This is a genomic window from uncultured Campylobacter sp. (assembly GCF_938030685.1).
Classification (GTDB): Bacteria; Campylobacterota; Campylobacteria; order Campylobacterales; family Campylobacteraceae; genus Campylobacter_B.
On sequence record NZ_CALHHX010000214.1, the window covers coordinates 1 to 50,230 of the forward strand.

General features: G+C 46.8%; 50 protein-coding genes and 2 pseudogenes. 23 read left to right on the forward strand and 29 right to left on the reverse strand.

The window, feature by feature from the left end; genetic code table 11:
- Positions 1 to 75 precede the first annotated feature (75 nt).
- From Q0369_RS10270 to Q0369_RS10355, 18 genes are all read right to left on the reverse strand, one after another.
- On the reverse strand, positions 76 to 1,314 hold the full coding sequence (locus tag Q0369_RS10270) for an O-antigen ligase family protein (RefSeq protein WP_298099501.1): 1,239 nt from the start codon (positions 1,312 to 1,314) through the stop codon (positions 76 to 78).
- A 169-nt stretch (positions 1,315 to 1,483) separates the two neighbouring features.
- The gene (locus Q0369_RS10275) at positions 1,484 to 2,680 is read right to left on the reverse strand and encodes a glycosyltransferase (RefSeq protein WP_298099504.1); all 1,197 of its coding nucleotides are present in this window, start codon (positions 2,678 to 2,680) and stop codon (positions 1,484 to 1,486) included.
- Positions 2,677 to 3,495, reverse strand: coding sequence for a polysaccharide deacetylase family protein (locus Q0369_RS10280; protein WP_298099506.1), 819 nt, complete (start codon positions 3,493 to 3,495; stop codon positions 2,677 to 2,679). The genes Q0369_RS10275 and Q0369_RS10280 overlap by 4 nt, the downstream gene beginning before the upstream one ends.
- Entirely contained in the window at positions 3,492 to 3,671 is a 180-nt protein-coding gene (locus Q0369_RS10285; protein WP_298099509.1) for a hypothetical protein, read from the reverse strand. The genes Q0369_RS10280 and Q0369_RS10285 overlap by 4 nt, the downstream gene beginning before the upstream one ends.
- Positions 3,668 to 4,744 carry a glycosyltransferase family 4 protein gene (locus Q0369_RS10290; protein WP_298099512.1) on the reverse strand — a complete coding sequence of 359 codons (1,077 nt, stop codon included), beginning with the start codon at positions 4,742 to 4,744 and terminating at the stop codon, positions 3,668 to 3,670. The genes Q0369_RS10285 and Q0369_RS10290 overlap by 4 nt, the downstream gene beginning before the upstream one ends.
- Positions 4,741 to 6,180: an ELM1/GtrOC1 family putative glycosyltransferase gene (locus Q0369_RS10295; RefSeq protein ID WP_298099517.1), complete on the reverse strand. Its 1,440-nt coding sequence runs from the start codon at positions 6,178 to 6,180 to the stop codon at positions 4,741 to 4,743. The genes Q0369_RS10290 and Q0369_RS10295 overlap by 4 nt, the downstream gene beginning before the upstream one ends.
- Positions 6,165 to 7,046 carry a lysophospholipid acyltransferase family protein gene (locus Q0369_RS10300; RefSeq protein WP_298099520.1) on the reverse strand — a complete coding sequence of 294 codons (882 nt, stop codon included), beginning with the start codon at positions 7,044 to 7,046 and terminating at the stop codon, positions 6,165 to 6,167. Before Q0369_RS10300 ends, Q0369_RS10295 begins: the two co-directional genes overlap by 16 nt.
- Positions 7,047 to 7,105: 59 nt before the next feature.
- Positions 7,106 to 8,854: a tRNA uridine-5-carboxymethylaminomethyl(34) synthesis GTPase MnmE gene (gene mnmE / locus Q0369_RS10305; RefSeq protein WP_298099523.1), complete on the reverse strand. Its 1,749-nt coding sequence runs from the start codon at positions 8,852 to 8,854 to the stop codon at positions 7,106 to 7,108.
- Positions 8,855 to 8,856: 2 nt separating this feature from the next.
- Positions 8,857 to 9,612, reverse strand: a complete 756-nt coding sequence (locus Q0369_RS10310) for a Jag N-terminal domain-containing protein (protein ID WP_298099528.1) — start codon at positions 9,610 to 9,612, stop codon at positions 8,857 to 8,859.
- Entirely contained in the window at positions 9,609 to 11,252 is a 1,644-nt protein-coding gene (gene yidC, locus Q0369_RS10315; protein WP_298099531.1) for a membrane protein insertase YidC, read from the reverse strand. The genes Q0369_RS10310 and yidC overlap by 4 nt, the downstream gene beginning before the upstream one ends.
- Positions 11,252 to 11,614: a membrane protein insertion efficiency factor YidD gene (yidD, locus tag Q0369_RS10320; RefSeq protein ID WP_298099534.1), complete on the reverse strand. Its 363-nt coding sequence runs from the start codon at positions 11,612 to 11,614 to the stop codon at positions 11,252 to 11,254. The genes yidC and yidD overlap by 1 nt, the downstream gene beginning before the upstream one ends.
- Positions 11,611 to 11,946, reverse strand: coding sequence for a ribonuclease P protein component (gene rnpA / locus Q0369_RS10325; RefSeq protein WP_367178998.1), 336 nt, complete (start codon positions 11,944 to 11,946; stop codon positions 11,611 to 11,613). Before rnpA ends, yidD begins: the two co-directional genes overlap by 4 nt.
- Entirely contained in the window at positions 11,934 to 12,068 is a 135-nt protein-coding gene (gene rpmH / locus Q0369_RS10330) for a 50S ribosomal protein L34 (protein WP_005873223.1), read from the reverse strand. The genes rnpA and rpmH overlap by 13 nt, the downstream gene beginning before the upstream one ends.
- Before the next feature lie 75 nt (positions 12,069 to 12,143).
- Positions 12,144 to 12,497 carry a hypothetical protein gene (locus Q0369_RS10335; RefSeq protein ID WP_298099537.1) on the reverse strand — a complete coding sequence of 118 codons (354 nt, stop codon included), beginning with the start codon at positions 12,495 to 12,497 and terminating at the stop codon, positions 12,144 to 12,146.
- Entirely contained in the window at positions 12,494 to 13,852 is a 1,359-nt protein-coding gene (locus Q0369_RS10340) for an efflux transporter outer membrane subunit (protein WP_298099540.1), read from the reverse strand. The genes Q0369_RS10335 and Q0369_RS10340 overlap by 4 nt, the downstream gene beginning before the upstream one ends.
- Positions 13,853 to 13,865: 13 nt before the next feature.
- Positions 13,866 to 15,794, reverse strand: a complete 1,929-nt coding sequence (locus Q0369_RS10345; RefSeq protein WP_298099543.1) for a MacB family efflux pump subunit — start codon at positions 15,792 to 15,794, stop codon at positions 13,866 to 13,868.
- Positions 15,795 to 15,815: 21 nt separating this feature from the next.
- On the reverse strand, positions 15,816 to 17,000 hold the full coding sequence (locus Q0369_RS10350) for an efflux RND transporter periplasmic adaptor subunit (protein ID WP_298099547.1): 1,185 nt from the start codon (positions 16,998 to 17,000) through the stop codon (positions 15,816 to 15,818).
- A 64-nt stretch (positions 17,001 to 17,064) separates the two neighbouring features.
- Complete coding sequence (locus Q0369_RS10355; protein WP_298099550.1) at positions 17,065 to 17,934, reverse strand: EamA family transporter; 870 nt, start codon at positions 17,932 to 17,934, stop codon at positions 17,065 to 17,067.
- 150 nt (positions 17,935 to 18,084) lie between these two features.
- Between Q0369_RS10355 and glmU the strand changes: the two genes are divergently transcribed.
- The 16 genes from glmU (at position 18,085) to Q0369_RS10435 (ending at position 36,102) form a co-directional block, all read left to right on the forward strand.
- A complete protein-coding gene (gene glmU / locus Q0369_RS10360; protein ID WP_298099552.1) occupies positions 18,085 to 19,386 on the forward strand; it encodes a bifunctional UDP-N-acetylglucosamine diphosphorylase/glucosamine-1-phosphate N-acetyltransferase GlmU in 1,302 nt (433 codons plus the stop codon).
- Entirely contained in the window at positions 19,379 to 20,560 is a 1,182-nt protein-coding gene (gene coaBC, locus Q0369_RS10365) for a bifunctional phosphopantothenoylcysteine decarboxylase/phosphopantothenate--cysteine ligase CoaBC (protein WP_298099555.1), read from the forward strand. The genes glmU and coaBC overlap by 8 nt, the downstream gene beginning before the upstream one ends.
- A gap of 3 nt (positions 20,561 to 20,563) precedes the next feature.
- Positions 20,564 to 21,241, forward strand: a complete 678-nt coding sequence (gene uppS / locus Q0369_RS10370) for a polyprenyl diphosphate synthase (RefSeq protein ID WP_298099559.1) — start codon at positions 20,564 to 20,566, stop codon at positions 21,239 to 21,241.
- Positions 21,242 to 21,564: 323 nt separating this feature from the next.
- Entirely contained in the window at positions 21,565 to 21,990 is a 426-nt protein-coding gene (locus tag Q0369_RS10375) for a hypothetical protein (RefSeq protein ID WP_298099562.1), read from the forward strand.
- Between the two features lie 65 nt (positions 21,991 to 22,055).
- Positions 22,056 to 22,811: an A24 family peptidase gene (locus Q0369_RS10380; RefSeq protein WP_297994471.1), complete on the forward strand. Its 756-nt coding sequence runs from the start codon at positions 22,056 to 22,058 to the stop codon at positions 22,809 to 22,811.
- Positions 22,804 to 23,835, forward strand: coding sequence for an LptF/LptG family permease (locus tag Q0369_RS10385; protein WP_298099566.1), 1,032 nt, complete (start codon positions 22,804 to 22,806; stop codon positions 23,833 to 23,835). The genes Q0369_RS10380 and Q0369_RS10385 overlap by 8 nt, the downstream gene beginning before the upstream one ends.
- A 619-nt stretch (positions 23,836 to 24,454) precedes the next feature.
- Positions 24,455 to 25,153: a tRNA pseudouridine(38-40) synthase TruA gene (truA, locus tag Q0369_RS11260; RefSeq protein WP_367178999.1), complete on the forward strand. Its 699-nt coding sequence runs from the start codon at positions 24,455 to 24,457 to the stop codon at positions 25,151 to 25,153.
- 233 nt (positions 25,154 to 25,386) lie between these two features.
- On the forward strand, positions 25,387 to 26,328 hold the full coding sequence (locus Q0369_RS10395; protein WP_291937906.1) for a TAXI family TRAP transporter solute-binding subunit: 942 nt from the start codon (positions 25,387 to 25,389) through the stop codon (positions 26,326 to 26,328).
- A gap of 8 nt (positions 26,329 to 26,336) precedes the next feature.
- Entirely contained in the window at positions 26,337 to 28,418 is a 2,082-nt protein-coding gene (locus Q0369_RS10400; RefSeq protein ID WP_298099572.1) for a TRAP transporter permease, read from the forward strand.
- Positions 28,419 to 29,088: 670 nt separating this feature from the next.
- Positions 29,089 to 31,212, forward strand: coding sequence for a TonB-dependent receptor (locus Q0369_RS10405; protein WP_298099575.1), 2,124 nt, complete (start codon positions 29,089 to 29,091; stop codon positions 31,210 to 31,212).
- Positions 31,213 to 31,328: 116 nt separating this feature from the next.
- Positions 31,329 to 32,102, forward strand: coding sequence for an alpha/beta hydrolase-fold protein (locus Q0369_RS10410; RefSeq protein ID WP_298099621.1), 774 nt, complete (start codon positions 31,329 to 31,331; stop codon positions 32,100 to 32,102).
- 169 nt (positions 32,103 to 32,271) lie between these two features.
- Entirely contained in the window at positions 32,272 to 32,523 is a 252-nt protein-coding gene (locus Q0369_RS10415; protein WP_297988011.1) for a hypothetical protein, read from the forward strand.
- A 199-nt stretch (positions 32,524 to 32,722) separates the two neighbouring features.
- Positions 32,723 to 33,181 carry a CidA/LrgA family protein gene (locus Q0369_RS10420; protein ID WP_291937916.1) on the forward strand — a complete coding sequence of 153 codons (459 nt, stop codon included), beginning with the start codon at positions 32,723 to 32,725 and terminating at the stop codon, positions 33,179 to 33,181.
- Positions 33,178 to 33,870, forward strand: a complete 693-nt coding sequence (locus Q0369_RS10425) for an LrgB family protein (RefSeq protein WP_005873245.1) — start codon at positions 33,178 to 33,180, stop codon at positions 33,868 to 33,870. Before Q0369_RS10420 ends, Q0369_RS10425 begins: the two co-directional genes overlap by 4 nt.
- Before the next feature lie 9 nt (positions 33,871 to 33,879).
- Complete coding sequence (locus tag Q0369_RS10430; protein ID WP_298081889.1) at positions 33,880 to 34,446, forward strand: AAA family ATPase; 567 nt, start codon at positions 33,880 to 33,882, stop codon at positions 34,444 to 34,446.
- A gap of 261 nt (positions 34,447 to 34,707) precedes the next feature.
- Positions 34,708 to 36,102: a cytochrome C gene (locus tag Q0369_RS10435; RefSeq protein WP_298099578.1), complete on the forward strand. Its 1,395-nt coding sequence runs from the start codon at positions 34,708 to 34,710 to the stop codon at positions 36,100 to 36,102.
- 138 nt (positions 36,103 to 36,240) lie between these two features.
- On the opposite strand, the gene Q0369_RS10440 is transcribed toward Q0369_RS10435, so the two are convergent.
- From Q0369_RS10440 to Q0369_RS10455, 4 genes and pseudogenes are all read right to left on the reverse strand, one after another.
- Complete coding sequence (locus Q0369_RS10440; protein WP_298099581.1) at positions 36,241 to 36,393, reverse strand: hypothetical protein; 153 nt, start codon at positions 36,391 to 36,393, stop codon at positions 36,241 to 36,243.
- Positions 36,387 to 36,614: a hypothetical protein gene (locus Q0369_RS10445; protein ID WP_298099584.1), complete on the reverse strand. Its 228-nt coding sequence runs from the start codon at positions 36,612 to 36,614 to the stop codon at positions 36,387 to 36,389. The genes Q0369_RS10440 and Q0369_RS10445 overlap by 7 nt, the downstream gene beginning before the upstream one ends.
- Positions 36,615 to 36,821: 207 nt before the next feature.
- The gene (locus tag Q0369_RS10450; protein ID WP_298099624.1) at positions 36,822 to 37,067 is read right to left on the reverse strand and encodes an ankyrin repeat domain-containing protein; all 246 of its coding nucleotides are present in this window, start codon (positions 37,065 to 37,067) and stop codon (positions 36,822 to 36,824) included.
- A gap of 81 nt (positions 37,068 to 37,148) precedes the next feature.
- A pseudogene (locus Q0369_RS10455) lies at positions 37,149 to 37,673 on the reverse strand (YegJ family protein); the annotation flags it as partial.
- 198 nt (positions 37,674 to 37,871) lie between these two features.
- Here Q0369_RS10455 and Q0369_RS10460 point away from each other — a divergent pair.
- Positions 37,872 to 38,930: a hypothetical protein gene (locus Q0369_RS10460; protein WP_298099588.1), complete on the forward strand. Its 1,059-nt coding sequence runs from the start codon at positions 37,872 to 37,874 to the stop codon at positions 38,928 to 38,930.
- Positions 38,931 to 39,594: 664 nt separating this feature from the next.
- Here Q0369_RS10460 and folP read toward each other — a convergent pair.
- The 5 genes from folP to Q0369_RS10485 are packed head-to-tail and all read right to left on the reverse strand — an operon-like array spanning position 39,595 to position 43,553.
- The gene (gene folP, locus Q0369_RS10465; RefSeq protein ID WP_298099591.1) at positions 39,595 to 40,731 is read right to left on the reverse strand and encodes a dihydropteroate synthase; all 1,137 of its coding nucleotides are present in this window, start codon (positions 40,729 to 40,731) and stop codon (positions 39,595 to 39,597) included.
- A complete protein-coding gene (locus Q0369_RS10470) occupies positions 40,728 to 41,348 on the reverse strand; it encodes a DNA polymerase III subunit delta' (RefSeq protein WP_298099596.1) in 621 nt (206 codons plus the stop codon). The genes folP and Q0369_RS10470 overlap by 4 nt, the downstream gene beginning before the upstream one ends.
- The gene (locus Q0369_RS10475; RefSeq protein ID WP_005873254.1) at positions 41,345 to 41,878 is read right to left on the reverse strand and encodes a HobA family DNA replication regulator; all 534 of its coding nucleotides are present in this window, start codon (positions 41,876 to 41,878) and stop codon (positions 41,345 to 41,347) included. Before Q0369_RS10475 ends, Q0369_RS10470 begins: the two co-directional genes overlap by 4 nt.
- Positions 41,878 to 43,083 (reverse strand): aspartate kinase, encoded by a 1,206-nt coding sequence (locus Q0369_RS10480; protein ID WP_295151394.1) that lies wholly within the window; start codon positions 43,081 to 43,083, stop codon positions 41,878 to 41,880. Before Q0369_RS10480 ends, Q0369_RS10475 begins: the two co-directional genes overlap by 1 nt.
- The gene (locus tag Q0369_RS10485; RefSeq protein ID WP_298099627.1) at positions 43,083 to 43,553 is read right to left on the reverse strand and encodes an RNA pyrophosphohydrolase; all 471 of its coding nucleotides are present in this window, start codon (positions 43,551 to 43,553) and stop codon (positions 43,083 to 43,085) included. The genes Q0369_RS10480 and Q0369_RS10485 overlap by 1 nt, the downstream gene beginning before the upstream one ends.
- 138 nt (positions 43,554 to 43,691) lie before the next feature.
- On the opposite strand from Q0369_RS10485, the gene hemW reads away from it, so the two are divergent.
- From hemW to Q0369_RS10515, 6 genes and pseudogenes are all read left to right on the forward strand, one after another.
- A complete protein-coding gene (hemW, locus tag Q0369_RS10490) occupies positions 43,692 to 44,765 on the forward strand; it encodes a radical SAM family heme chaperone HemW (RefSeq protein ID WP_298099599.1) in 1,074 nt (357 codons plus the stop codon).
- A 57-nt stretch (positions 44,766 to 44,822) separates the two neighbouring features.
- A pseudogene (gene tatB / locus Q0369_RS10495) lies at positions 44,823 to 45,092 on the forward strand (Sec-independent protein translocase protein TatB); the annotation flags it as partial.
- Positions 45,093 to 45,557: 465 nt separating this feature from the next.
- On the forward strand, positions 45,558 to 46,313 hold the full coding sequence (tatC, locus tag Q0369_RS10500) for a twin-arginine translocase subunit TatC (RefSeq protein ID WP_298099601.1): 756 nt from the start codon (positions 45,558 to 45,560) through the stop codon (positions 46,311 to 46,313).
- Position 46,314: 1 nt separating this feature from the next.
- Positions 46,315 to 47,334: a tRNA preQ1(34) S-adenosylmethionine ribosyltransferase-isomerase QueA gene (queA, locus tag Q0369_RS10505; RefSeq protein WP_298099604.1), complete on the forward strand. Its 1,020-nt coding sequence runs from the start codon at positions 46,315 to 46,317 to the stop codon at positions 47,332 to 47,334.
- Complete coding sequence (locus tag Q0369_RS10510; protein WP_298099607.1) at positions 47,331 to 48,368, forward strand: hypothetical protein; 1,038 nt, start codon at positions 47,331 to 47,333, stop codon at positions 48,366 to 48,368. The genes queA and Q0369_RS10510 overlap by 4 nt, the downstream gene beginning before the upstream one ends.
- 39 nt (positions 48,369 to 48,407) lie before the next feature.
- Entirely contained in the window at positions 48,408 to 48,860 is a 453-nt protein-coding gene (locus tag Q0369_RS10515; RefSeq protein WP_298099610.1) for a hypothetical protein, read from the forward strand.
- Between the two features lie 325 nt (positions 48,861 to 49,185).
- On the opposite strand, the gene Q0369_RS10520 is transcribed toward Q0369_RS10515, so the two are convergent.
- Both Q0369_RS10520 and Q0369_RS10525 read right to left on the reverse strand, forming a co-directional pair.
- Positions 49,186 to 49,434: a hypothetical protein gene (locus tag Q0369_RS10520; protein ID WP_298099613.1), complete on the reverse strand. Its 249-nt coding sequence runs from the start codon at positions 49,432 to 49,434 to the stop codon at positions 49,186 to 49,188.
- Positions 49,421 to 49,681: a hypothetical protein gene (locus Q0369_RS10525; protein WP_298099616.1), complete on the reverse strand. Its 261-nt coding sequence runs from the start codon at positions 49,679 to 49,681 to the stop codon at positions 49,421 to 49,423. Before Q0369_RS10525 ends, Q0369_RS10520 begins: the two co-directional genes overlap by 14 nt.
- Positions 49,682 to 50,230: the final 549 nt, after the last annotated feature.

The following is a 50,230-nucleotide window of genomic DNA, read 5'->3' on the forward strand; positions in this document are numbered from 1 at the left end:
TCCGCCACCAGTTATACCGCAGCGAAACGCCCGCTACGGCGGCAAAGATCAGAAATATTAAGATATAGCTCATATTTACCTTCTCATCTCATCAATTCTACTATCATTTGATAACTTTATATATTGATAATAGCTAGAAACAATCGCGAATATAGTTATAGAAAATATCATAAAGAATGACCAACGACTTTTAGAAATTACGAAAGTAGAATTTAGGAAAGAAAATGCATAAAATACGCTAAATGCACTAATTAATATAAAAGTTCCTTTTCTATAAACGCTATAAAAGATACTAAAAAATAGTGTAATGGCAAACCCAAATCCAATAATTCCTTGCTCTGCAAGTATATCCATCCAAGGGCTATGTGCATGTTCCACTGTTTTATTTTGCTCTTTATCTATTTCGTAGCTTTCGAATTCTGGTTTATAGTAATCAAATTGTCTATATTTAAAATTTTTAAATCCTACGCCCAATATAGGGTTGTCTTTAAATTCTTCTATAGCAGTTTTCCAAATAGCCACTCTAAGATGCTTTTGATTCTCGAATGGATGCGCCAAAGAAACCAACCTATCCTGCAATTTATCGCTATTAAAAGCTATAGAAATTACGCATACACATAAAACGACCAACATAATAAAAGCTGTTTTTCTATAAGGGCTAGTCCAGACTATTATAGGGATAAAGACTGCAAGCAATAACAAGGGCCCCCTAGAGCCACTTAGCGGAACAGCTATTAAAATTCCAAAAAGAGCCGAACTATATAAAATATAATGAGATAGATGACGATTTTTTAAGCTAAGCATAGCTCCAAACATTCCAACATAAAGTGGCAATATAAAAGGGAAAATTCTACTATTGCTAGAAAAAAATATATCAGTCGCTCTACCATTTAAAATCGGAACGCCAAAAATATTATAACCTATGAGAAATTGCAGCAATGCATTAAATGCAATAAATAAAACTATACAAGCTTGAAATTTAAAGAATTTTTCTAATTTATCTTTAGAATTAAGATATATTTTGATCGCTAAATACAAAAGTATCCATAAGAATAAAACTCCTACAGCGCTAATAATGCCATCTTTATGCGTTGCCCAGATTACGCTAGATAGCATATATACACACCAGATAGACATAAATATAAAAAGTCTATCTTTAAATACCCAGAATAAATGATTCTTAAAGGTATGGAATAAAAATATAACTACGATTAAAGCTGCAACAATATTATAGGATTTGCCGACAAAAAGGCTCACAGATAATATATATAATAAATATTTCATTATCTCTTCATAGTTAAATTTTAATAGCATTTATCTCTCCTTTATATCTTATATCTAAATAATTATAAAACAATATAAATAGCGATTTTGTGATCTTGTCTTGCTATGTTTATACTGAATTTATACTCACAAATATTTAATTTGCTTATTAGCTAATCAAACTTAAAACATATAAAATTTAAGTCCAAAATTACGATCTTTAGGCTTCGCATAACAGCTCCTCGTAGTAATTTTTAAGCAAGCTGATATAATTTTGCAGCGTCAAAGTTTGCTTAAGACCGGCGTGTTTTTGCGCAAAAGCCCGAGCGTATTTGCCGTAAGCGCGGTAAATTTCATCGATCTTGGCGCCCAGATCCGCCGCCTCGCATAAAAACTCCTCGCTTAAAATTTCCGAAATTCCGCCCACGCGGGTAGATATCAGCACGGGCGAATAAAAAATACCTTCGATCAAAATCACCGGAAAGCCCTCCTTGCGCGAGCTGATCACGTGCAGGTGCGACGCGGCAAGAGTTGCCGCAACGTCATCGCAAAAGCCGCATAGCCGCACGCGGTCCTGCAAATTTAGCGAATCGATTAAATTTTGCAAATTTTGCCTCTCGCCGCCCTGACCGTAAATTTTAAGCTCGAAATCAAATTTCAGCTCGCTTGCGGCGCGGATCAAAAGATCAAAACCCTTGATCTTATCGAGCCTGCCGACCGCGACGATGCTAAATTTAAAATTTTCCGCCGCTGCGTTTGCGCCCTGTTGCGATACGAATACGCTGCTGGTCTTATTTTGCGATGCGTCCGCATCCAAAGGCGTATCTTGCGACGCAAACACAATGCCAGTCATATTTTGCGACGCGAACGTGCCGCCGGCCGAGTCGCCGCACGTTGCTTCCTTGGGCGCCATGTTTGCAGCGCCCTCCGCGTCCTTGCAGCGCGCGAGAATTTCATGATTTACAAATTCCTGCCGCGGCTCTATGCCGAAATATATCACCTTCGCGGCGTGATTTATCGTGGTTGCGACCTTGCGCGAGGCTGCGATGACGTTTCGCACGCGATCGAAAACGGGCGCTTTGCGGTCGTTGTGCTTGGTCGCAACGAGCTTAAGATTTAAAAATTTTTCGACCACGAAGCCAATCTGCGCGGCTTTGGCGCCGTGAGAATGTAAAATTTCAAATCCGCCCGAGCGTAAAAACCGATAAATTTCAGCGAACAAAAACGGATTGTAGCGCTTGTCGCGGCTTTTGTATTCATAAATTTGCACGCGAGCATCCAGACGCTGCAAAAACTCGCATCTATCGGGCACGATTAGCGCCGCCTGCTCGCTTTTGCAAAGCTCATTTAGCGAGTCGATCACGATCTTTTCAACGCCGCCGTAAAATCTGGAGCAGCAAAGATAGGCGATTTTCATCTATTTCTGCCCTTTTTCATCTTCAAAATGAAGCTAAAAAGCCCCTGTCTGCCGCTAACCATGATGCGCGGAATTTCAAAATTTGAGTAGTGTGGGCGCAACACGTCGTTTTGCGTCGTAACGGCGCAGCTAAAGCCCGCCTCGCGCGCGCAGCGCACGCTAATCTCGTCGTAAAAGCCGAACGGATAGGCAAAGGCGCTGCAAGCAATGCCAAATTTAGCCTCTATTTCGCGCTTTGATTCGCTCATCTGACGCAGCTGCTCTGCCGCGTCCAAGCTAGGCAAGTTTGCGTGATCGAGCGTATGCGAACCGATCTCGATAAGCCCGCTTTGCAAAAGCTCGTGGACCTCCTCGTCGCTTAGCATCTGCTCGCGATTTAGCTCGTCGCTTGATTTTTTCAGATCCTTATCGGTCGCCCAATTCCCGCCAAAGCGCCGGTTCACGATGAAAATCGTCGCCTTAAAGCCGTATTTTTGAAGTATCGGCAGAGCGCCCGTGAGATTATCGCGATACCCATCGTCGAAGGTAATGCAAACCGCCTTTGCAGGCTTTTTATCCAAGCTCGCAAGCTCGCTTAGAGTGTAGCTCGTAAAGCCGTTTCGCTTCAGCCACGCAAGCTGTTTTTCAAACGCGGCAGGGGTCACGCGCAAGCGGTTAAATTTAGAGGCATGCTTTGGCAGATGCTCGCGGATCATATGATACATCAGCACACGCGGATACTCGTAGGGTTGGTCCTTTTCCCACCACGCAAAGCGCAGGCAAAACCATGCAAAAAGCGCCGCCGCCGCAAAAGCCAAAACCGCCGCGTAGATCATCGCTCGATCCTTACGCGATATGCCAAAAAGCTCAAAATCGTAGCCAGACTTAGCGCTGCAAAGGAGATCTGATAGATCGCGTTTTTAAAAAACAGTGACGCGCACCAAAGAAGCAGCAGCGTTAAAAATGTGATCCTCCAGCCGCTAGGCGCGTTTTCGTAAAAAAATTTTTTCATATTAAACTCTCATAAACCTTTATCGTTTTTTCTACCATCTGCTCTAGGCTGAAGTTTTGCGAAACGTAGCCGTAGCCGTCAAATTTCAGCTCGCGCGCGGGGACAAACAGCTCCGCCAGCGCCTGCGCGTCGCCCACGTCAAAAAAATAACCGTTTTCGCCCTCTCTTACGATATCCAGCGCGCCGCCGTGGCGGGTCGCGATCACGGGGCAGTTGAGCGCTATAGCCTCAGCCATCGAGCGCCCGAAACTCTCAGGCTTGCTTGAAGCGCTCACCGTGACCGACGAGAGCGAGTAAATCTCGGCCACCTTGCTCTGCGAGCCTGCAAAAATTACGCGCTCGCCAAGTCCTAGCCCCTCTACGAGCGATTTTAGCTCGGAAAAATACTCGTCGCGACCCGCTCCTACGCCGCCTACAATCAAAATTTTAAGCTTTTGTTCGCTTGCTAAAGCCGCGGCGCGGATCAGGGTTTTGTAATCCTTAATCTGCGTGATGCGCCCAACGCCCGAGACGATAAAATCATCCTGCGCAAGGTTGAAATTCTGCCGAAATTCCTTGATGAAGCGCTCGTCTAAATTTTTTGGATTAAATTTTTCTAGATCGATGCCGCGCGGAATGATCGTGATCTTGGCCGCATCCGCGCCGTAGCTTCGCACCACGTGATCGCGCGCATAGCCGCTAGGACAGATGATCGCGTCCGCATCGGTCATAATCTTGCTGTAGAAATTTACGGAATTTATCCCATGCACGGTGCTTACGATCTTTGCTTTGGGGCGAGCAAATTTAACCAGCCACGCCGGCACGCGGGAGCGGACATGCACGATGTCTGGAGAAATTTCGTTTAAAATTTTACGCAGCTTTAAAACGCGCGCCGGAGCGCTTAGGATATTTTTGGAGCAAACGTCGAGCTGTACGTGCACGCCGCCGTCTTTTTCTATTTCGGGTGCCAATTTGCCGCCGTTACTGATAACGAAATTTTCGATGCCGCGCCGCGCAAACTCTCTATTTAGCTCGACTACGCCGCGCTCGACGCCGCCTTCGTTCAGCTCGGGCAGGATTTGCACGACCCTCATATTTTTATCTCCCTCACAAACGCCTTAAGATCGTACTTCGCGGTCTTTTTTAACGTTTCGTCATAGCGCCTAGCGTGACCCGTAGAAACGAGAGCGCTTATAAAATCGTCAAATTTATTATGAGCATCTTTGCGTTTTAGGCTCAAAATAGCCACGCTCGCGCTCCCGTTAGATACGGCATCGCTTATCATCGAGACGCTGTCCTCGCTGATAAAAACCCACTCGCACTGTGCCAAAAAATCGCCGATCGGATTTACGGGCTCGCGGCTGTAAATCACGCTGTAATTCCAGCTAAGCTTAGCTAGCGCGCTCTCGGTAGCCTGCGGCGTGCGCGGAGAGGTCGTTAGCGCAAACTCGCAGTCCGCAAACTGCGCCCTCACGCCCTCGATCTGCTTTAAAATTTCATCCCCCATCTCAAAGCAGGAATTCGACCCGCCGATGATAAATCCGATGGATTTACGCTGCGGCCGGTACAGCCCCTGCGGGCGCGAAAAACTAAGCGAGACGGGCGAAATTTTAAGGTTCGCACTCGGCATCGGGCGATCATGCGCGCCTGCGATGATGATGCTAAAATCCTTGCGGTAGCCTTTCGGATACATTAGTGCTATACTCGGCTTTGCGTATCTGCGCGCGTAAAATTTCAGCGCGTAATAGCTCGTAGAGCCCGCGCCTACGAACAGATCGAAATCTGCGAAATTTAAATTGCGATCTGATGCAGCATCTAAATTTGCGCTATATGATACGGCATCTGAATTGGTGCCATTCGGCGCAGCATTTAAATTTATGCTATCTGATGCAGCGGGGCTGTTTAAAGAGGTATTATTTAAATTTGATCCGTTTTTACGGTCCGCCGCCGTGCCACTCCCGCCAAGATCGCACTTAAAAATTTTAAAATAAAGCCCAAAAAAATCAAGCGCGTAGGAGCAGAGTTTAAGAAGCTTGTTTGCGTAAGCGATCTTGCAAATGCAAAAATCAAGCCCTTTTAGCTCGCAAAATGCGATACTTTGGTTCTCGTGCCCCTTGCGGCCGTCGCTTAAGATGAGCGCTTTTCGATGCGGATTTTTTGGGGCGGACTGATTTGCAGCGGAGTTTTCGCTGTTTAAATTTAATGACCCGCCGCCTGCGTGCCACGCGTAATCTGAGGCACCCGATCTTAAATTTTTATATCTAAAATTTTCGCGGCGTAAAATGTAAGAGGGGCTGCCGCAAATCGATATGAAATTTTTAAATTTCGAATTTTTATAATCTCGCGCAGCGGCGATCGCCATAGAGCTTTCGCGATTTAAAATTTTACCCGCTCGCGCGGCTCTACTTAAATTTTCGACGCTTTGCTCTTTTGCAAAGAGACGCGAGCCCTGCGGTGCGGATAAATTTCTTATGACACCCCGTCTGCTCTCGCCTCTTGAAATTTGCCGCGCCATCAGTCCATCTTCCATCGTTTATGTATCCAAAACCACTGCTGCGGCGCGGTTCGCACGACCTCTTCGAAAATGTCGTTGCACTTTTGCGTGATAAACAGCTCGGCTTTGTCCTTATTTAACCCTTCAGGTAGTGGCGGAAAATCCTTGATCACGATCTCGTAGCGATTATCCGCGTCGCGCCGCGCAAAGATCGGGATCAGCACGGGATGAAATTTTAAATAAAGCGACGCGATGGTCTTTGTGGTGTAGCACTGCCGTCCAAAAAAAGTCGTAATCAGGCTATTTTTAGGGCCCGGCTTTTGATCGGGCAAGATGCCTACGTTGCGCCCCTGCTTTAGCGCCTGCACGAGCCTGCGCATCGCATCGTCCTTGTAAATGAGGTCGTTGCCGTAGCGCTCGCGAAACGGCGCCACTAGCCGCTCTTCGATCAGCTCGTTATCACTGCGACGCCCGACTACCGAGACGGGAAAGCCGTTAGCGCCGAAAAAATTGGCTAGAATTTCCCAGTTTCCAAAATGCGCGGTAAAAAATAAAATCCCGTGCGGATTATCACCTTTTAGCTTTCGGACGCGCTCTAGCGCCTGCTCGCCGTTTGAAATCAGATCATCAAATTTTAGTCTGCCGTTGTAAAATAAAAGCGTGTCGGTAAGCGTCCTAGCGATACTGCGAAAATTCTCGATCGCAAGAGAGTGAAGCTCACTTTCGCTTTTTTGCGGATAAGCGGCGCGAAAGTTATCCTGCGCGACTTTAACGCGCCTACTAAGCTTCCACGATGCAAAAAGTGCGAGCTTGTCGAAAAATGCGAATATGAAGCTTTTCGGCGCGAATTTTGCAAATTTTATCAGACACAGCGCCAAAAAATATTGGATTTTTTCCTTCATAAAGACCTCGTTTTAAATGCGAGATTATATTGAATTTTGGCTAATTAGTAGCTAAAACGCTATTTGCCGAGGCAAAAATTGCTAAACATTTCGTCTAGAATTTCGTCTCGCTCAAATGGACGCGAAATACGTGCAATCGCCTCAATCGCGCGATTTATCTCAAATGCAAAAAGCTCAAGCTCGCCGCAAGCCAGGCGCTCGCTCGCGTTTTTAAGAGCTGCGAGCGCGCTCTCGCAAGATAGAATTTGCCGCTCATTGCTTAGCATAAGGCCATCGAAATTTTGAGAATTTAAGTAGCTCTCAAGCGCAGTTAAAATTTGATCCACGCCCTCATTTGCAGAAATTTCAAGCGGCGCAAAAATGGAATTTGCTTGGGTATTTTGCTTAGCGGAATTTATTGCAGAGCTACTAGGCGCGATAGAATTTGCAGAATTTTGTTTGGAATCATCCTGAGTAAAATTCTCCGCAGCACAGCTTGCAGTAGTGCGCTCGGTATTTGGCGACGCTAGTCCCGCTTTTGCGGCAAAATTCTGTTCCTTTGGATTTATGGAATTCGCAAGAGCTATTTGGCTTGTAGGCGCGGAATTTGTGGAAGTAGAATTTTGCGCGCTTAAGTCACGCTTTAAATTTTTAGCTTTTAAATTCTGCGCGCAAGAATTTAAAGAAGCGTCGCAGGTATGACTTTGCTTTAAATTTTCGGCTGTGAAATTCTCTGATATGGGATTTTTGACTGCGAAATTGTTTGCAGAAAAAGCCTCTAAATCATCGCCAAGATACTCTGCGCTAGGATGAAATTTACGCGGCAAGTCGCATTTATTTAAAACGTAGATGATTTTTTTGCCTTTTTGTTCGCGCAGTATTTTTAGGATCTGCGCGTCCTCAGCATCCCATTCGCGACTTGCGTCAAACACCGCCAAAATCACGTCTGCCTCGCTTGCAGCGCGAAGAGAATATGAAATGCCGATACTTTCGAGCTTTGAGCCGCTGTGTCTGATACCTGCAGTATCGACTATACGGATTAGATGAGTGCCTATCTGCAGGCTTTCTTCGATGAGATCGCGCGTAGTGCCCGCTTCGTCGCTCACGATAGCGCGACTAAAGCTCAGCATAGAATTTAAAATGCTTGATTTACCGACATTGGGCTTACCCACAATCGCTACTTTAAAGCCCTCGATTAGCCCTCTTCGGCTGCGGCTGATGCGAGTGATTTTTTCTAGCGAAGCGATATTTTGACTAAGCATTTCTTGCGAGTTTTGCAGCACATCAGAAGGCAGATCGTCCTCTGCGTAGTCAATGCAAACCTCGACGAAGGCCAACGTCTTAACCAGAGCTGCGCGCAGATCGCCTATAAAGCCCTCAAGCTCGCCGCGCAGATTTCTAGCTAAAATTTTAGCCGCACTTTGCGAGCGCGAGTTTATGAGATCGCTTATTGCTTCCGCTTTGCTAAGATCCATTTTACCGTTTAAAAACGCTCGCTTACTAAACTCACCCGGATTTGCTATGCGCGCGCCCAGAGCCAGCGCGGCATCTAACGCCAATGATGAAGCCGTAAAACCGCCGTGGGTCTGCACTTCTACGACATCTTCGCCGGTAAAACTATGCGGAGCTTTAAAATATATCAAAATAGCCTCGCCGAAAATTTCGCCGCTCGCGTCAAAAAGATTCACAAGCGTGGCATAGCGAGGGCGCAAAGAACTGCGATGTGAAAGGCTTAGAGCGATAGACAGCGCTTCCTCGCCTGAAATTCTAACTATGCAAATTCCGCCGATGCCGTGAGCCGTAGCGATAGCGGCGATAGTCTCGCTCACGATTAGCTTTTTTCGTCTACGATGACGATTTTGCCGCTACGTGTGGATTTGATTCCCACGAAACGATCTGGATATGCTTGTTTTAGCTTGTCGGCTACGATTTTGATAAATGCGCCATCAAAAGCCTTCGTGACGATACGCTCATTTCCAGAGCGCTCCACGAGCGCATTTACGTAAGACTCGATAAATCGTTCTTGATTTTGTAAAAATTCCGCGATTTCAAAAACTACGGCAAGATCATATCTGATGCTGATCCAGTTGTAAATCATATACGAAAGTGCCTTGTAGCGGTGTCCTTCTTTGCCTATCAAAAGCGCGCTATCCTCGCCTTGCAGCTTGATATAGACGGTATTTTCGTCGATTTTGCTAACATCGCTAACTTCAATATTAAACTCGCTTGATCTAAAAAGTGCAGATAGCTTCTCTTTGATATCGGATAAAATTTCATCCGTCACAACGCCCTTTTGCTTTTCTTTGCGATATTTAGAATGCGTGGCGCGCGGACTTTGAGACTCTGATTTGTCGCCCTGCTTTTTCTCTGCTTTGCCGGCTTTATTTTGCGGGGCGCTAAATTCCGGATTTTCGCTAAATTTCTCCCCTTCCAAAACCGCTTCTATAATAGCATTTTTTTTAAAAAAGCCCAAAAATCCGCCGCTTGGATGCTGTAGCACGCGCACGTTAAGCTGCGTTACCGAGCATCCTAGCTCAGCTGCTGCTTTATTATAGGCATCTTTTAAATTTTCAGCTTCGATTATCATGACTTTTTCTCCGCTATTTGAGCTTGTTTATGCCTAGCAAAGGCTTTATTAATGACGTATTGCTGGATAATGGAGCAGAAGTTATTGACCGTCCAGTATAGCGTAAGACCCGCCGGGAACATCACAAAAAATACCGTAAAAATAAGAGGCAAGAATTTCATCATCTTCTCTTGCATCGGATCGGTAAATGTAGTCGGCGTAATCTTTTGCTGCAAAAACATCAAAATTCCCATCGTAATCGGCAGGATGTAATATGGATCTTTAAGTGACAGATCGTGGATCCACAGCGCCCACTCCGCACCCTTTAGCTCGATCGCATTAAGTAGCACGCGGTAGATCGCGAAAAATACCGGTATCTGAAGCAGTATTGGCAAGCAGCCGCCCATTGGATTGGCACCGTTTTTCTTATACAGATCCATCATATGCATCTGCAGCTTTTGCTTATCGTCCTTATATTTTTCCTGAAGCTCCTTCATCTTAGGCGCCAGATCTTTTAGCTTATTCATCGATAGCATTCCCTTGTAGCTTAGCGGGAATAAGATTAGGCGGATAATGAGCGTAAGCACGACGATCGACCAGCCCCAGTTGCCGATATAGCCGTGCAGCCAGTTTAGAAATTTAAACATCGGGCGGGCGATAAAGGTAAACCAGCCGTATTCGATAATGTGCGTAAGAGCAGGATTTATCGAGCTTAGCGTCGCGTGATCTTTCGCGCCAATATAGCCCGTAAGACTAAGATCGCCGTCCGAGCCTATGAAAACCTGCGAAATTTTATCTGCGTCAGTCACGGTCGCATTCAAGCTCTCTCCGTAAAATAGCGTCGTATAATAGCGATCGGAGCTTGCAGCGATATTTACGCCACTTATTCGCTCGTTTTTATCCACATCACCATCTTTAAAAATTTCTACGCTTTCGCTTATAGCTTGTGAGCCCGTAAAAAATGAAGCGATTTTATCTGAAATTCCAGCTTCGCCCGGTTTTCCTACGATGACGCCGTGAACCGTATAGCTATCTACTTCTACGTTCGGACGCGAGCCGGGGCTGATGAAATAACGCGCATTGCCGCTTAACTTCAGATCCAATTTATAACTACCATTTGGATAAAAAGTAAGAATTTTATTTATGCTAACGGCGCCTAAACTTTGACTTAATGTAACACTAGCCTCTCCATTTCGTACGTCCAGCTCGCTAGATGAAGCGCTGTAAGGAGTATCGAAAGCCATTGCATTCAACGCCGCGTCCTCGAAGCGCATCTCAAGCGGTTTAGAATGTGATTTAGGATCAATTAAATTTATCGCATCGCCGTTTTCGTCACGGAATTTAGCATCGTTTAGCACATACGAGCTTATGCGACCGAGCCCGTCGATCGTGAAATTTGCTTCTTTGCCAACCACGCGCACTAACGGTGCGGAGATGGAATTTGAGGTATTTAAATTCGCTCCTTGCGCGCTCACGCCAGCGGCGGTAGTTTGCGGAGCGGACTTGGCGGCATTTTTTTGCGCGATTTGCGCTGCGGTTGCGTTTGCCTCCATAGCGGCGCGAATTTTTGATAAATAAAAATGATCGTAAGCTACGAAAAATATGAGCGCAGTTGCTATTGCGATAGCAAGGCGCTTTGATTGAGGAAGTTTATCTAGCACTATTTTTCTCCTAGTCGTATGACGTAATATCTATTTTTTTTATATGGTATGAACCAAATTTTTTTATATGGTATGAACCAAAGCTTAAATTTATCCGCAGAGGCATTGCTGCTGCGGATTTTAGAAAATACGCAAAATTTGAAATTTCGCGCGATTATCGGATAATCTATGCCGCCGCTAAAGAGCGGATTGCATCTTAAAATTCTAGCCGCTACAGCGCAGAGTGCGCCAAAGACGCCGTTAAACTTAAACTCATAAAGCGCGTATTCCGAACAGCTCGGATAGTAGCGGCAACAGCGCGGTAGCAAAGGCGAAATAAATTTTCGATAAAACCCGATCGCGGCTATAAAAAATCTCTTCATTTTACTGCGCCGATCTTTTTAAACGCCCATTTTAAATTTCGCTCAATGTCTTCAAAGCTCATATCTACGATCCGCTTTTTTGCGATTAATATAAAAATTCCGCTAACAATGGCGTCTTTTTGATTATAAAACGCTGCGCGCAAACGTCTTTTAGCGTAATTTCGCGTAACTGAATTGCCTATTTTTTTGCTGGCGACTGCGCTAAATTTACGCTGCTCGCTAGCCAAAAAATACACAACAGCGCATTCGCAATGCCACTTCGCCGCACTTTTATAAACCTCCGAAAAAACGCTGCTATCGCTTATCGCAGCAAATTCGCCTACGCAGCCAATCTTCTTCTGCCTTTAGCGCGTCTTGCACTTAAAACTCTGCGGCCGTTTTTTGTTTTCATACGGACGCGAAAGCCGTGAGTACGCTTTTTAGGGGTATTGTGGGGTTGGTACGTTCTTTTCATAACTGTTCCTTTAAGAAAATGTAAAGCGGAGATTTTATAGAAACTTTACTTAAAAACCGATAAACAAAAGCAGCCCTAGCGCCGATAAACGTCGCCTTGCAGCTTTTTACGGCGCAGTTTTAAGTCTTGCTCATTTTTATTGTTTCGCTCCTTGATATCTTGCATTGGCTGTTTTTTCATCGAAAAATCATCGTGGTCGCCTACACCTTTTGATTCACGTTGCAAATTATTTTGCAGGCTTTGCCTATCTAGTTCATTTTTTTGACGATTTAGCAGAATTTCACTATGGTTTTTCTCAAATTCTGATTGTTTATCGTTCGCAACGTAAGCGCTGGCGCTAAGGCTTACTGCACCATCTTGCGCACTTAGTACCATAGAATCAGCAAATATCGCGCCACAAAGCAGCCAAAATATCAAAGCCTTTTTCATTTGCGTTTAAATTTACCTGCCATCGCGCGATAGATCGCCGCCTCGTTTTGAAGCGTCAAATATCTTTGATTTAGCTCGTTTATCTTAGCGTTTACGGCGTCGGTGCGGGCTTCTAGCATATCCTTTAGCTCGCTTGAACCTGCTTCGTATTTCGCGGCGTAAAGATCGGCAATGCGCGCCTTTTCATCGTAAGCAGCGCTTAAATTTTTAAGGCTAGCCAGATTGATCTGATAAATTCTATATAAATTTAGCACCTCATTCGTAGCGTTAGAGAGCGTCTGTTCGTAATTTACGACGTTTTTACGAAAAGCGATCTCCGAAATTTTAAGGCGGTTTTCAACCCTCGCATAATCCAAAAACGGCAGACTTATGCTTACGTTGCCACTTAAAAAATTTAGCTTGAAGCTATCGTTAGCGCTCACGCCTTGCCCATTAGTAAGCCCTGCGCCCAAATTCACGCTAGGAAAGAAATTTAACTTAGCGGTCTGTTCGTCGTAAAAGCTGGAATTTAGCCTAGCGATCGCAGCTCTAATGTCGGGGCGGTTAGCAAGCGCTGTGTAAGGCACATTTAGATCAACGCCTTGGAATTCTATGGAATTTATCGAATCGGTGTTATCATCAAATTGCAAGCTGGAGGAGATGAGATTTCTCATATATTTATGATTATCCTCGATATTTTTTTGAATGCTTAAGACCTTGTTTTCAAGCCCTAGGATAGAATTTTGAATCTGCCTGTAATCTAGCTGCTCGGACTTGCCGTAATCGTATTTTGCCTTGATTATTTTTTCGATCTCTCGGTAATCGCTTAAATTCTGTTTTGTCCATTTTAGCGAATCGTTTAGATAAAGCATCTCGAAGTAGCCGCTTACGACAGAATTTATAAGAGTCAGGCGGGTATTTTCGAGATCAAACTCGCTAGCTTTGGCGTTCCAGCCCTCGGCATTTACCGCCGAGCGGATCTTGCCGAAAAGATCAAGCTCATAGCTTACGTTAAAACCAGAGCTATAGGTTTTGTTCCAGTTCGAGCCGGTGCTTATGTCGCGATTAGCGCCCGCACTCCACGAGCTACTTAGCGTAGGAAAAAGATCAGCCCTACTTAACCCTAAATTTGCATAAGCACTCTCAACATTTAAAGCCGCTGTTTTTAGATCGTAGTTATTCGTAAGGGCTTGATCTACAAGCTTATTTAAGTATGATTCGCCATATTTTTTATACCACAGCGTATCTATTTCATAGCTTGCATTTTCGTCCTTGAAATGCTCTACAGGCTTAAATTCGACCTCACTTTGATTTGAGGCACAACCGCCGATAAAAACAGCTAAAACGCCGCTTAAAATTACTTTGGAATTTATCATTTTCTCTCCTTGTTTATTCTTGTGCTAAAGCATCTATCGGATTTAATCTGCTGGCGTTTCTTGCCGGCAGATATCCGAAAACTATACCGATCGCAGACGACGCCGCAAAGGCAATCACGAAAGGCGCAGTAGTAAATTTCATCGCAAAATCCGGGCTTATGGTATTAAACGCAAATCCAAGCGCCAAAGCGATTAAAATTCCTAAAGCTCCGCCGAGCGAGCAAAGCAAGATCGCCTCTATCAAAAACTGCTGCAAGATATTGGATTGCTTCGCGCCGATCGCCATCCTGATGCCGATTTCGCGCGTGCGCTCGGTGACGCTTACGAGCATGATATTCATCACGCCGATGCCGCCGACGACGAGCGAGATAACCGCAATCGATGAGATCAAAATCGTCATCGTGCCGGTAGTGCTTTGTATTGTTTGTTTGATAGTATCTGCGTTCATCGTATGAAAATCCCGCGAGCCGTGTCTTTGGATAAGTAGCTGAGTTAGGCTCTCTTCGGCCACTTGAGTATTGACATCGTCTTTGATTTTGATGGTAATAGAGCTGATTTTTCGATTGCCCGTGATTTTATCCATCACGGTTGAGTACGGCGCGTAAATTCTTAAATTTTCGTTACTTCCGAAGGCGTTTTTATCCTTGCCCGAAACTCCTATGATCTTAAGTGGCTTACCCGAAAATAAAATCGTCTTGCCGATTGGATCTGAATTTTTAAAAAATGTTTTTTTAGTGTTTGGATCGATAATCGCGACGGAGGCAGAATTTTTAATATCATCGTCGCTAAAATTTCTACCATCTTCTATATCTATGCCATTAACCGCCAAAGAATTCACGCCGCCGCCGCGCAATTGAGCCTTGGAGCTTAAATTCGCATAGGTTGCCGTACCGCTTGTAGAAGCATTTGGTGTAGCGTAATCGACGTAGGGCTGGCGCGCCAAAACTTTAGAATCGCTTATCGTAAGGGTGCTCACGAAGCCCGCACGCACGTCACCAAAATTTTTACCGGGAAAGATATCGATCGTATTGGTGCCAATTTTACGGATCTCGGATAAAATTTTCTCCTCCGAACCCTTACCGAGAGCTACTACGCAGATAACCGAGGCGATGCCGATGATGATGCCTAGCATCGTCAAAATCGATCTTAGTTTATGCGAAAATATCGCGCTAATCGACATTTTAAAGCTTTCAATAAGCTGGTCTTTGCAAAATATAAAGGAATTTTTAGTTTTAATCTGCTCTTTTTTGCGCTCAAAAACCCGTTCCGTCTTTCTTTTATCGCTTAAAATTCTGCCGTCTTTGATCTCGATGATACGATCCGCAAATTCCGCAATATGCGCATCGTGCGTGACTATGATGATGGTGTGCCCCTCTTTGTGCAGCGCCGTTAAAATTTGCATCACCGTCTCGCCGCTTTTGCTATCAAGCGCGCCGGTTGGCTCGTCGGCCAAAATTACTTCACCGCCGTTTATCAGAGCGCGGGCGATACTTACGCGCTGCTGCTGTCCGCCGCTAAGCTTACTCGGTAAGCTCTTAGTGCGATCGCCAAGCTCCAGCTTGTCCAAAAGCTCCACCGCCCGTTTCGTCCGTTCGCTCGCCCCTACGCCCGCATACACCGCAGGCAGCGAGACGTTTGCGGTCGCATCCATCGTGGCGATGAGATTGTATTTTTGAAAGACGAAGCCGAATTTTTTGCTTCTAAGCGCCGCAAGCTCATCGCCGCTTAAATTCGCGGTCTCGCGACCATCGATCTTGTAGCTTCCGCTGCTTGGCGTATCGATGCAGCCGATTATATTCATCAGAGTCGATTTTCCACTTCCCGATTGCCCGATTATCGATATAAACTCGCCCGCCTCGATATTTAAGCTTACGTCCTTTAGGACGCGGATTTCGTTATCGCCGAGAATGAATTTTTTGTTTATATCTTTAAGCTCTAGCATTTTCACACCATAAAATTTTAACTAAAACACCATCGGAGGCCCGTCCATATTTAACGGCGCGGCTTTTCCGTCCGCGATAAGCACCTCATCTTTTTCATCCAAACCGCTTAAAATTTCGGTATTCAGATCGTCGCTAACGCCGGTTTTTACGTATCGCTGCTCGGGCTCTTTGCCGTTAAGCACAGTGACGTAATCGCCTCCCCTGTCGCGCTTAATGACGGAGGTAGGCAGGTAGCTCGTATTGTTCGCTTCGCTTACAATTATGTTATTTTCGGTAGTCATTCCGATCTTTAAAAAGTCGTTTTCGTTATCCACTAGCATCTTTGCGTAAAAATAGATCGCGCTGTCGCTGCTACTCGAAGAATAGGACGAACCGCTAGAGGTTTTATCGTAAGTCCCGTCGCTAAGCGTGGTAAGACCTGGATCGATCTTGTAAATTTTAGCCTTTTTGATATTATCCAGATCCGATAGTATGGAGTATTCTACGTCCATTCCGACCTTTACTTTGGATATATCGCCCTCTGCGATTTGCATCTTGATCTCCATCTTGCTCAGATCGGCGATCTTTACGATCGTAGGCGTAGTTTGGTTGGAATTTACCGTTTTGCCCTCCTCTACCGGCATTGAAACGATCGTACCGCTTATCGGAGCCGTGATCTTGGTGTAGCCGAAATTCGTCTCCGCGGTGCTTAGCTGAAGTTTGGTCTGCTCGATCTGCGCCTCGATCTGCTTCTGCTCGGCCTCTTTTAAAGCGGCGCTATTTTTGGCGTTTTCCACCGCCTCTTTGGAAGCGGCGTTTCTTTTATACAGCTCAAGCTCGCGGTTATACTGCGTTTTGGCGTTTGCCGCGGCGATCTTTGCCGAAGCTAAATTTGCTTCGTGGATCAGAAGCTGCGCCTTTTGCTGCGCGATCTCGTTTTCTTGAGTGACCGAGTCGATCTGCGCGATCATATCGCCTTTTTTTACGATATCGCCCACTTTGACGTAGAGCTTTTTGATCTGACCGCTTACCTGCGCGCCCACGTCGATCAAATCCCTGGCATAAACCTCGCCCGCAGCCGTCACCGTGCCTCTGATATCGCCCTTTTCAAGTCTAGTCGTAAGAGCTTTCGGCGCCTCTTCTTGCTTAAAAAATTTGCCGTATAAGAAATATATCGCAATGACTATGAGCAGGGTAAAGGCGATAAATTTCAAGGTTTTTTTCATTTTGCCAACTTCAAATAAAATAAGGGCTAATTCTAATGTAAAAATATAAAATTTTAGTTAAATACTAAATTCTTTGCTCACGCAGGGCGTAAAATTTCATGATCTTTTTATGTAAAATTAGCGAAACGCAGATCAGCGCCGAGCCCGCAAGTAGGCGTGCTAGATCGGCGTCCTTTTGCCAAAACACTAAATTTACGACGATTGCTGCGGGGATGAGCGCGTTATTCATAATCGCAAGCACGCCGCTATCGACCTCGCACGCGCCTTTGTTCCACAAAAAATAGCCTAAAGCGCTAGCTACCGTGCCCAGATACACGATCACCGCGCCCTGCGAGAAGCTGGGATTAAATTTAGAAAAATCTCCGAGCACGATCGCCGCAATCGCCGTAACCGCGGTGGCCCCCGCAAAAAAGTAGCCGAAAAGCTCCTTTTGTTCGCTAAAGCCGTGGCGCTCCAGCATAAATTTATACGCGCTCTGTCCGAGCCCGAAGCATAAATTTGCGCCTTGGACTAGCAAAAAGCCCGTCAAAAACTCAGAGTTTATCGCGCCGAATTTTATCACCAAAGCCCCGAGCACCGCGACAGCGACGCTGAAAAGATATAGCGCGCGAAATCTAAGCTTAAGCGCGTCGTAAAGCAGCGTCACGTAAAACGGAGTAAATATCGTAAAAAGCGCCACTTCATAGACCTTCAAATACGCAAAGCTGCGGTAGTAGAAGATATACATCACGCCGATCTGTACGGCGCCCACGGCGCAAATTTTAAGCGCCAGGGCGGGATTTACGCCGCGAAATTTCATAAACGGCAAAAAACAAATTAGCGCCAACGATACGCGCGAAAATGCCAAATACGCGCTGTCTATGCCGCGCAAAAACTCGCCTATCAAAGAGAAACTAAAAGCCCAAATACAAGTAACCAAAATCAGTTTTTTCAAAACGTCCGCCTAAGCTTTAAAATTTAGGCGGAATTTTATAAAATTTTAGTTGAATTTGGGATTTAAATTTCGCCCACGCGGCATAAATTTAGGTTTTTATTTATTTTAAATGTGTTAAAATTATCCGATTTTTGAAATTTAAGGGTAAAAATGAACGACGTTTCGGTTATAGTTCTTGCCGCAGGACTCGGCACTCGGATGAAGTCGCAAAAAGCTAAGGTTCTTTTCGAGCTTTGCGGCGAGCCGATGATAATCCACATCTTAAAGAAAGCTTACGAAATTTCAAACGACGTGAGCGTGATTTTACACTACCAATTCGACGAGGTTAAAAGCGCGGTTCTAGCGCAGTTCCCAAACGCTAAAATTTACAAACAAGATCACGAGCATTTCCCCGGCACTGCGGGCGGACTAAAAGAGGTCGAAATCCGCGGGGAAAAAACGCTCATAATCTGCGGCGATATGCCCTTGGTAAAAAGCGCCGAGCTTCGCAAACTCTGCGAGGGGGACGCGGAGGTAAATTTAAGCGTTTTTAGCGCGCGCGATCCATTCGGGTACGGTCGCGTAATTACTCGCGGCGGCGAAATTTTAAAGATCGTCGAGCAAAAGGACGCAAGCGAGGAGGAAGAGGCGGTAAAAGACGCAAACGCCGGCTGCTACTGCTTCAAAAGCGAGGCATTGAAACGGATCCTACCTAAGATCAAACCCGATAACGCTCAAAAAGAGTACTACCTCACCGATGCGATCAAAATCGCCAAGGATATGGGCTTAAGATGCGCCGCCGTGTGGGTGGACGAGCAAAGCTTCATGGGCATAAACGATAAATTTGCCCTTAGCATCGCCGAAAATTTAATGCAAAACGAGATCAAAGAAAATCTGATGAAGCAAGGCGTTTTGATGCGCCTACCGCAAAGCATCTACATCGACAGTAGAGCAAAATTTATCGGCGAGTGCGAGCTGCAAGAAAACGTAAGCATCATAGGTCCTTGCACGATCGAAAGCTCGCTCATCAAAAGCGGTTGCGTTATCGAAGATAGCATCGTAAAAAACTCCGACATCGGTCCTATGGCACATCTGCGCCCAAAATGCGAAGTTATAGGCACTCATATCGGAAATTTCGTCGAGCTTAAAAACGCGAAAGTAAACAAGATCAAGGCGGGGCATTTAAGTTATCTCGGAGATTGCGAGATCGATGAGGGCAGCAATATCGGCTGCGGCACGATTACGTGCAACTACGACGGCAAGAAAAAATACAAAACGATAATCGGCAAAAACGTCTTCATCGGCTCGGACACGCAGCTAGTAGCGCCCGTGCGGGTGGCCGACGACGTCATAATCGCTGCGGGCACGACGGTTACAAGCGACGTTCCGAGCGGCGCGCTGGCGATCAGCCGAACGAAACAAACTAACAAAGATGGGTTTTTCCATAAATTTTTTAGGAGCGAAGATGAGTAAGAAAAAGGTTTTACTGGCGGTTTGCGGGAGTATCAGTTTTTACAAAGCGTTTGAAATTTTATCCGCTCTGAAAAAGTCGAATTTCGACGTCTATGTCGCGCTTAGCGACGGTGTGCAGGAATTTGTCAGCTACAAAGCATTCGAGGCGCTGTGCGATCACCCAGTACTTTGCAAAGCCAACGAAAACTGGCAAGCGGGCATCAACCACATCGCTTACTCCAAGGTGGATTTGGTTTTGATCGCGCCTGCGACGGCAAATACGATAAACAAGCTCGCTTGGGGCGTCTGCGACAACGTATTTTTAGAGGTGCTAAACGCGGCTTTCGCCCACGCCAAGGTAGTCATCGCGCCGGCCGCGAACCCCGCGCTACTTGAAAACAATATCACGAAAAACTGCATCGATATGCTAAAAGCAAGCGTCAATGCGTATTTTGTGGATCCGATAGAAAAAACCCTAGCTTGCGGCGACACTGGCAAGGGCGGGCTAGCGAGCACCGAGGCGATCATGCAGACGCTAAAGCGCGCGCTTTACAACGATAAATTTTGGGAGGATAAAACCGTCATCATTACCGGAGGCGCGACGATCGAAAAGATCGACAGCGTGCGCGGCATTACGAATTTTTCCAGCGGCAAAACCTCCAAAGCGATTGCCGACGCGCTGTTTTACCTAGGCGCGGACGTGACGCTGATCTCTAGCAACGAATATGAAAATTTACCGTACAAGCTCGTTAAATTTGAAAGCACTATCGGGCTAAAATCGGCGCTTGACAGCACAAAATTTCCCGACGGCGCATATTTGATAATGGCTGCCGCGGTAAGCGATTACTCGCCAAAGGTGCGCTACAAAGACAAAGTGAAAAAAGCCGAGATCGGCGAAATTTGGAATTTACGCCTAGGCGAAAACGAGGATATCTTAAGCTCCGTGCGCGGAAATATCAAAAAAGTGGGCTTTAAACTCGAAACCGACCGCGAAAACGCCGTCGGCGAGGCTAAACGCATGCTTAACGAAAAGCATCTCGACGCCGTCTGCCTAAACGTGCTGGACGACATCATCAAGCTCGGCGGCGACATCCTTAAGGTCACCTTTATCACGAAAAACGATCAGGTCGTAATCGACACCGCGCCGAAGGACGAAGTCGCCCTAAAAATCGCAGCTGAGCTGAAAAAAATCTGATCCGTGAATAGCCTAAATCATCTAGCCCTCGTGATGGACGGCAACGGGCGTTGGGCGAAAAAGCGCGGTCTGCTGCGCACCGGCGGGCACGAAGCGGGCGCGGAGGTCGTAGAGCAGATCTGCGAGTTTTGCATTGACGAAGGCATCGCAAACCTCACACTCTACGCCTTTAGTACCGAAAATTGGAAGCGCCCGAAAAGCGAAGTGGAATTTTTGATGAAGTTGCTTCAAAAATTCCTAATTTCACGCCGCGAAAAATTTACCCAAAACGGGATAAAATTCTATCCGATCGGCGACATATCGGCTTTTGAGGGCGATCTGCGAAGCGAGATCGAATATCTTTCAAATTTAACCCAAAACGGGCGAGCGCTAAATTTTAACCTAGCGATCAACTACGGCTCGCGAGACGAGATCGTGCGAGCGTGCGAGCGGCTGCTTGCAAGCGGCGAGCTCCTAAGCGAAGCGAGCATCGGCGCGCATCTGGATACCGCGCACAGCGGCGACGTGGATCTGCTGGTGCGCACCGGCGGCGAGCAGCGGCTATCTAATTTCTTGCTCTGGCAAGCAAGCTACGCCGAGCTTGCGTTTACGCCGACGCTGTGGCCCGATTTCACGCGCGAGGAGCTTGCGCGCATAGTGGATGATTTCCGCCGCAAACAGCGCCGCTTCGGCGGTCTTTGAGCTACGGCCAGTCGCTTTAAATTTTAAAATTTTAATTCGCAGAACCGCATGCGACGCGATAAATTTTAAAATTTAATCAGCTGGCGCTCGCGATACCTTGAAATTTTAAAATTTCAGGATTTTAATTTGCAGCGCTGTAAAATTTAAAATTTTAACTACGTAGGCGCGCGGTGCCGCGAAATTTAAAAATTTTAGAATTTTAAAATTTCGCCCACTTAAATTTAAAGCTCTAGCGCGAGCTGAGTTGCGCGACGCGGTAAATTTAACGCAGCAGGATTTTAAAAATCACGCCGCGCGTTCACGCAAAGACCGAAAGGAAGGCTATGAGCTACTACATACAATGCGGTTGCGGCAAAAAACTTACCAAAAAGCCGATGAAAACTCTAAGATGCCCAAGATGCGGCAGCGTGTATAAAAAACCAAAGAAATTTATATTGGCGGTCTACATTTGCCTGCTTGTGTTTTTCGTGCTAGCATTTGCTTTCATCCCCGATAAAATGGGGATTTTGGCATCCGCAGGCAGCGGGATAGGCGCATATATTATGTTTTTATGGATCGTAGATGCTCTGAACTTCGATCTTTTGGACGCCGTGATACTGGTGGCGGGATTTTTGATTTTCGGCGGATTATATGAGGCATGGGGCGAGCCGCTCATTGCCGGGCTCATAGCCATTTTATTTTGCGTAGGCACGGCGGCGATTTTCGTAAAATTTTTCCCTTATGAGAGGCAAAAAATCAATGAAAACTAAGAAATTTCTCGCTACCATAAAACGTTTGATTAAATTTTAAAAAGTTAAAGCTCCAAAGGAAAAAGATGGATTTAAATATCGTTTACGGCGTGATTTTTGCGGTATTCGGCACCTGCGTGGGTTCGTTTTGCAACGTCCTGATCTATCGCCTGCCGCGCGGACAGAGCGTCAATTTCCCCGCATCGCACTGCCCCAAATGCTCTCACGCTTTAAAATTTTACCACAACATTCCGCTGCTTTCGTGGCTCTTTTTGGGCGGCAAATGCGCCTTTTGCAAAACCAAAATTTCGATCCGCTACCCGATCGTCGAGCTTTTAGGCGGCGCGCTTGCGCTTGCGGCGTATTTCGGCGAGCCAGATCTTGCAAAAGCCGCGGTGCTCGGGCTTTGCTTCATCCTGCTTATGGCACTTTCGGCGATCGATTTTGAGTATAAAGCCGTGCCCGAGAGCCTTCTTTACGTAGTTACGGCGCTTTCGCTTGCTTATACGCTGATGTATGATTTTAATCTCAGCGGCGTGGGCGCAGCGGCGGGATACGCGGCGATATTTTTCGTGCTGCGCCTCATCGTTACTTTCGTGCTAAAGCGCGAAGCGATGGGAAGCGCGGATATTTTTATCGCGGGCGTTATGGGGGCGATTTTGGGCTGGAAGCTGGGCGGCATCTCGATCTACATCGGCGCGATTTTGACGCTGCCTGCGTATCTCATCGCGCACAAAAAGGGCTACGAGCTACCGTTCGTGCCGTTTTTATCGATGGGGCTACTTCTTACTTTTATTTTTAGAGATCAAATTTTAAGGCTCTTGGACGTCATTTATGGATAGGGTGCAGCGCTATTTATTTAGCAATTTCGTCGGTTCCTTCGCGTCGCTTTTCAGCACGCTTTTTATCATAATGTCGATCGTCTTTTTCCTTCAGATCGCGCGCATTACGTCGTTTATCGAGATAAATTTTTCGGAGCTAGTCAAGCTCTATCTTTTCATGCTGCCGCGCATCCTCATCTTTACGGTGCCGATCGCGTTTTTCGTAGCGCTTAGCATCTCGCTTTTTAGGCTCTCTAAAGAGAACGAAACCATCGTCATATTTACCATCGGCTACGCCACGCGCAAGATCGCGCTGTTTTTCGGCATAAGCGCCGCGCTGTGCTCTTTAGCGCTACTTTTCGTATCGCTTTTTATGATGCCGATAGCCGAAAATTTAAAGGACAATTTCATCGATTACAAAAAAATTAGCGCGACGCTAAACATCAAATCCAACGAATTCGGGCAGAAATTCTCAGACTGGCTCGTTTTTATTGATTCGCAGGAAAATAACGGCACAAGCACGCTGTATAAGGATCTGGTGCTGTATAATCCGGGTAACTCGCAGGATCACGAGCGGATGATCGTAGCGCGTAGCGGCGAGTTTAAAAACGAAAATGCGAGCTTTTCTGCGATGCTACACGACGGCAAAATTTACACGATGGGCGGCGAGCAGTGGCACGTAAGCGAGTTTGAAAGCCTAACCCTGCGCACGCAAAGCGACCGCAATATCCGCGGCGGCGGCGGCGTGATCGGATACTGGAGTGAGATGGGCAGCAGCGAAAAGCGCAGGAAGGAATTTAGCATCTACACCCTCGTCTCGCTCTTTCCGCTGGCGAGCTTTCTGTTTGCGCTAAGCCTCGGCATCGTGACCTATCGCTACGAAAAGGGCTTCGTTTACGCGGGGATATTCGGCGTGCTTTTTAGCTACTTTGCGATGATCATGCTGCTTTCTAAATACCCAAGCATCGCGCTTCCGGTGACATTCGGCGTTACGCTTATCGGCTCGCTGCTTTACTACAGGATCAAAATTGCCCCGAGATACTGAAAAAGACTCTGAGCTTTGCGGCGGCGAAATTTTAAACAAAAGCTCGTCTGATCGAAATTTAGCGGATAAAATTTCGACGAGCGAGCCTAGCGCGTCTAAAATTTTGCGTGGCGTAAATTTAAAACGCGAAGCGCAAAGCGGCGAGCAAGGCTTTATTTCAAAAGATAAAATTTCAAATTTTAAAAATTCCGCTCTCGCAAGCTCGGCGAGCGATACGGCTATCTATACTGCGCCCGATTGCGGTTTGAATCACGAAAGCGCAGAACAAAGCTCTAGCGCCGTTCGCACCAAAAAGACCGCGCGCAGGGCGGATTTAAATTCCGCCCGCAAAAATTCTACGGACGCAGCCGCTTCGGATATTTGCGCGGCAAGCACAGAAGAGATTTGCACAAGTCCCGCAGACGACCGCGCCGCAGACTCTCTCAAAGCAGATACCGCCTACAAAGCGGGCATTTCCGCAAACACCCTCGCAAGCGCGTCCGAACTCAAAAATATTATTGAAAGCGCGCCTGCAAGCGACTTTGTAGCGAATGAACTTGCGCACATCGGCAAAATAAGCGCCCTGCCAAATACTCCTGCAGATGCGTGCACATATGCCGCGAGCGCAAACTCCGAACGCGTGAAGCTCAAGCTCGTCTATTCCTATGACGGCTCGAAATTTAGCGGCTCGCAGTCTCAGCCTCACGGGCGCGGCGTCGAGGACGTGCTACGCGCGGCTTTGGGGCGAGTAGGGATCTTTGCGCCGCTAATCAGCAGCTCGCGCACCGATAAAGGGGTGCATGCGCTGCGCCAGGTAAGCTGCGTCGAATGCACCGTGCACTGGGAGCTACTGCGTCTAAAAGAGCTCATAAACCGCCACTGCGCGCCCTATATTTTTGTGCAACACATCAGCCCGGTGCCGCGCGATTTTCATCCGCGTTACGACGCCGTGGCGCGCTGTTATCGCTACGTTTTAAACCACGGACGTCCAAGCCCCTTTCTTAGCGATTTTTGCGTGTTTTATCCGCGCGTGGATCTTGCCGCGCTCAATGCTGCGCTTGCGAATTTCGTCGGCGAGCACGATTTTAGCGAGTTTATGAAAAGCGGCAGCGACATAAAAAGCCCTGTACGCGAGCTCTACGTCGCGCGCGCCTACTCTTTTAGAAATTTAACCTTGATAAATTTTAAAGCTAACGGATTTTTGCGAGCGCAGGTGCGGCTGATGGTCGCAAACGCCCTAAAATCCGTGCAGAGCGGGCGCAAGATCAGCTTCTCGCGAGCTCTTAGTAGAATCCCCTTTCCGCCGAACGGGCTGTATCTCAGCAACGTGAGTTATTAAGGCTTGAAATTTATAGCGTTAAATTTTATCTCCAGACGTTTGGATTTCAAGCTTAGAATTTTATCGCGGTAAAATTCCGCATATCAGAGCAGATCACCGCCCTACTCTCATATTAGATCACCTGTGCCGCGATGTGTAAAATCGTAAATTTGCGCGAAATTCTATCTGTTTTTATTAGAATTTTATAGAAATTTAGCAATACTTTCAAACTTTTAACTCAAAAAGGAGCAAAGATGAAAAAATTTTCTGTTGCTTTGGCCGGTTTGGCCCTACTAGCTAGCGTTTCAGGCGCTAAGGAGTTCATCAATATCGGCACCGGCGGTATGACCGGCACCTATTATCCGGTAGGAGGCGCGATTTGCCGCTTGGTAAATATGGATAAAAATATGAAGTGCTCCGTGCAATCGACGGGCGGCTCGACGTATAACGTCAATAATGTGCTTAAAAAAGAGCTAAATTTCGGCTTCGTTCAAAGCGATGTCGTCTATGATAAATACAACGGTACGGGCAAATTCCAAGGCGCGGCGGATAAAAATTTACGCTCCGTAATTTCGATCTATCCGGAGCTTTTGGCTTTCGTCGTCTCTAAGGAGAGCGGCATCAAAGCTTACGGCGACGCTGCGGGCAAAAAGATCAATATCGGAAACCCCGGCAGCGGCAACGAGCTAACCAGTACGATAGTTTTTGAAAATTACGACTTCGATCTTAAAAAGCTCGCCCAGCACGGCGTTTTAACGGCGCAAGAATGCCCTATGGCGCTAAAAGATAAGAAGATCGACGGATACTTCTACGTCGTAGGACATCCAACCGCAAATATCACCGATGCGGCGACTTCGCTTCCTATCGACTTGGTTAGCATCGACGATGAGCATATCAAAAAAATTCTAGAAAAATATCCATATTTCGCTAAAGGCGTGATCCCTGCGAAAATGTATGACGGCGTGGATCACGATACGCAGACTATCGGCGTAAAGGCTGTACTCGTAACTGACGCTAGCCAAAGCGACGAAGCGGTTAGAGCGGTAGTTAAGGCGATACTTGATAATTTCGACGAGTATAAAAAGCTACACCCTGCGCTAAATTTGGTAAGCAAAGAATCTCTTTTAGAGGGGCTTAGTGCACCGCTTCATCCTGCGGCAGAGGCGGTGTATAAAGAAGCCGGGCTGCTGAAATAGGCTAGTTGATGGAGAAATCTACACAAAACGACGAGCAGGTTTTAGAGGTAAAAAGTAGAGAATTTACCTCTAAAAAGCTCTTCTGGCTCGTGACGCTGGTCTGCTTCGCGTGGTCGGTCTTTCAGCTTTACATTGCGTATTTTACGCTAAATACAAATATCGCGCGCTCGATCCACTTGGCGTTCGCCATTTTTATAATTTTTTCGCTTTTTCCGTTTCGCCCGCGCTCTAAAGCACATTTTTATATCCCGTTTTACGATTATATTTTATTAATCGTCGGAGTCGCCGCGATCTTGTATCCTGCGATAGAATTTAACGGGCTAGCGCAGCGCCCGGGAAATTATTTAACCAGAGATATCGTAGCAGCCTTTATAGGTATTTTTATCCTTTTTGAGGCGGGTCGTCGTATGATGGGGCCCGCGCTTGGCATTATCGCTTTTACCTTCCTTTTGTATTGCTACTTCGGCCCCTATATGCCCGATATCATCGCGCACCGCGGCGCAAGCTTTGAATTACTTGCAGGGCATATGTTTTTAACTACAGAGGGCGTATTTGGCGTGCCGGTAGGGGTCAGCACCAGCTTCATCTATCTGTTCGTGCTATTCGGCGCGCTTTTGGAGCGAGCCGGAGCGGGGCAGTATTTTATAAACGTAGCGTTTGCGATTTTAGGTCGCTTCCGCGGAGGACCCGCCAAGGCTAGCGTAATCGCCAGCGGACTAACCGGCATGGTAAGCGGCAGTTCGACCGCAAACGTCGTGACGGTGGGCACCTTTACGATCCCGCTAATGAAAAAAGCGGGGCTTACCGCCACTAAAGCGGGCGCTATCGAGGTCGCCGCAGGTGTAAATGGGCAGCTTATGCCGCCTATCATGGGCGCTGCGGCGTTTATCATCGCGGAATTTTTAGGTATGAGTTACACCAACGTAATGATCGCGGCGGTGATCCCCGCTTTCGTCTGCTACGCGGGGTTATTTTTCATCGTGCATCTGGAAAGCTGCAAGTTGGGGCTTCACGGCAGCCGCGATTACGCCAAGGTTTCAAAGCTAAAAATTATATTTAGCGGCATTCATTACATAATACCGATTTTGGTGCTTCTTTTTACTCTATTGATTCTAAAAGAAAGCGCGATCTCTGCAGCATTTAACTCGATCTGCGTGCTATTTTTAATAATGATCGTACAGGAGCCTGCAAAAAAAACGATATTTGGCGAAAAGGTTGGCAAGTCCGATTTTATCGTCGGCTTTGTCGATATCTTTTGGGCTATGGTGGGTGCTGCTAAAAACATGGTCACGGTCGCCGTAGCTACCGCGCTAGCGGGCATCATCATCGGCTCGATCTCGCTTACCGGGCTGGGACAGGTTCTTTCAGAGCTCGTGGAGGCGGTCGCGGGAAATAGCATAGTGCTGATACTTCTGATGACTGCGATAATGAGCCTGATTTTAGGCATGGGACTTCCTACGACGGCGAATTATATCGTCGTTTCAAGCCTGATTGCGCCAGTGATTTTGATACTAGCGGGCAAAAACGGCTTTTTGATCCCTGCGATCGCAGTGCATCTTTTCGTATTTTATTTCGGAATTTTAGCCGATGATACCCCGCCAGTGGGTATTGCAGCATACGCTGCGGCGGGCATCGCAAAGGCAAATCCCGTAACTGTGGGACTTCAGGGCTTTGTGTATGATCTGCGCACGGCGGTGCTTCCGTTTGCGTTTTTCTTCAATAATAAGCTGCTTTTGATCCAAAGCATCGGCGATCCGATGGATTCAAAAAGCATCGTTTGGATCAGCGATCCACTGCAAATCGTGCTGATTTTTGCCACGGCGATCGTGGGTATGTTTGCTTTCAGCTCCTCGCTGCAGGGCTGGTTCGTAACAAAATGTAACCCGATAGAGCGCCTACTATTGCTGCTAGTAACGCCGCTAATGCTGGTGCCTAATATCTGCGTGAAATTTATAGAGTTTATCCCAAGCGAATATGCAAGTTATGGCATCGGCGCTGCGATATACGTGCTGATCTTTGCAAAGCAGTGGCTTTTAAGACCCAAAGACTCTAGCGATACTCACGCCAAAAATAGCGCGCCTGCGGCGTAAATCCAAATTTGATCTCGCTAAATTTTAAAATTTGCGGGGTCCTATTAAATTTATCTTCTTGCTTTTTATTCTTGCGCCAGGATTTTAAATTTGGATCGACTCTTTACTTCTAAATTTAAAACCTCGACAGATTGTACCGTGCTGATAAATCTAGTTTAAATTTAAATCCGCCTATATAAACTACCCAAAATTTTAAATTGCGCCGAAGCGATTATGCCCCTTAGTAAGATAAATTTATTCATACGAAGCTACTGTGTTAAAAAACATCGCATATTAATCCCATTAGTCTATAATTATCGCAAGCCACAGGATACGCGAAATCAATAGAGCAAAATCCGTTTTTGCCTTGCCGCTTGAAATGCCTTCGATGGTTTAAATATACACGTCCACAAAAGCTAAAATGATTCTTAAAGCAGATAAAATCAAAAACTGTGCAAAATTTCTCCAAAACAACTTGATGATTAAGGATTAGCGTTACAAAATTTTACTTATTTAGACCGATTCCTTGATTATATGTTGTACTTTATTTAAAATAATTTTTATAAAAATATCTATGAAATGGGGAATTATTAGTTAAATTTAATTCTATAAAAATACTTTAATAATTAATATTAAATTTATCCGCTTTGAGTTATAATCCGCGATTAAATTTCAAAATAGAGGAACAAAAATGCAAAAAGATATGTATTTTAAAAAGGCGAAATTTATCGCATTATCTATATGCGCGAGCGTTTCGATTTTATGCGGCGTCGAAGGCTCACACCTAAGCAGTGACGCAAATAGCACGAATCTTGGCGAGATCGTAGTAAGCGCGAGCGGCTTTCGCCAAGATATCAGGCAGGCGCCGGCCTCCATCTCCACCTTGGATAATAAAGAGATATCAAGTGACAGATTCAATTCGCTACACGATATTGCGAATAAAATGCCGGGCGTCAGCGTTATTGCAGGCGATGACGGCCCGGCAAGCGGGATATCCATCAGAGGAATGGAAAGCTCTCAAACCCTTGTGCTTATCGACGGCAAACGCGTAAGTTCCGCGGCGGCGAACCCAAAAGGCGGAGCGGGCGATATGAACTCGAATTTTATCCCGCCCGCAGGAGCGATAGAGCGTATCGAGGTGATTCGAGGACCGATGAGCTCGCTTTACGGGAGCGATGCAGTAGGCGGCGTGATAAATATCATTACAAAAAAGAATTTTTCTAAATTTAGCGGAAGTGCTGCTATATCTACAACTATCCAAGATCACGAGGGTATCGGAAACGGTAAGATGGGCGAAGCCTACGTCAATATTCCCTTCGGGCAGTATGCGGCGCTTCAGCTGTGGGGATATAAAAAGCTGCGCGACGAGGACGGCTATAAGGGAGGCTATCAGAAGAGTGATAAATCGGATTCTAACGCCAAACTTTGGCTAACGCCGGATGAAAATAATAAATTTTACGTTCAAACCGGAAGGCAAAATCACGATTATTCAAGGACTCTTGGTAAAACCGCCGTTTATCCCAACGCGCGCGGATTAAATCACTATAAATATAAAAGAGAAAATCACGGCGTCGGATATTTGGGCGAGTTTGAAAGCTTAAGTGCTGATATAAGTTATTTTTGGGACAAGACTCGCCGTACGAGCATTTTTGATAGCCTTTCTCCCGCAATCGTAAAAAATAGAAATTTTAATTCCAAATTTACGACTTATCTCGGTATAAATACGCTTACCTTCGGCTATGATTTTAGCAAACAGGATGTGCGAACGACTTTTATCGTTTCAAACGCGAGCAGGCAAAATTTACGCTCTCCGCAGCGATTTTCTATGAACGAGCATGCGGGATTTTTAGAGGACGAGATTGAAATTTTGGAAAATACGCTATTTTTAACGCTCGGCGGCAGGCTCACGCATAACGAATACTTCGGCAACCACTTTTCTCCTAGAGCCTACGCGACGTTTAATATAAGCGATACCTGGACGATCAAAGGCGGCGTCGCAACCGGTTATAAAACTCCCAACGTCAATCAAATTTCGCCTGAAGTAGGCACGATTCAGGGCGGCTGGAGGATTATAGATTTCGGTAACGAGGATTTAAAGCCCGAGAAAAGCACGACCTACGAGATCGGGCTTTATTACGACAATGCAGACGATCTGCGCGGCAATATCACGCTATTTAAAAACGACTTCAAAGATAAAATTTTAGATACCGATGGCAGCAATATCAATAGGATTCCCGCCTACGGAGGCTGCGTCGGCGCACCGAGCGTTAATTGCCCAGGTTGGGGAACGTATTTTAATATAGAAGGAGCCGAGGTTTATGGCGTTGAGCTGAGTGGCGATTACGATATTACTAAGAGGCTAAATTTCAAGGCGAACTATACCTATAGCCACTCCGAGATCGAAACCGGGGATCCTACGATCTATACGCCAAACGGCGCCGTTAAATTTAGCCAAACCAATCTTAGTAGGCTGGATGGCAAATCCCTGACCGCTACTCCGAAACATGCCGCACATGCGACGCTTAGCTATAGGCCGATCGCTCCGCTTTCTACCTTTATCGGTCTTAATTACGAAAGCGAGCTTACAAGCGTACAATTCGGTCCGGGCAATAGAGTCAGCAAAAACGACAAAAAGCTTTTTACTACGGATTTGGGCGCACAATACGATTTAAACGATAATCTGAGCCTAAATTTAACCGCTTACAATATCTTTGATAACGTCCGATACGACGAGGGTCTCGCAGACGACGGCAATTACTATTGGTACCCCGAGGAAGGCAGGAGGTTTTGGTTTAAGGTAAACGCTAAATGGTAAGCCCAAAGAACTTCCTTGTGGTATTCGACGCACTTTTTTTAGTATGCTTATTCACTTGCGATCTGAGGGCAAAACCGCCGCAAAAGATTGAGCAGGCAAGTGGAGCTGCGCACGAAATGTTTAATGTGAGCGATTTTATTCTAAAAAGCAAGAACGGCGAAAAATATAAAATTTTTATAGCTCGCCAAAAAAATGTCGCTCGCTACGATAGGGTAGTTTTTATGGTTGATGCGAACGCGCAGTTTCCGATACTTTTAAACTCCTATGCGAAAATTTATGCGAATGGCGCAAAGCAAAACGCAAAAGCGGTGCCGAAATTAAGCAAAACCGTCCTTATAGTAGGCATCGGATACGACAGCCCGCTAGCGTATGATATTAAGCGTCGCACGAGAGATTTAACGCCTGCGGCGAGCGGCGAAGAATATGCAAACGGCGGCGGCGCGGCAGAATTTTACGATTTCGTAAAAGATGAACTATTTCCGCTCGTGGAGAAAAAATACTCTACGGCAAAAAGCAATAAAATTTACTTCGGACATTCTTTTGGCGGGCTATTCGGGATTTATGCTTTGCTGCGCGACGATGGGATTTTCGACGAGTTTTTTATCGCCTCACCTTCGTTATGGTGGGGCGAATCACAGCTGATCAGAGATGCCCTAGACGAGGGAAAGCTTAGATTAAATTTAAAAGCGAAATTCATAATGCTCGTTGCTGGCTCGCGTGAAATGCGTAAAGGAAAAACCAATAAAGCGGGAATTTTAAAAGCGGCCGATCTAGCTGAAATTTTAAAATCAAGGGGGTTTTCTTGCGAGTTTAAGCTCTACGAAGGCGCTTCGCACGGCGAAGTAATCCCATTGGCTTTGCAAGATTTAGCGCTATTTACGCAAAGATAATCTTCTATTTAGCCGATAAAGCCTTAATCTAAATCCGGCTCGTTTATATTTGCAAGCGCAAGACCGAGCGGCGCAGGCTCGCTGATCGCGCCGAAACGCGTCGCCGGATTTAAGAAATTAAATTTTAAAGCTCTTTTGGCTAGTATCGCACAAATTTAAAGGAGCGAAAATGCAAAGTTTCAAATGGCAAATTTCAAAGCGGCTTAAGCAGGCGATGCGCGAGCGAGATATCGACAATCTCGCGCTCGTGCGGCGCACGGACGAGCTGTATTCGCGCTCGCACCCGGGCCACGATGAGGATATGCGCGCCGAAGTTTACACGGTCTTGGACGAATACGCGCCCAACGTCGATATTGAAATTTTTGATCTGGTCTGCAAGGTTCTAGACGTCAAAATCGAGCTAGGCGAGACGCTTGATTGAGTAGTCGTAGCCGAATTTTATCCGTGCCGCAAGGCTAAATTTAGCGCTATGATAAATCGCAAAATTCTACCTACAGCCTAGCTACAGAGCTTACTTAAGTAAATTTTGCTGCAAAATTTCGCCCAAACCTAGCAAGATTAATATCTATTTTAACTGCAAAGTGCTAAATTTAGCCCTAAATTTTAATCCGAGGTAAGCTTTGAACTACTTAATCCAATTTAGTGTGATTTTAGGAATATCTTTTGTTGCGGAGATTTTGGCGGCGCTCGTGCCTGTGCCAATCCCCGCTAGCATCTATGGGCTAGTCATTATGCTTTTAGCCCTGATCTTCAAACTCATCAAAGTATCGCAGATCAGAGAAACCGTGTCGTTTTTTATGCAGATTATGCCGGTGATCTTTATCCCGGCGGGCGCTGCGATCATCATCGCAGGCGACGCGCTACGCCAACATCTTTTCGCAATCATCGCGATTACGGCAGTCTCTACGGTAGTAGTCATCGGTGCAAGTGGCGCGGTAACGCAAATTTTTTATAAAATTGCCCTCGCCCGCGTTAAGCGCAGGCTTTACGAAGCCGCGCACGAACAAGACGGCGTGAATACAAAGGGCGTGGATGCGAAGCTGGAGCGCGAAATTTTATCCGGAGACGACAAAAAATGAGAGAAATTTTAATGAACTCCGCTTTTTTCGGCGTATTTTTGTGCCTAGGCTCGTTTGAGCTGGGACTTTATCTAAAAAAGCGCTTTAAGCTAACTATTTTCAATCCGCTTCTAATCGGTATCGTGCTTACCGTCTGCGTGCTTTTACTCTTTAAAATTCCATACGAAAAATTTAATGCGAGCGCCTCGCACATTAGCTTTTTCTTAACGCCGATTACCGTCTGTCTAGCTGTGCCGCTATACGAGCAGCTGGCGCTTTTGCGAAGTAATTTTTTAGCTATTTTCGCAGGACTGATTTCGGGTATGATCGCAGGGCTAGGCAGCATCTATGCGATGTCGGTGATATTTGGGCTAAATCACACAATGTATGTCACGCTACTACCGAAATCTGTCACGGCACCGATCGGTATGGGTATCAGCGAAAGCTTAGGCGGTATCGTGACGCTAACGGTGGCCTGCATCATCGCTACGGGCATCATCGGTAGCGTATTTGGCGAGGCACTACTTAAAATTTTTGGCATCAAAAAGGCGATGGCAAAAGGTATCGCCCTAGGCTGCGCAAGCCATGCGATGGGAACGGCGCGCGCTCTTGAGATCGGTGACGTAGAGGGCGCAATGGCGTCTTTAGCGATGGCAGTTACGGGACTTCTTACCGTCATCGGTGCCGGTATTTTTGCACATTTCATCTAAGGAGAAAATATGATAATCTCGATCGCTAGACAAACGGGCGCAGGCGGGCGCGAAACCGCGCGCAAACTAGCCGAGCGCTTAGGCTACACCTATCTAGCCAAGGCGGATCTGCTCCGCAAAGCAGACGAGCTTGGCTGCTTCGAGCAGATGTATGAGTTCTACAACGAAATGCCCGTAAATACGCTACTTCAGGCAATCTCGCACAACGAGCTAGCCAATGAGCAGAAGCGCGATCGTATCGTAGCAATCTACGAAAAGATCGTCTCGGGCGGCAACGTTATAGTGCTTGGGCGCTGCGCCGGGTTTTTCTTGCGCGGACATCCGGATCTGCTGACGGTATTTTTACGCGCGAGCGATGAGTTTAAGCTCGCTAGATTGGAAAAAGAGGGTCACACCGACGCGCGCGAGTATATGGAGGAAAGCGACGCGGGCAGGATGAGCTTTCATCAATACTACACCAACCAAGTCTGGGGCGCATCCGCCAACTACAATATCTGCATCGACACATCGTATTGCGGCATCGATAATGCGGTAAATATCATCGAGTATCTAGTAAAACATCACATTGAAAAATGATTTGCGCCTAAGAGCATAAAAGTGGAATTTATCTTTTCGAAGATGAATTCCACTTGATCTCGCAAACCCGCCCTATTTCTATCGTAATTTAAAATTTACATCTCTTTCAGCTTGAATTCCATTTATAAATGACGCATTTAGCTGTATTATAAAGTCTCTCGTTCAATGCGACATTAAATTCTAAACCGCGCCTACTCACCGAAAATCAGCAAAATTTAGCTAAAATTTGACGAAATTTAAATCCAAATTTAAGGAGATAAGATGCAAAGCAAAGCCCATCTATGCCCAAAATGCGGCGAAAACACGATATATTTCGACGGCATTTGCCACTCGTGTCGCCAAAGGCAGAGGCGGGAGGAGATTTTAAACCTAAGCGCGGACGAAGTGGAGGCGATGATCCTAAAAATCGTAGACCGAATCGACGAGATCGAAAAATGGGATGAGATTTACAACGATTTTTGGGCGCTTTTTAGCCTGCTGGATATCCACGATCCAAGGATCGCGCGAGCTGCGGCGGCGAAGCAGATCTACTATCCGCCCGAACTCTACTTCGGCGCGCCTAAGGACGTAAGAGACGCGCTCATAGCAAAACTAGACTCGCTACAAGATAACTCCAAAAACACTCTAAACGACCTTCTGTGCTCGCTTGCGTGGCAGGGCGACGAGCAGACGACGCGGCTTTTTTACGAGCTGTATCAAAACCCGAAGCCGTGGCGCCAAAAGCTCTACGCGGGCACTGAAATTTACGCGCAAATCGGCGGTTGGAGCTTTGATCGGATGGGCGAGCGAAAATCGCTCGTTTTTGATAAATGCCTCACAGCAGTGCGCGTAAAAGATAGCGCGGAGAAAAACGGCGAGCGTGCGAGCGGGCTCGGAGATGAAAGCGCGAGCGAAATTTTAAATTTCAAAGGCGGCGCGAGCGGCGCAAATTCCGAACAAAATGCGCAAAAAGACGCGAGCGAAATTTCAAATTTATACGCGGGCGCGCAGAGTGCTCGCACAGGCATGGGCGAAGACGCGATCTTGCGGAACGAGCGCGCAAATTTCAAATCAGACGCGCAAAAAGACGCTAGCAGCGGTTTAAATTTAAGCGAAAATGCAAAGAACGCCAGCTGCGAAGGCGCGAACCAAAACGCGGATGAGCCCGTACGTATCGGCAGACCTACGGGGCAAAAGTGCGAGTTTTGCGGCTGCGAGATGCTCGATATGCTGCGTCTAAAAGCATCTGAACCGCGGCTTGCGTTTCTAAATTTAAAGCACGACGCGATCTTTCGCTGCTGCCCGACCTGCGTCGGTTCGGTAATATATTTTTGCAAATGCGGCGCGGACGGCGAGCCGCAGATGCGCTGCGAGGGCGAAGGGATGGAGAAGAGCTACTTTTCGCAGCAGGATATGGCGCGGCTGAGCGGTATGAAATTTAAGCTAGGCGGCGAAGTATCGCCCTTTTACGGCTGCTTTAGCGAGCTTGACGTGACCGTGGGCGGCTATCCGCAGTGGGTGCAGGACGCCGAGTACCTAGCCTGCCCTAGCTGCGGCGGGACGATGAAGCATCTAGCGCAGATCCCATTCGGCGAGCTGGTGCAGGGCGAGGGGGTCATATATGTGCAGATCTGCGAGAAATGCGAGGTTTTAGGCGGCTGCTTTCAGTGCACGTGAGGGTAAAATCAAAATTTTAGCTAAAGCGCGTCAAATTGCATTTAAAGATGGATAGAATTATAATGCTGTCCTTTTTGATCTGAAAAGGTACCACATAGCTTTTAAAGATCATCTCTCTGATGTCGTTTCTGTTTTGTTTTAATTTTTTCTAAAGCGATACGGCATAAAGGGGATTTTCTCGATCTTGAGCTCGCGCATAAAATCATCAGCCCGAGCTTCGCTGTGCAAAGCTATAAAATTAGCGATATTTTCGAGTTCGCTCACGAAATTTTCAGAGTATAAAATTACCACGCGAGCCCTTTTTCGGCTAACCTTTCTTTTATCTCATCATCGTTATAAAGCTTCAATTCGCCTTTGTCCGATCGATCTATTATCTCGTCGAGCTTTTTTTGATCGGATTCGCTTAGCATAGGCTCGTCGCAAACTATAGTTGCCGTCGGATCAAGTAGCAGCAAAGCCTTTATAGCTTTTATGGTATTATCGTTTTGTGTTTTTATATTGATCGTCGCCATCTTAGCTCCTTTGCGTTTTATTTTACTAAAAAATTTTTAAAATGCAGCTTTCGTAAAATTTTAAAATAGCTTCATGCTGCCTAAATTTGATTAAAAGGAATTTACGGGTTATTGGCTTGGGTAAAAAAAAGGGGGGGGCACAGGGCGCAGGCTAAATTTTGATTTACAGCCAAATTTAGCCCGCCCGCATAGGCTGTAAAACGCTATCTACTCGCTAAGCGCCTCCGCGACGTGATCCCAGCCGAGCGCTCTAGCATAATCAAGCGCGGTTTTGCCGTGGATATTTTTAGCGTTTTTATCCGCACCCTTAGCGAGCAAAAGCTCAACTCTCGTCAGATTGCCCGCGATCGCCTCGTGGTGCAGCATCGTGTAGCTCTCATCGTCCGTGCGCGTGATCTCGTCCGGATACCCGCGCAAAAACTCCTCGAAATTTTTCTTCGTATTGACGCTCATCGGGTGCTCGGTTAAATTTTGCGGATGTTCCTGCTGTTCATACGCCACCAGCACGACGTCAGGATCGCCGAAATTTAACCCCCACGCCTCGTCGTGCTCGGCGCGCTCGCTCTGGCTCATAGCTTTGCGCATCGCCTGCACGCTAAAGCCGCCGTAGGTCTTGCCCTCTATCGCAAACATCCAGTCGCTGATCTACTCTAGCGGCACCGCGACTTCGTCGCCGTTTTTGACGTTGCTTAGCACGTTCGGGTCGTTTACGAGCACGCCGCAAACGCGCTCGCCGTCAAAATACACGTCGTTTACCCACATATGCTCGACCTCGGTGCTGCCGTTTAGCTCTTGCGAAAAGGCGACCTTGACGCAGGCAAAGCTAAGCGCGGGGACGATGCGGAGACGCTCCCAGTACAGCTCGCGCCAGAAGTAGCGAAAGCTCTTTCGCGTCTGCTCGAATGCTTTTAGCATTGCCTCATCTTCGCCGTCGGCATAAAACACGGGCTCGCTCTCTTTTGCGTCTTTTGCTGCGGCGTTTCCGCCTTGCGCGCCCTTGCTATCGTCATTTTTCGAGCCAACGTCATCGCCGCCGAATAGTTTTTTAAACAGTCCCATTTGCTCCCCTTAAATTTAGTTGAGATTCGTATTGTATTTTAAATTTACTTTCATTTGCCTGATTAAAATAGCGGGCAAAATTTCACCGCGCGAGCCGTATAGCGGAGCGCAGAAGAGCAGGGCGGTCTTACGGCTTGAGCTCCGCGCCCGTGCAAAAATTAGCTATAATTGCGTTTAAATTTAATTAAAGGAGAGATTATGGGGCTATTCGGTTTGGGCAAAAAAGCTGAAAAAGCGCAAATCCCAAGTACGTTTGCCGGCAGGGTGGATAAATTTTGGGCGGAATTTAGCGGCGTGATAGATGAGATCAAGGCCGATCTGGCGGCGGAAGAGTTTGAAAAGGCGATGCAAAAGACTGACGAGAAGCTTCGTATCTGCCTTGCCGAACCCTATTTTATGACGGGGCTCGCGGGCGATAAGCTCGATCTAGTGCTAACTCCAGAGGGTATGAGGCACCGATTATTTTGGCTAAGCTTTATCAAAAACGCTATGCCTAAGCAGCTCGAGGGCAGAATGCGCTGCACGCTCGGAAAGCCGCGTGCGCCGCGAGGTATCGGCGGACTTGAGATGTACGACACGCGCGTAAGCGCCGAGGAGTCGATGATCTACGCGCAGTTTAACGAAAGCGACGTGGATATTAAAATTTACAACGAAAACCTAGCGGCTCTGCTCGCGCAGGACGAGGGCAAAGCGGGCAATCTAAGTTTCATCCTACTTGATAACATCATCGGCGAGACGACGGTCATTAACACTTTGGGCATGCTTGAAGTGCTTGATAAGCCGCAGGAAAACGGCGTGCCGCTAAGCGAATTTGCCGATCTGGTCGATGAGAAATTCGGCGAAAAAGCCGCGCGCGAACCGCTAAAGAATTTTTTCAGCTATGAGATACAGCCGCGCGGTAGCGAGGTGCGCGAGGACGTGATCGTGGGCACCACCTGCCTAACGGCCATCGTAAATCAGTACCTAAACGGCGAGCGCGACATCTACAACGAAGCCTTCGAGCTCGGTATCAAATTTTGCTTTCTTAGCATTGATAACGGCGGCGACGTGCAGGCGGGCTTTGATCTGCGAAACAAGATCGAGGACGAGGAGCTAGAAAGCTGCAGCTCATTTCTAGAGATAATCGGCGGCGCAACCGGACAGAGACACGCATACATCGATCTTATCTGCTATGACGAGGAGAAATTGAAAGAAAAGGTAAGCGAGCTTTGCAAAAAATATGGCGCGAATATACAAATCCACGACTTTAAGCGGTAGCGACTTTGGTTTTTACCGCTACTAAAATTTGCGACTTAAGCGGTAGGCCTCTGTTTTTGCGGCAGATAAATTTAAAATTTTGCGCCATCGCAGAAAATAAATTTTAAAACTCTACGCCGCCGCGTAAAATAAATTTAAAATTTGCCGCGCCGCACGCTTTTCGTTCGGTTTTGTCGTTCCGCTGATACGCGCTAAATTTGATCAAATTGCAAGCTTGCGGTGCAAATTATAGTGGCGCGATTTAGGATTTTGTTTATGCACGTGATTCGCTTGCAATGTAGATCAGCGTGGGCGTTTTTTATAAAATATACACACCGCTTGCAAATTTCACGCGCTGTGCCTGTTCGCATACATAGCTCGCTACGTAGAATTTTTATCGGCCACAATAATCCTCAGCGCGAGATTTGTTAAGATTTAAGCACCAACGCATAATTTGATAAAATTTTAGAAGCGGACACGCAATAAATTCCAAGAAAAAAACCAAGCACGAAAGAATTCTAATGAAATTTTGCAAAATGCTCTTTGGTAGAATTTATAAAAATTATAAAGATTTGACTCGGACAAATTTTAAAATTCTATAAAAAGCGGGTTTTATAAAAATCTTGCCAAGCCATGAAATTTCAAGAAAATTCCACAGAATTCCGATAAGTTTTTTGAAATTTTACTATAGCAGAATCCGATCCATCGCGCGCATTAGATTTAGCATTTGAGCGTGTTCGAAAACGTCGTGCGTGCGGATGATCGCGGCGCCGTTTAAAGCGGCGATTTGGTGCAGATACAGCGAGCCTGCGAGCCTATCCGCGACCGCAGAGGGGCTGTAAAAATCGATAACGCTCTTTCTGCTCGCGCCCACGAGCAGCGGGCAGCCGAAGTGCAAGAAATGCTGCAAATTTTTAATCAGCACCAAATTTTGCTCGGCGGTCTTGCCAAAGCCGATGCCCACGTCAAGGATGATCTTTTTAAGTCCCTCGCTTCGCAGCCGCTGCAAATTTTGCGCAAAAAATTCATCTATCTCGCCCATCAGATCGTCATATTTTGGTGCAAGCTGCATATTTTGCGGCTTTCCCTGCATGTGCATCAGCACGTAAGCGGCGTTGTAGCGAAGTGCAAGCGGTGCGAGAGCGAGGTTTGCGCTGATGTCGTTAATGATACTAAAGCCCCGATCTAGCGCAAATTCCAAACAATACTCATCGAAGCTATCGAGGCTAAATTTAGCCCTTTCGTGTAGACGCAGGCGGTAAATTTCGCTCAGCACGTCCTTTATACGCGCAAACTCCTCATCCCTGCCGCAGTACCGGCTGCCTGGGCGCGAGCTCACGCCACCGATGTCGATGATAGCGGCGCCTTGCTCAATCATCTTTTCGATCTTATTGGTCGCCTCTTTTAGGTTTGCCGCGCGGCTTGCGGGATTGAAGCTATCGGAGTTGATATTGACGACGCCCATTATTTCGCAGCTTTGCGGCTTAGCAAATTTCTCGCTTAGAAATTTCGCGACCTCTTTTAACCCAAAATCCTGCAGCACTTCCTTCTGCGCTAAAACCTCAATCTGGCGATCGTTTGCGATTAAAACCGCATCCGTATCGTCGCGCCCCAGGATCACCCCTTCGTTACATGCAAGCTCGGCGCCGATACTAAGGGCGTCTTGTTTTAAAATATTCGCCGCTGGCGCTCGCAGATCTTTTAGATAGAAAAAGTTTAGCCGCGATTTTTTCTGCATTATCGCCCGCCCCGCATTTCGCACGCCGATACGCTCGCAAATCAGCGCGAAATCGGCATCGTTTGAAATTTTATAAATTTTCATCTTTTCTCCTCGATCATCAACAGTAACGGAGTAAGCACGGCGTGAGCTTTGGCGTTATGCTCGGCAAGGTAACTCAAGCGGTCAATCCGCTGCAGCTCATCGCCGCTTAGCCTAACGCCCGCTTCGAAGCACTCTAGCGCGATCTCGCCGATGAGCGCTTTTAGCGCCGTTTTGTCCAGCTCGCTCTTGCGCTCCAGCGCGATCTGCGCGTCGATAAACTCAACCGCTTCCTTTAGGCTGAGCCTGGCTAAATTTAGCCCAGTGCGGTATCTGGGCTTTCGCACGCAGAGATTTTGCACCACGAGGCGCGATCGGATGGTAGGCAGCAGGGCGTTGATGAAAGGGGTGATCAGGAAAAACACCGTGTTTTTAGGCGGCTCCTCTAAAATTTTAAGCAGAGCGTTTTGCGCCTCCTCGCCGAATTTCGTAGCGGCGATGACGATGATCTTATCCTCGCGCTCGGCGACGTAGGCTTCGTCTATGATCTTTCGCGCCTCGTCGATCTTAAGCTCGGTGCTTTCAAAAAACCTTAAATTTTTGCGCGGAATTTCGGCTAAAATTTTATCTTTAAAGCCCTCATAATCGCTCGTTAAAACGATCTGATTTATGATTTTCAAAGCACCACTTCGTCAAAAAGCACGGCGTCGATGCTTTTGTCTAAAATTTTAAAAAGTTGGATCAGTTTTAGATCCAGGCTCGGATCGCTCTCGCTCATATAAAAGCTGTTTTGCAGCCTCTCGTCGATGAGCCACAGATAGCTATCTTCGTGGCTTTTGGCGATTTTGGCCAGCGGATGGTTGCCGTTGCCGATGTAAAAATATATAAAGCCGTTGGCAAACGCGAGGCTTAGCATATCGTTTAGCAGCAGCGCGTCCTCCAGGCTATTTACTCCGCCGCGGTAGAGCGAGCGCAGAGAAAAAAACGGCAGTAGCGGGCGTGAGTTGGTAGAGGAGTTGATCTTTTTGATGATGTATTCGCTAAACCAGCTTCGCTCATCGTCGCAGATGACGATGAAAGCAAAGCCGTCGTGGAGGAATTTCAGCTTTGATGCTAAAAGCGGCGTCCAGTCCTCCTTGCGATCCTCAAGCCACTCAAGCCCGGGCTCGGAGCGCATCGCCGTGACGCTCCAAGTGTGCAGATCCTGCATTATTTATCCAAATCGTAGGCTTTATGCAGCGCGCGCACGGCAAGCTCGCCGTATTTGGCCTCTACGATCATCGAAATTTTAATCTCGCTCGTGGAGATCATCTGGATATTTATCCCTTCGTCCGCGAGCGTCTTAAACGCCTTGCTGGCTATGCCACTGTGGCTTTTCATACCCACTCCGACCAAAGAAACCTTTACGATATCGGCGTCCGATTCGATGATGGAATTCGGATTTGGATTTACCTCTTTCATTACCGCATAAGCAGTCTGCAGCTCGTTTTGCGGCACGGTAAAGCCCAAATTCGTCTCGCCGTTTCGTCCGATATTTTGCACGATCATATCGACGTTGATCTCCTTGCTCGCAAGCGCGGAGAAAATTTCAGCCGCGACGCCGGGGCGATCCTCTACGTTTCTAATCGTGATTCTTGCTTGATTTTTATCCAGTGCAATGCCGCTAATTACCGCATCTTCCATCTTTTCTTCTCCTGTTATGAGTGTTCCTTCATGATCGTTAAAACTGCTTCGCGTCACCAAATTTACGTTTAATTTCTTCGCAAGCTCAACGCTTCGATTTTGCAAAACCTTCGCCCCCAAGCTCGCAAGCTCAAGCATCTCGTCGTAGCTGATACGATCAAGCTTCTTAGCCTTTGGCTCGATGCGCGGATCGGTCGTATATACGCCGTCTACGTCGGTGTAAATTTCGCACAGATCGGCATTCAGCGCTCCTGCGACGGCGACTGCGCTAAGATCGCTTCCGCCTCGCCCGAGCGTAGTTACTTCGCCTGCGGTGCTGATACCTTGAAAGCCCGCGACGACGACGATTTTGCCCTGCTTTAACGCCTCTTGCATGCTTTTAGGATCGATCGAGACAATGCGAGCTTTGGTGTGAAAATTATCCGTCACGATGCCTGCGCCTCGCCCGCTAAACGCGATCGCAGCATAGCCCTTGGCATTTAGCGCGATAGCTAAAAGTGCGCTCGTGACGCGCTCGCCCGAGCTTAGCAGCACATCCATCTCTCTGCCTACGGGAGTTTTAGTAAAAAATTCCGCCTGCTCGATGAGCTGATTGGTAACGCCGCTCATCGCAGAGACGATTACCGCGACATCGTGTCCTTCGTTTTTAGTCTTTATCACGCGCTGCGCAACCGCCTCGATCCGCTCTAGCGTGCCGACGCTCGTACCGCCGTATTTTTGAACGATCAGCATTAAATGTAACCCTCCTCCTTAAAATATTTTAAAACCGTCGCGTAAATCGGCTTTTTGAAGTGATTTACGTGCCTTAAAACCTCATTCGCGCCTACGAATTTAAATGCGTCGAACTCCGGAAGTTTAGTATTGATGTTTATATCGGCTAAGCTTCGCAATCTCACCAAAAAATACCTTTGAATTTGCCCGTCGTATGGGCGCATCTTTTGAGCTACCCCATCGGGAAAGTCGTAGCTAAGCCACTTCGGGCACTCAGCGATGATATCGACTTTGCTTGTTCCGATCTCCTCACCGAGCTCTCTGCGGATCGCCATCTTAGGCGTCTCACCATCGTCGATACCGCCTTGAGGGAACTGCCATGCTCCTCTGACGTCGCTTCGTTGCGCGATTAAAATTTCGCAGTTAAACGGATACGATGGCGAAAGCACGATTGCAGCGACATTCGGTCTGTAATTTTTCTCTTTTTCCATCTCGTTTTTCTCGTAAAAAATTTTCAAAATCTTACCGAAAAAATATTAAAATTTGCGTTAATAGGCTCGAAATTTATCTGAATTTTCGCTTTATTTGGCTAAATTTTGCTTTTGAAATTTCACGCCCAAGGGAAGCCCTTGCACATCTATATCCACGTGCCGTTTTGCACCTCCAAATGCCCGTATTGCGCCTTTGGCTCCTTCAGCGACAAATTTAACCTCGTGCGCGAGTATTTTTCGGCACTACGGCTTGAAGTGCGCGATTTTTTGGCGAAAAATCCGCATGCGCAAATTTCAACGCTTTTTATCGGCGGAGGCACGCCAAGTGCCGTGGATGCAGGGCTTTACGATGAAATTTTTGCGCTGCTTGCGCCGCATTTTACCGCCAAAGCTGAAATCAGCTCGGAAGCTAATCCAAACTCCGCTAGCCCCGCCTGGCTTAGGACGATGCAGGGGCTCGGCGTAAATCGCATCAGCTTCGGCGCGCAAAGCTTCAACGACGCCAAGCTAAAATTCCTTGGTCGCGCGCACAGTGCGGCGCAGATTTTTCTGGCGGTGCAAAATGCCAAAGCGGCGGGCTTTGACAATATAAATTTGGATCTAATCTATGCAAGCAAATTTGACGATAAAAGGAATTTAAAATTTGAAATGGCTGAGCTTGCGCGCTGTGAAGTGCCGCATCTAAGCGCCTATGCGCTAAGCCTTGAGGAAAACACGCCCTTTTTTGGGCGCGAAAGCTTCAAAAGGGAAAGCGCGGCTCTAGCTAAATTTCTCTTTGCCCTTGCGGCGGATAGCGGCTTTAGTCAGTATGAAATTTCAAATTTTGCCGCGCGCGGACTACGCTGTAAGCACAATCTGGCTTACTGGCACGGCGAGGATTACGCGGGATTTGGGGCATTTGCGGTCGGAACTAGCGGGCAGGTGCGCCTTAGCTCGCCTAAAAATTTGCAAGACTACATTGCAGATCCGCTGCAAAAACAGCGCGAAGCCCTAAGCGCGCAGGATAAAAAGCTCGAGCGCATATTTCTTGGGCTGCGCTGCGTTTTGGGATTTGAGGCGCAAATTTTAGACGCTGCGGAGCTAAGCAACGCGCAGCTGCTCGTGCGCGAAAAAAAGCTGAAATTCGGCGAGGATAAATTTTATAATCCTAACTTTTTGCTTGCCGACGAGATCGCGCTTTTTATCACGCAAGAAAGCCGCCGCGGGCGCTAAATTTAAGATTAATGAAATTTTAGTTACAATACGCCACTTTTTACGTTAGGAAATTTTATGTTTGGTATCAGTATGCCTGAAATTACGGTCATTTTAATCATCGCGATAATCGTGCTGGGGCCCGAAAAACTCCCAAAAGTGCTGGTCGAGCTCGCGAAATACTTCAAAGTCATCAAAAAAACCATCAACGACGCAAAATCGAGCTTCGATCAGGAGCTTCGCATCGCCGAGCTCAAAGAGGACGCCAAAAAATATAAAGAGAGTATCACACAAGCAAGTGAGGGCGTGCGCAAAAAGCTCACGTTTGAGGAGCTCGACGAGATAAAAGGCGGCATAGACTCGGTCAAAGAGACGCTAAATGCGGGGCTAAAAGACGCGGAAAGCTCGCTTAAAGAAACGCTTAGCTCGGACGCCGCCAAAGACGTGCTAAACTCCGCGAAAGTCTCGGCGCAAAAACAAAGCGAGACGGCAAATTTAAAAGCAAATTCGAGCGGCGAAAATTCCGCGCAAAGCTCGGGCGCCGCGAACTCTATGCAAGGCTCCGCCGGCGGTGCAATGAATTCCGGCGCTGAAAGCAAAAGCGCGAATTCTAGTGCCGAAAATAAAAGCAAAAATTCCATGCCGAGCACGGGCAACAGTGCAGGAAATTCCGCACAAAATACGAATGCAAGCGGTGAAGCGAAAAGCGCTGCGCAAAATATGAATGTAAATTTAAACGGCGATGCGCAAAATTCTATGCAAAATTCCGCGCAAAATAACGACACGCAAAAATCATAATGAGAGAGAAATTTAATGTTTGAAGAGCTAAAACCCCATCTAGCCGAGCTTCGCAAGCGCCTAGTTATCTCCGTGCTTTCCGTCATCGTCCTTTTCATCGCGTGCTTCGGCTTTTGGGAAGATATTTTAGGCTTTATGACCCGTCCGCTGGTGCGCGTGCTTCCTAAAGGCAGTGAGATCATCTTTACCCAGCTTGGCGAAACGTTTTTTACCGCGATGAAGGTATCGTTTTTCACCTCGCTGCTTCTAGCGATGCCGATAATTTTCTGGCAGGCGTGGCTTTTCGTAGCGCCTGGGCTTTACGATAACGAGAAAAAATACGTCATCCCCTTCGTTAGCGGAGCGAGCGTTATGTTCTTTTTAGGCGCAGCGTTTTGCTATTTTTTCGTAATCCCCGTCGCGTTTAATTTCTTGGTAAATTTTGGCGCCAAGCAATTTACTGCGATGCCTACGATCGGTGAATATGTAGGCTTTTTCGCTAAGCTCGTCGTCGCATTCGGCATCAGTTTCGAGCTTCCTGTAGTAACCTTTTTCCTAGCTAAAATCGGGCTTGTGACAAACAAAAGCCTAAGCGATTTTTTCCGCTACGCAATCGTCATTATTTTCATCTTTGCAGCGGTGATGACGCCGCCGGACGTGCTTAGTCAGTTTATGCTCGCAACTCCGCTAATTGCGCTTTATCTGCTTTCAATCTTCATCGCCAAAATGATAAATCCGTATAAGCAGGAGGATGACGAAGGCGAAAATTCCACGGACGTAGCGCAGGCGTGAGATGGCGGATCTAAATTTAGTTGGCAGCTACGATTACGAGCTTCCTAGCGAGCTCATCGCAAGCGCGCCCGTGATGCCCAAACAAAACGCGCGCCTGCTAATCTACGACCGCGCCAAAGAGCAGATCACTCACGCGCACTTCGGCGATTTGGCGGATGCCCTGCCGCCTTGCGATATTATTTTTAACGACACGCGGGTGATTAAGGCGCGCCTTTTCGGTCATAAAAACAGCGGCGGCAAAATCGAGCTTCTGCTAAACTCGCCGCTTGAGGGCGATAAATTTAGCGCCTATATCCGCGGCAGCGTCAAAGCGGGTAGCGAATTAAAATTTCAAAGCGGTCTTAACGCGCGCGTTTGTGAGCTGATAGAAGGCGGGCTTCGCATCGTGCAGTTTGAGCAGGGCGGCGAAGCTTTAAACACCCATGATGTTTTTGAAATTTGCGAACGTATCGGCCATGTGCCGCTGCCACCGTATATCAAGCGCACCGATACCAAGCAGGACGAAAGCTGGTATCAAAGCATCTTCGCGCGCGAGCAAGGCGCCGTCGCCGCACCCACCGCGAGCTTGCATTTTAACGATGCGATGCTAAACGATCTGCGCAAAAACCACGAAATTTATTTTATCACGCTGCACGTGGGCGCGGGCACCTTTAAGCCCGTGGAAGTAGCGGATCTGCGCGATCATAAGATGCACGGCGAGCTCTACTCTATCCCGCCGCAGACCGCGCAAATTCTAAAAAGCGAGCGAAAAATTTTAGGCGTGGGTACGACGGTAACGAGAACGATCGAAAATTTTGCACGCAATGGGCAAAGCAGCGGAATCTGCGAGCTGTTTTTGCACCCGGGCAACCCGCCGATAAGACAGAATTTTTTGCTTACAAATTTTCACCTACCCAAATCCACGCTGATAATGCTCGTAGCGAGCTTCATCGGTCTTGAGCGCACGCTTGAGCTCTACCGCATCGCAGTGGAGCAAAGATACCGCTTCTACTCCTATGGCGATGGGATGCTTGTGCTATGAAAGCCGTGGTTTTAGGCGCGCTAGCAATATTGGCTGCGACGGCAGGCTTTGCGGCAAGAAAACTTTTTGCTAAAAAGCCCGCCGTAAGCGGCAAAATTTTCTCCGCTGCGCCTAAAGCCAAAGAAAGTAATTCCGTCGTGCCTAGACGCGAGGATATCGCGCAGATCGATATTTTAAAAATTTTAAAATTTCAAAGCGAAATTTTATTTGAGGAGTGCACAAAATACGACAGCACGCTCTATCTTAGTTTCCCACCGCAGCTACCGCGTATCTACGGCGGCGAGGTGCTAAATCTCACTAGCGCGGTCTTTGACGCGTGTGAGTTTTTCCTGCAAAATATCGCTGAGCCAATCCGCGTAAGCGTGGAATTTAGCAGTAAGGAACTTAGAGCAAATATGAGCTCTATCAAGCTCGACGTGCGAGTAGGTATCGATCGCGAGCTAAAGGATCCGCGTACCTATGCGCTTAAAAGTGCACTAGAAAGCGCTGCTAGCACGGATGATGAGTATCTTACTTCGGCGCAGACCCATTTGCGTGCACTCGGTTCGCATCCAAGTATTGGAGCCGACGGGCGAGGGACATTTATCAAAATGGATGCGGTGCTTAGCTGCTTCGCGCAGCAGAGCTTTGGCACAAAAAAATACGACTACAACGTCATCATCACGCATAAAAACCGCGCGATCTTCGAGGAGCTGCGCGATTTTTTGAGCGGGCTTGGTTGCGACGTGATGCCAAACTCCAACTGGGAAAGCGCGAAGAGACATCTAAACGACTTCATCTACGTAGCCGACGTCGTCATCCTTGACGCCGAGATCCTACGCGCCAATATAAGCGAAATAAACTACCTCAACGCGCTGGAAAAAGACGGGGTATTTTTCATATTTTTGCTCAAAAACAAACACTCGCTCAAGGTACTGGAGGGGCTAAATTTTAAATTTTTCAAGCTCGAGATGCCATATTTCTACGACGAGTTTTATGCCACGCTCGATATCATCGAAAAGATCAAAAACGATGAGAATTTCTTGGGGCTGTAGCGAACAGGCAGCGATAAATTTAAAACCGAAGATATTGAAGTGCTATATTTTGACTTAGATTGGATCAAGGGCAATATAAACGATAGCGAATATACCTTAAGGCAGCAGCGGTATGAGGCGTATTTGGAAGGGCTACATAAAAATATGCATACGCTAGAAAGAATTTTTGCGGGCATAAACTTCAACGATTCGCTATTGCTACCCAAAAAACAAATCAATGAAAAGTTGCATTTGAAATTTTACATCGGAGATTTGCAAAATGGATATTATGAACTAAAATGCGTTATGAGCTCAGATCAAAGATGCGACGCGGCGCCCGGCGAAATAATAACGAGCGAGATATTTTACGAAAATGGCAATTACCGCTTCTCTTTCATCCTTGCCTGCTTGAAGGAATATGCCGTTAACTTCTCCAGGATAGATAGCCTTAAATTTAACGCGATTTCGCAGAAAAAATACCACTTTGAGCATAAGAAATTTAAACTTTCATAGAAAACCGCGCGCCTCAGTCGTCGCGCATAAAATTTTGCCCGTAAAGATCGCACCTTAAATTTATCCCGCTTGCAAGCCGCAAACAACGTAAATTCCGTCGCGCCTTGCAGCTAAATTTATTAAATTTAACATAGTCCGCGCACAAGCAAGTTTATTTCGTCCGTTTACCTCAAAAACGCTCAAGCTCCATTTTTAAAATTTACGCCCCAGACAAGCTTAAGAGACTTTGACAAGCAGCCCAATCTATTTTGAGGCGCCCGATAAGACGTATATAAAGCGAGTAAATTTAAGAATTTAGTGCGAGGCTCGGCTCGCGATTTAAATTTTATCTTTCGCTCTCTTTTTTAGCCTTGACCGCCTCATAAAGCTCGTCGATCGAGGTCGCGGACGAGCCAGAGTATTTCTGCGCCGCTCGCATAGTCTTTTTGCCCCACTTACCGTCGATTGCCACGTCGTAGCCACCGAACATCAGACTGCGTTGGATATAATAGACTTTATCTTGCTGCGTCATATTTTGTTGCTTCTGCACTTCGCGCTCAGCATCTTTTGCCTGCTCACTTTTATGAACAAGCATCAGCCGTAAAGTATGCTAGCACTAAAGCTCCAGCAATCGGAACGACAAGGGTAACAAATCTATTATTTACGTTAGAAGTCAAGCCTTCTAAAAATGCCTTTGCAACGCAAAACACTATAAAAGCAGGAATGGAAGCTATAACGGCATTAAAACCACCCAAAATGGCTATGACGCCAAAAACGATAACCGCAGCTGCAAGCCCATCAAAAGCACCGCTACCGGCAAGGAAGCCTAGGAAAAAATTCATAATCTATCTTTTAAAATTTAAGTAATGTAATTCTCCAAAATTTAAATTTAATCGGAGAATTACAAAATTTCTCCGCCAGTGAACGGCGGAATATAGACTATTTAACGTGCTTCATAGTCCTATGAAATCGCGGACTGTGATCTCGCGCCATAAAAAAAGAACTAATTACGCCTATAACTCCTACAGCTATAACAATGTAAAATACGGTATCACTATTCTTAGTAAGAGCTCCCGCAAACCAAAGCCAAACTATAGAAATGAGAAGCGTCTTTATCCAAGGTCTGCTATAAGAGATCTCCGCCTGGCACCCACTGCATACGATTGCTCCGTATTTGATGTCGTCTTTGCCACAAAATGGGCACATTAAATGATCCGGATGTTCATTCTCTGCCATAATTTCTCCTTTGAAAAAATATAGGTGGAATTATATATAAGAGCGGGCTTAAATTTTAAAATTTAGAGTTTAAAATAGGGGGAATTTTAGCGGCTTTGTACCGCTAAAATTTAAAGATTTTCGAATGGATTTACGACCACGTCTTTGCGATCGAC

Bases quoted from the DNA above. Each gene is read 5' to 3' on its own strand.
- Q0369_RS10270 (WP_298099501.1), bottom strand. From the start codon at position 1,314: ATGCTATTAAAATTTAACTATGAAGAGATAATGAAATATTTATTATAT.
- Q0369_RS10275 (WP_298099504.1), bottom strand. From the start codon at position 2,680: ATGAAAATCGCCTATCTTTGCTGCTCCAGATTTTACGGCGGCGTTGAA.
- Q0369_RS10280 (WP_298099506.1), bottom strand. From the start codon at position 3,495: ATGATCTACGCGGCGGTTTTGGCTTTTGCGGCGGCGGCGCTTTTTGCA.
- Q0369_RS10285 (WP_298099509.1), bottom strand. From the start codon at position 3,671: ATGAAAAAATTTTTTTACGAAAACGCGCCTAGCGGCTGGAGGATCACA.
- Q0369_RS10290 (WP_298099512.1), bottom strand. From the start codon at position 4,744: ATGAGGGTCGTGCAAATCCTGCCCGAGCTGAACGAAGGCGGCGTCGAG.
- Q0369_RS10295 (WP_298099517.1), bottom strand. From the start codon at position 6,180: ATGGAAGATGGACTGATGGCGCGGCAAATTTCAAGAGGCGAGAGCAGA.
- Q0369_RS10300 (WP_298099520.1), bottom strand. From the start codon at position 7,046: ATGAAGGAAAAAATCCAATATTTTTTGGCGCTGTGTCTGATAAAATTT.
- Q0369_RS10310 (WP_298099528.1), bottom strand. From the start codon at position 9,612: ATGATAATCGAAGCTGAAAATTTAAAAGATGCCTATAATAAAGCAGCA.
- yidD (WP_298099534.1), bottom strand. From the start codon at position 11,614: ATGAAGAGATTTTTTATAGCCGCGATCGGGTTTTATCGAAAATTTATT.
- rpmH (WP_005873223.1), bottom strand. From the start codon at position 12,068: ATGAAAAGAACGTACCAACCCCACAATACCCCTAAAAAGCGTACTCAC.
- Q0369_RS10335 (WP_298099537.1), bottom strand. From the start codon at position 12,497: ATGAAAAAGGCTTTGATATTTTGGCTGCTTTGTGGCGCGATATTTGCT.
- Q0369_RS10340 (WP_298099540.1), bottom strand. From the start codon at position 13,852: ATGATAAATTCCAAAGTAATTTTAAGCGGCGTTTTAGCTGTTTTTATC.
- Q0369_RS10345 (WP_298099543.1), bottom strand. From the start codon at position 15,794: ATGCTAGAGCTTAAAGATATAAACAAAAAATTCATTCTCGGCGATAAC.
- Q0369_RS10350 (WP_298099547.1), bottom strand. From the start codon at position 17,000: ATGAAAAAAACCTTGAAATTTATCGCCTTTACCCTGCTCATAGTCATT.
- glmU (WP_298099552.1), top strand. From the start codon at position 18,085: ATGAACGACGTTTCGGTTATAGTTCTTGCCGCAGGACTCGGCACTCGG.
- coaBC (WP_298099555.1), top strand. From the start codon at position 19,379: ATGAGTAAGAAAAAGGTTTTACTGGCGGTTTGCGGGAGTATCAGTTTT.
- Q0369_RS10375 (WP_298099562.1), top strand. From the start codon at position 21,565: ATGAGCTACTACATACAATGCGGTTGCGGCAAAAAACTTACCAAAAAG.
- Q0369_RS10380 (WP_297994471.1), top strand. From the start codon at position 22,056: ATGGATTTAAATATCGTTTACGGCGTGATTTTTGCGGTATTCGGCACC.
- Q0369_RS10385 (WP_298099566.1), top strand. From the start codon at position 22,804: ATGGATAGGGTGCAGCGCTATTTATTTAGCAATTTCGTCGGTTCCTTC.
- Q0369_RS10395 (WP_291937906.1), top strand. From the start codon at position 25,387: ATGAAAAAATTTTCTGTTGCTTTGGCCGGTTTGGCCCTACTAGCTAGC.
- Q0369_RS10400 (WP_298099572.1), top strand. From the start codon at position 26,337: ATGGAGAAATCTACACAAAACGACGAGCAGGTTTTAGAGGTAAAAAGT.
- Q0369_RS10405 (WP_298099575.1), top strand. From the start codon at position 29,089: ATGCAAAAAGATATGTATTTTAAAAAGGCGAAATTTATCGCATTATCT.
- Q0369_RS10410 (WP_298099621.1), top strand. From the start codon at position 31,329: ATGTTTAATGTGAGCGATTTTATTCTAAAAAGCAAGAACGGCGAAAAA.
- Q0369_RS10415 (WP_297988011.1), top strand. From the start codon at position 32,272: ATGCAAAGTTTCAAATGGCAAATTTCAAAGCGGCTTAAGCAGGCGATG.
- Q0369_RS10425 (WP_005873245.1), top strand. From the start codon at position 33,178: ATGAGAGAAATTTTAATGAACTCCGCTTTTTTCGGCGTATTTTTGTGC.
- Q0369_RS10430 (WP_298081889.1), top strand. From the start codon at position 33,880: ATGATAATCTCGATCGCTAGACAAACGGGCGCAGGCGGGCGCGAAACC.
- Q0369_RS10435 (WP_298099578.1), top strand. From the start codon at position 34,708: ATGCAAAGCAAAGCCCATCTATGCCCAAAATGCGGCGAAAACACGATA.
- Q0369_RS10445 (WP_298099584.1), bottom strand. From the start codon at position 36,614: ATGGCGACGATCAATATAAAAACACAAAACGATAATACCATAAAAGCT.
- Q0369_RS10450 (WP_298099624.1), bottom strand. From the start codon at position 37,067: ATGAGCGTCAATACGAAGAAAAATTTCGAGGAGTTTTTGCGCGGGTAT.
- Q0369_RS10460 (WP_298099588.1), top strand. From the start codon at position 37,872: ATGGGGCTATTCGGTTTGGGCAAAAAAGCTGAAAAAGCGCAAATCCCA.
- folP (WP_298099591.1), bottom strand. From the start codon at position 40,731: ATGAAAATTTATAAAATTTCAAACGATGCCGATTTCGCGCTGATTTGC.
- Q0369_RS10475 (WP_005873254.1), bottom strand. From the start codon at position 41,878: ATGCAGGATCTGCACACTTGGAGCGTCACGGCGATGCGCTCCGAGCCC.
- Q0369_RS10480 (WP_295151394.1), bottom strand. From the start codon at position 43,083: ATGCTGATCGTTCAAAAATACGGCGGTACGAGCGTCGGCACGCTAGAG.
- Q0369_RS10485 (WP_298099627.1), bottom strand. From the start codon at position 43,553: ATGGAAAAAGAGAAAAATTACAGACCGAATGTCGCTGCAATCGTGCTT.
- tatC (WP_298099601.1), top strand. From the start codon at position 45,558: ATGTTTGAAGAGCTAAAACCCCATCTAGCCGAGCTTCGCAAGCGCCTA.
- queA (WP_298099604.1), top strand. From the start codon at position 46,315: ATGGCGGATCTAAATTTAGTTGGCAGCTACGATTACGAGCTTCCTAGC.
- Q0369_RS10510 (WP_298099607.1), top strand. From the start codon at position 47,331: ATGAAAGCCGTGGTTTTAGGCGCGCTAGCAATATTGGCTGCGACGGCA.
- Q0369_RS10520 (WP_298099613.1), bottom strand. From the start codon at position 49,434: ATGCTTGTTCATAAAAGTGAGCAGGCAAAAGATGCTGAGCGCGAAGTG.
- Q0369_RS10525 (WP_298099616.1), bottom strand. From the start codon at position 49,681: ATGAATTTTTTCCTAGGCTTCCTTGCCGGTAGCGGTGCTTTTGATGGG.